The sequence below is a fragment of the Methylobacterium mesophilicum genome, assembly GCF_022179445.1.
In the GTDB taxonomy this organism is placed as follows: domain Bacteria; phylum Pseudomonadota; class Alphaproteobacteria; order Rhizobiales; family Beijerinckiaceae; genus Methylobacterium; species Methylobacterium mesophilicum.
Genome location: NZ_BPQU01000005.1, coordinates 55,802 through 111,988, shown reverse-complemented (window position 1 = coordinate 111,988; position 56,187 = coordinate 55,802). Strand labels below are relative to the sequence as shown.

Here is a 56,187-nt window from a genome sequence, read left to right as displayed (position 1 = left end):
CCTTCTGGCCGGCGAACATGACGTGCTCGTAGCCGGAGCCGCGCAGGGCTTTGAGCGGGAACGCGTCGTCCGGGCACTTGGTCTCCTGGAGGCAGAGCACGTCCGGCTTGTGCTCGGCCAGGAAGCGCAGGACCAGGTCGATGCGCAGCCGCACCGAGTTGATGTTCCAGGTGGTGACGGACAGGCGCACGGGCGGGGTCTCGGGTTGCGTCTCGGGCTTGGGGAGGTGAGATAAGCCGCCTTGTCGTTCCGGGGCGCCGGAGGCGAGCCCGGAATCCAGATCCTCTGACGGTGCGGGTGCTTGCGTCGTCGGCGGTCATGGATCCCGGGCTCCGCTGCGCGGCCCCGGGATGACGCGGTGGATGTTTCAGCGATCGGGCAAACCTCGATCCCTTGGCGAATGGGATCCTCGTGAAATGTTGCTCAGCGGAGCATGCCGCATCGCCCCGAAAATCAGTTGGGCTGCTGCGATTGCTGGATCTGCTGCTGCATCGCCTTATCCTCGGCGCGCCCGTAATTGATGAAGAACAGGCCGGCGTCGACGGTCTTGGGCCGCTGCAGGTTCGAGAGCTGCACCGTGGTGATGTAGCCCTGCGGGTCGGTGATCCGCCACTGCGACAGGGTCTTCATCTCGGCATCGAAGAACAGCTGGATCTTCGAGGTGCCGCCGAGCGTCGCCCGGTCCTCCAGGCTGATGCGCACGCCGCCCGGATCGTTGGCGACGTCGGTGACCGAGAGGTCGCGGGCGAGGTCGATTTTTTCACGCAGCAAAAACTTCAGCGGCGTCTGGGCGATGAAGTAGAGGTCCTGGGTGGCGAGCTTGCGGTCGCGCACCGCCACGGAGGTGCCGTCGGCCACCACCTCCAGCGGCGAGGGCTGGTCGTAGTCGAAGCGCAGGCGGCCGGGCTTGGCCAGCGTCAGCTTGCCGCCGATCCGGCGCCCGTCCGCGCCGATCTGCATGAAGCTGCCCGTCAGGGTGTTCATGGCGTTGAAGTAGGCGTTGGCCTGGGCCAGCACGGTGGCGGCGTCCGCCGGCTCGGACGGGGCGAGCGCCGTGGGCGCGCCCACGGCGGCGACCTTGGGCTCGGCGGCCCTGTGGTCCGCCTTGTCGGAATTCTTGGTGCCGGCCTTGGGGCTGCCGGCCTTCGGCGCCTCCTTGGCCGCGGACTCCTTGGCGGGCTTGGCCGCCGGCTTCCGGGGCGCGGGCGCCGGCGCCGCCGGGGCGGCCTCGGGGGCGGGGGCGGGCTCTTCCTTGCGGCCGAACAGGCTGTCGATGAACGCGCCGACCTGCGCCTGCGCCGGGGCGGCGGGGGCGAGCCACAGCCCGGCGGCGATCAGGGAGCCGGCTGTGCGGGTGCGGCGGCCGATCATCGGCAGAACCTCCTGGGCGCCCCAAGCGGGCGATCCGGCAGAAACGGGATTGGACGGGGCTTAGAGCCCCGCCCTGTGGCGAAGATGCGACGCGAAAGGGCCGCGACCGATCGGATCGCGGCCCTGCGGCGGCCTCACTCGTCGTCGTACATCCCGCTCGAGGCGTGGGGCGCCCCGGCGACCAGGATGTCGCGCTTGCCGGCGTGGTTGGCCGGGCCGACGATGCCCTCGATCTCCATCCGCTCCATGATCGAGGCGGCGCGGTTGTAGCCGATCTGCAGCCGGCGCTGGATGTAGCTGGTGGACGCCTTCTGGTCGCGCAGCACCACCTCGATCGCCTGCTTGTACAGGTCGTCCGACTCGCCGCCGGTCGCCGCCGCGAAGGCGCCGATGTCGAAGACCGGAGCCTCCTCGTCGGAATCCTCGGAGCGCTCGACCTTCTCGGCCTTGGCGCCGCGCCCGGACTTGCCCTCCTTGGCCGGCTCCTCCGGCGAGTCGTCGGTGGTGACGGCGTCGAGGTAGCTCGGGCGGCCCTGGCGCTTGAGGTGGGCGACCACGCTCTCGACCTCGCTGTCCGAGCAGAACGGCCCGTGGACACGGGTCGTGCGCCCGCCGCCGGCCATGAACAGCATGTCGCCCTGGCCGAGCAGCTGCTCGGCGCCCATCTCGCCGAGGATGGTCCGGCTGTCGATCTTGCTGGTGACCTGGAAGGAGATCCGGGTCGGGAAGTTCGCCTTGATCGTGCCGGTGATCACGTCCACCGACGGACGCTGCGTCGCCATGATCAGGTGAATGCCGGCCGCACGCGCCATCTGGGCGAGCCGCTGGATCGCCCCCTCGATGTCCTTGCCCGCCACCATCATCAGGTCGGCCATCTCGTCGACCACGATCACGATGTAGGGGAGCGCCGACAGGTCCATCGCCTCCTGCTCGAACACCGCCTCGCCGGTCTCGCGGTTGAACCCGGTCTGGACCGTGCGGGTGATGACCTCGCCGCGCTCGCGGGCCTCCTTCATCCGGGCGTTGTAGCCGTCGATGTTGCGGACCGCGATCTTGGACATCTTCTTGTAGCGCTCCTCCATCTCGCGCACGGCCCATTTGAGGGCGATCACCGCCTTCTTGGGGTCGGTCACGACCGGGGAGAGCAGGTGCGGGATGCCGTCGTAGACCGACAGCTCCAGCATCTTGGGATCGACCATGATCAGCCGGCACTCCTCCGGCTTCAGCCGGTAGAGCAGCGACAGGATCATGGTGTTGATCGCCACCGACTTGCCCGAGCCGGTGGTGCCGGCAACGAGCAGGTGCGGCATCCGGGCGAGGTCGGCGATGATCGGCTCGCCGCCGATGTTCTTGCCGAGGCAGAGGGCGAGCTTGTGCTTGCTCTCGTAGAAGTCCGGCACCGAGAGCAGCTCCCGGAGATAGACCGTCTCGCGGGTCTCGTTCGGCAGTTCGATGCCGATGACGTTGCGGCCGGGGACGACCGCCACGCGGGCCGAGACCGCCGACATCGAGCGGGCGATGTCGTCCGACAGGCCGATGACGCGGCTGGACTTGGTGCCCGGCGCCGGCTCGAGCTCGTAGAGCGTCACGACCGGGCCGGGGCGCACCGCCAGGATGTCGCCGCGCACGCCGAAATCCTGCACCGTCTGCTGGAGGTTGAGCGCGTTCTGCTCCAGCACGTCGGCGTCGACTTCCTCGGCGCCGCTCTCGTCCGGCAGGGCGAGCAGGCCGAGCGAGGGCAGTTCGTAATCGGCGTTCTCGACGCTGGCGATCTCCAGGTGACGGCCGGCCGGGATCAGGTGCGCCCGGGGCGCCACCAGCGGCAGGGCGGCGGCGGGCACCGCGGCCAGCTGGGCGGCGGGCGCCTCGACCGGCTCCGGGGCGGCTTCGGCGTGGACGGGCTCGTCCTGCGCCGGCTCGGCGTGAGCCGGCTCGGGCTCGGCGGCGGGCTCGGGCTGCGGCGCCATCTTGCCGCGCAGCAGAACGGTGCGCGGGGTCATCGGGATCACCACCCGGTCGGCGTCCGAGGGAACCCGGAGCGGATCGGCGGCCGCCGAGGCCATCGTGTCCTGGACCGGCCGGAACTCCGGCTGATGCTCGGGCGCGGCCACAGGGGCGGCCACAGGGGCGGCCATGACCGGCTGGCCGGCGGCGCGGATCGCCGCCCGGGCCGCCATGGCGCAGAGCGCGGGGGCGCGGCGGGGCGCCTCGGTGGCGGCGCTGCCGGGGCCGAAGACCAGCGCCAGGGCGGGCTTGGCCGGCAGGAATGCGTCCCGGATCGCCGCCGTCTCGGCATTCTGCAGGTCGGCCGGCTGGCCGTGATCCTGAGCGTTGTCCTGCCCGTTGTCCTGGCCGTCCGCCGGACGCGGGGGCTGGTCGAACCGCACGAGCCGGTCGAGAACGTAGACCGGGCGCGGCGGCTGCGCCTGCGCGGCCTCGTATAGCGGCTCGACCGCCGGCAGGTCGGCGACGGCCTGGGCCGCCGCGATCACCGGGACGGCCGCGACCGCGGTCTCGAAGCCGGCAGCCACGGGCTGGGTCGCCAGCGCGGCCCAGGCCTCCACGGACGACCCGTCGCCGGCATTCCAGTCGCTGCCGTCGAACCAGGGCTGGACCTCGGACCAGTCCGGCAGGTCGGACCAGTCGCGCGCGGGCGCCTCGGCGACGACCTCGGGCACGGCCGGCTCCGGGACAGGGGTCTGGACCGGCATTGGGCCCTGGACCGGGACCGGGGCGATCGCCGCCGTCGAAGCGGACAGCTCGACGCTTGGCCGAACCGGACGGCGGTCGGGGGTGCGGAAGTAGCGGACGCCCGGGGGCGCCACGAAGGGCTGGCGCCACAGCGGCACGACCCCGCCATCCTCGGCGAACTCGGTCGGGACGATCTCGGGCATCGCGGCCGGGGTCGCGAGCCGCGCCTGCTCGGCCAGGTCTCGCTCGGCCAGCTCCCGGGCCTCCTGCTCGCGGGCTTTGCGCTCGGTCTCGACGGCCTGCGCGGCCGCATGGGCCTCGGCGCGGGCACGCTCCAGGGCGACCCGCTCGGCCTCCAGGGCCCGCTGGCGACGCTCCTGCAGCACCGAATCGGGCGTCCGGGTCCAGCGCGCCGCCGGGGCGGCGGCGGCCTGGACCGGGGACGCGGGGAGCGAATCCTCGGGGGCGATCGAGGCGGGCCGGCGCGGCTGGCGCACCAGCACGCCCGGGGTCGAGGCGCTGCGGTCGATCCGGCTCTCGAAGCGCGGCTCGTCGAGCGCGTCGAGGCTCGCCCGGTCGTCGAAGACCTGGTCCGGCCAGACGTGCTCGGGGGGCGCCGAGGCGCCGGCGCGCGGGCCGCGCTCGAAGCCGTCCCGTCCGACCATGGCGGCCGGTGCGGTCAGCCAGCTCGGCTCCGCCCGGCGGCCGGGAATTCCGTAGGCCGGTCGGGCGGGCAGCCCGGCCGGAGAGCCGGACAGGCGGCGGGCGAGGCTCGCCCGCAAGGCCATCAGCCGGTGCGCCAGGGCGCCGAGCGACAGGCCCGAACGGTCGCCGCCGCGGACGGGGCGGGCTGGGTCACGGTGAGAGTACGGAGGCCGTCCCGATGCGCGCATGGGTTCTCGAACGATACTCGAAACAGGGATCCGCCAGTGGCCGGCGGGCTGCCCCGAGTTAGGCCAATTGTCGTTAACGGAGGCTTGTCGCGCCCCCGCGGGCCGGACACCACGATGGGATTTTCGGCCTGTTCCCGGGCTGCGTGGGGGCCATCCAACATCGTCATTGCGAGCAGCGCGAAGCAGTTTCCCGCGAGTGGCGGATCCCCGGGTTGTTTCGCGGCGCTCGCGATGACGGTGGAAGCGTATGCGTCGCCGGGGCGTGGCCGCGCACCATATGATACCGGCAGCCACCCCTCACCCGGACAGGCGCCCGTGACCCAGCCGACTTCCGCCTCCCCCGCCGACCTCCAGGCGCGCTTCCGGTCCCTGTACCGTCACGGCTTCGCCCGGGTGGCGGCCTGCACCGGGCGCAGCCATCCCGGGGATCCCGACCGCAACGCCGACACGGTGCTCGACCTCGCCCGGACCTGCCACGAATCGGGGGCGGCGCTCGCGGTCTTCACCGAGCTCGGGCTCTCGGCCTACGCGATCGAGGACCTGCTGCTGCAGCAGACCCTGCTCGACGCGGTCGAGGCCGCCACCGACCGGGTGGTCGCCGAATCGGCGGCCCTGCGGCCGCTGCTGCTGGTCGGCGCGCCCCTGCGCTGGCGCCACCGGATCTACAATTGCGCCCTGGCGATCCAGGGCGGCCGGCTCCTCGGCGTGATCCCGAAGACGTTCCTGCCGAACTACCGGGAGTTCTACGAGAAGCGCCACTTCGCCTCCGGGGCCGGGATCGCGGGCGAGACCATCCGGGTCGCGGTCCACGAGGCGCCGTTCGGCACGGACCTGCTGTTCCCGGCCGAGGACCTGCCCGGCCTCGTGGTCGGGGTCGAGATCTGCGAGGACCTGTGGGTGCCGGAATCCCCCGGCATGCGGGCCGCGCTCGCGGGCGCCACGGTGCTCGCCAACCTCTCGGGCAGCCCGATCACGGTGGGCCGGGCCGAGTCGCGGGCGCTGCTGTCCCGCGCGGCCTCGATGCGGGGCGCCTGCGCCTACGTGTACGCCGCCGCCGGCCAGGGGGAATCCACCACCGACCTGTCCTGGGACGGCCAGACCAGCGTGGACGAGCTGGGGGTGCGGCTGGCCGAGGGCCAGCGCTTCCCCACCGGCCCGGTGGCGACGCTCGCCGACATCGACCTCGACCTGATCGCGCAGGACCGTCTCCAGGCCGGCAGCTTCGACGACAACGTTCCGGGCAGCCCCCTCCCCTACCGGCGGATCGGTTTCCGGCTCGATCCGCCGGCCGACGATCTCGGCTTGATCCGGCGGATCGAGCGCTTCCCGTTCGTGCCCGCCGACCCGTCCCGGCTCGCCCAGGATTGCTACGAGGCCTACAACATCCAGGTGGCCGGGCTCGCCCAGCGGCTGGAGGCCACCGGCACCCGCAAGGCGGTGATCGGCGTCTCCGGCGGCCTCGATTCGACCCACGCGCTGATCGTGATCGCCAAGGCGTTCGACCGCCTGGGCTACCCGCGCTCGGACATCCTGGCCTACACGCTGCCGGGCTTCGCCACCTCGAACGCCACCAAGACCAACGCCCACGCGCTGATGAAGGCTTTGGGCTGCACCGCCGCCGAGATCGACATCCGCCCGGCGGCCCGGCAGATGCTGGCCGACATGGGCCACCCGTTCGCGCGGGGCGAGGCGGTCTACGACGTGACCTTCGAGAACGTGCAGGCGGGCCTGCGCACCGATTACCTGTTCCGCCTGGCCAACCAGGCGGGCGGACTGGTGATCGGCACCGGCGACCTCTCGGAACTGGCGCTCGGATGGTGCACCTACGGGGTCGGCGACCAGATGAGCCACTACGCGGTCAACACCGGCGTGCCCAAGACCTTGATCCAGCACCTGATCCGCTGGGTGATCAGCCAGCGCGAGGTCGGCGCGGACGCCAACCACATCCTCCAGGCGATCCTCGACACCGAGATCTCCCCCGAGCTGGTGCCGGTGGACCAGGACGACAGCCCGCAGAGCACCGAGGCCACGATCGGCCCCTACGCGCTCCAGGACTTCAACCTGTTCTACACGCTGCGCTACGGGCTCCGGCCCTCGAAGATCGCCTTCCTGGCGCTGCACGCCTGGGGTGATATCGCGCGCGGCCACTGGGCGCCGGACTTCCCCGAAACCAAGCGGGTCGCCTACGACCTGCCCGAGATCCGGCGCTGGCTCGGGGTGTTCCTGAAACGGTTCTTCGGCTTCAGCCAGTTCAAGCGCTCGGCCCTGCCCAACGGCCCGAAGGTGTCGGCGGGGGGCTCGCTGTCGCCCCGGGGCGACTGGCGCGCGCCGTCCGACGGCTCGGCGCGGATCTGGATCGCGGAGCTCGACCGAAACGTCCCTGAAACGTGACCGTCACAAACTCGGCCGATTGTGCCATTATGGCTACGGTCAAGCCGATTCTTCGCATCGCGATGAGCCGGCAGACGGGGCGGCCAAGCGGAGGGACTCCGATGCGAAGCTACAACCTGTTCCAGCTCAAGGCGGTCGAGGGCCTGTGCTGCGCGGTGCCGGAGGCCAGCACCGTGCCGCCGTTCATCGGCGCCGGCCGCTGGACCTTCGGAGGCAAGCTCGACGGCGCCAGCCGGCAGCCCCTGGATTTCGACGACCGGGCCGCCGACACCGCCGTGCGCTTCAACGGCTTCTACCTGTTCCAGACGGTGGACCGGCGCTTTATCAGCTGAATAGGCCCGAGTACGGTATCTCGGCCAGGAATCCTTAAGAGCTGGCCGGCACACTGATCCGCATGACGGAGCTTCGCAAAGAGACGCGCCAGAGGGTCTTCCTCAAGGGGCGCATCGTCTTCAACAACGGCTCGTCGAGCTTCGACTGCCTGGTGCGCGACCTCTCGGCCTCGGGCGCCCGGCTGGTCCTGAGCGACGCCACGACCCTGCCGCAGGCGTTCGACCTCTACATCCCGCAGCGGGACCGGACCTACCGGGCCAGCCTGTGCTGGCGCCGGGAGGACGGGATCGGCGTGGTGTTCGAGGAGCCGGCCCGGGTGGCCCCGTCCGCCATCGATACCGAGGCCGCCCTGCGGCAGCGGATCAGCGAACTCGAAGCCGAGAACGCCGCCCTGCGCCGGCTCATCGCCAGCGCGGCCTGAACCGGGATCTCAAAGGGCACGCCCTTTGGCGGGGTTCAAGGCAAGACTCTGGATCTGGCCCTTGAGGCATCCGGCGCGGTCTGCACGGTCCTTTTCCCGGGCGCATGCAGCGCCAGCGGAATGCGACCCGGGACCCAGCACACGACGGCGCGAAGCGTCCGTCCGATCGACCTGTGCCGCTGGCGCGGCGCTTCGTGTGCTGGGTCCCGGATCAGGTTCCGCTTCGCTTCACCTGTCTGGGAAAGGGGCGCGCGTGGCCAAACACCTTGAAAGCGCTGCGTCAACGGCCTTGTGAAATCGGGACTTTCAGCGCCCGGCTTCCAAAGCCGCCCGGATCCGGGCCGCGTGCTCGGCCAGCACCGCGTTGTCGGCCATCCCGCCCTCGTGGCGCTTCAGCGGCACGCCCTCGAACCGGGGGATGACGTGGATGTGCAGGTGGAACACGGTCTGCCCGCCCGCCGGCTCGTTGAACTGGAACACGGTCAGGCCGTCCGCCTCGAACGCCGCCTTCACGGCCCGGGCCACCGTCTGGACGCTCGCCATCAGGGAAGCCAGGGCGGCCGGGTCGGCGTCGAGCAACCCGCGGGACGGCGCCTTGGGGATCACCAGGGTGTGGCCCTCGCCCTGGGGCATCACGTCCATGAAGGCCAGGGTGTCCGCATCCTCGTAGGCGCGGTGGCACGGGATCTCGCCCCGCAGGATCTTGGCGAAGATGTTGTCGGGGTCGTACTGCGCGTCGGCCATGCGTCCTCCAAGGCGTCCTGATCGATCTCAGCTTGCACGGGGCACCCCCACGCGTCCACACGGGAACCGCTGCCGCACGGCAACGCTTGGGTGGCGAGGTTTGGCGGCGGACACGGAGGCCGGGATGGCGCACGAGAGCACGGGAGCGATCTACGCGGCGGCGGGAGCGAACCTCGCCATCGCGGCGGCGAAGTTCGTCGGCGGCGCGCTCACCGGCTCGACCGCGATGCTCGCCGAGGGCGTGCACTCGGTGGTCGACACGGCCAACCAAGTGCTGCTGCTGGTCGGCATGAAGCGGGCCAAGAAGCCGGCCGATGCCCGCCATCCGTTCGGCTACGGGCGCGAGATCTACTTCTACGCCTTCGTGGTCGCGCTGATGATCTTTTTGGGCGGCGGCATCTTCGCCATCTACGAGGGCGTCGAGCGGGTCCGCCACCCCTCGCCGGACGCGGACGCCCATGTCTTCGGCTACACGCTTCCGGGCATCTGGGTGAACGTCGCGATCCTGGGCTTCGCCATCGTGGCCGAAGGCTTCTCCTGGTTCGTGGCGGTGCGCCAGTTCTGGGCCGAGAAGGGCCAGAACTCGGCGATGCGGGCGATCCGGCGCAGCAAGGATCCGACCCTGTTCACGATCCTGGCCGAGGACACCGCCGCGCTGATTGGCCTGCTGATCGCGTTGGTGGGCGTCGTCCTGGCCTATTGGCTCGACAAGCCGAGCCTCGACGGCTGGGCCTCGGTGGGGATCGGGTTCGTGCTGGTCGGCATGGCGGTGTTCCTGATGATCGAGACCCACGGCCTGCTGATCGGCGAGGCGGCCGACCCCGCCGTGGTGGCGGCGATCGCGGACCTCGTGCGCGCCGAGCCCGGCGTGCTCCACCTCAACGAGGTGCTGACCCAGCATCTCGGGCCGACCGACATCCTGGTGAACGTCAGCATCGACATGGCCGACGACCTCAGCGCCGGGGAGGTCGAGGGCCTCGTCACCCGCCTCGACAAGGCGCTGAAGCAGCGCAACCCGGACGTGACGCGGGTGTTCATCGAGATCCAGCACCAGGCCGACCACGCGGTGCGGGCGGCGGCGTGACGGGGACCTGACCGCCCGGCCGACCCGCCGCGTCGTCGGGACCCAACCGGTAGGTCGGCGCGTCCGCTCACGCCGTCCCGGCATCGCCTTCTGTGGCGGGGACTCTCATCTGCGTTGTGGCCGATGAAATCTGGCGACGGCAAAATCTATGCATGCCGCGCTACTATTTCGACATCTATGACGGCGGCGTCGCCCGCGATGACGAAGGCACCACGCTCGATGACCTTCCGGCCGTCCGCCAGCATGTCTTGCGCCTGCTCCCGGACATCGCGCGCGACGAGGTGCCGGACGACGGCGACCGCCGCACGTTCTCGGTGGTCGTCACGGACGAGGACGGCAAGCCGATCTACACCGCCACCTTGAGTTACACCGGCCCGTGGCTGCTGCGCTCAAGCGGGCCCCGATTCGGAGCGCTCGCCGACCCCGAACCGGTATCCGCTTCGGCGGCGGGCACGCCAAGCCCGTGCGCAGGATCGGTTTCACGGGGTTGAGTTGATCTATGTGAATTTCTCACGCGAGGCTTCCGCTCAAGCTCAGGCCTCGGTGACTGGGAGAGGCGTGCGCTTCCGTCGAGCAGACGAGACGGAGCGAGATGCAGCTGACGACGACCCATCCGCTAGCGATGCTCGTGGCGCGGTTGTCCCGGAACATGCCGATCTGCGATGCGGCACAGCGCGCCATCATGGCGCTGCCGGTCACCGTGCAGGCCCTGGAGCCGAACACCGACTTGATCCATCCCGGCGATCGCTCGGAGAGCTGCTGCTTCGTCCTGAGCGGCTGGATGGGGCGCTTCAAGCTGATGCAGAAAGGGGAGCGTCAGTTCCTGGCGTTCCACATCGCGGGCGACATCCCCGACCTGCAGAGCCTGCACCTGCCCACCGCCGACCTGGGCATCGGCGCCTTCACACAGGTGACCGTCGCCCTGATCCCGCACGGCGCCCTCCACGACCTGATGGTGCACCACCACGATGTGATGGCGGCGCTCTGGCGCGAGGTGCTGGTGACCGCCTCGATCACCAACGAGTGGATGATCGGGCTCGGCCGCCGGTCCGGTCCCAGGCGCCTGGCGCACCTGTTCTGTGAACTCTACGTCCGGCAGAAGGCGGCGGGCCTGGTCAAGGAGGACGGACGCTGCGCCCTCCCGATCACCCAGTCGGTCATGGCCGACGCGTTGGGCCTGACCCCCGTGCACGTCAACCGCATCCTGAGGGACCTGCGTGCCGAGAAGATGATCCAACATCGACAGCGCACGCTGACGATCCTGGACTGGGCGCGCCTGAAGGTCTTCGCGGAATTCGATCCGCGCTACCTGCACATGGAGCCGCAGCTGGTGTGAGGGACGCCCGAACGAACCGCGCGCCCCGACGATGCGGCGTCGGGCCGTGCGCGGCACCGACCGAGGCGGCAGGCCTGACTGGGCCAGGCGGGGCACGACGCCCTGCAGGCGTCGCGAAGACCGATCAGCCGCCGAGCCCGACCTGCGCGAGGCTCAGCGCCCAGACGCGCTCCTGAACGGATTCGTCCCGGCTCTCGGCCGACGAGGTCTTTGGCCGGGACCGTGAAAAGTAGCGGCCGGTGACGCCGTCGAGTTCGGGGGCGGTCGCCACGTGGAGCGAGGTCTCGGCGCCCTTGTCGGGCCTGCTCAGGAACGGGCGCATCAGCGACCAGGCGGTGCCGAACAGGCCGCCGGTGTTCTTGGCGAAGCCGGTGTTGATCACCCCGGGATGCAGGGCGTTGACCGTGATGCCGTCGGCCCGCACCCGCCGGGCCAGCGCGTAGGTGAACAGCACGTTGCCGAGCTTGGCCTGGGCATAGGCCCGCATCGCGCCGTAGCGCCGGGCGCCCTCGATGTCGGCGAAGTCGATGTGCCCGCGTTCATGGGCCGCCGAGGCGACGTTGACGATGCGCGGCTTAGCCCCGGCAGCCGCCGCGGCCTTCAGGGTGTCGAGGAGTTCGAGCGTCAGCAGTACGTAGCCGAGATGATCGAGCGCCCAGGTGCGCTCGATGCCGTCGACCGTAAGCGCGCGCCGGTCGAAGATCGCGCCGGCGTTGTTCACCAGCACGTCGAGGCGGGGATACGTCTCGCGCAGCGACCCGGCGAGCCGCCGGATCTCCCCCTGGCCGGACAGGTCCGCGACGTGCGGATCCACGACCGCCCCAGGGACCGCCGAACGGATCCGCTCCGCACACGCCCGCGTCTTGCCGGCATCCCGGCCGACGATGGCGACCCGCGCGCCGTCGCGCGCGAGCCCCAGGGCCGTCTCGTAGCCGATGCCGTTGGTCGCCCCGGTGACGAGGCAGACCGTGTCCCGCATCGCGTCCGCCACGCGGCTCAGAACACCGCCTGGCCGACCGCGAAGGCGATGACCACGATCACGATGGCGACCAGCAGGAACAGGCCGAACAGGATGCGCGCCAGCGAGCCCGCGCCCGAGGCGATGCCGGTAAAGCCGAGCCCGCCCGCGATCAGCGAGATCACGAAGCAGATGAGGGCCCATTTCAGCAAGGTCATCGCGTCACTCCGGATGCGCCCGAGGCACGGGCGAACTACAATCGATCCCTCAACCGGCCGCAAGCGAGACCGTTCCGCGCGCGCACGGCTCCGACAGCCTTTTATTCTTAGCGGCGGGGCCGGGTCGAGCCGTCGGCCGGCCTCGGCGGGGAAGAACGGCATCGGCCCCGCCAACGAAATTCTCGCTTAAAAGGCGAGATACACGGTCCGCGAACCGGCAAGGCCCGACGGGGACGTGGCACCGCAACTACAGACGAAGGTCATTGTTCCTGGCCAGAAGGGTTCGACGATAGCGAATTAACCGTTCGGAATATGTTTCGGACACACCGTCGCGGCGATTAGGCAGGGACAATAATTGTGCGCGCGCTTTCGATCCGAACTGTAGTCATTACCCTCGTGGCGATGCTGGGTTTTCTCGCCATATTCCTCGCTGGAATACAAATACTCAGAAGCAAATCGCGAATGGATATAGCAGATCAGGTGACGACCTTCATGGTCATCGATCGCAACTTGTTCGCGAGCCTCACGCAGGTTCGGATCGAGCGCGGCTACGGCCTCACCGCCCTGGTCAAGGAGCCCGAGGCCAACCGGAAGCACCGGCAACTCGCGCTCGATGCCCGCGCCCCGTTCAATGCGGCGGCCGACATCGCACTCGGACAACTCGGCGGCGTGGCGAATCCGGCGCTGCAGGCGAAGCGCACCGAACTGGAGGCCCTGGTGGGCGCGTGGCGGCAGCTGCGCCAGGCCCTGGACGCGGCCTTCGACCAGCCGGTGACGGCCCGCGACCCGGCCCTGCGCACGCGCATGGACGAACTCGGCAACCGCCTGCTCGCCGCGCTCGATGCCGCCTCCGACGCGACCGAGAGCGCGATCCAAGACCTCGACCCGGCCTATGGCAGCCTCATCGATGCCCGGGCGACGACGTGGCTGGCCCGCACCACCGACGGCCGCGCGGCGCTGGTCGTGAGCCAGATCCTGGCCGCCGACCGCGCCGCCACCCCTGATGACTGGGCGCAGCTGAACAGCGCCGACGCCCAGAACCGGACGGCCTGGCAGCTCGTCGGGCGCATGATCCGGGTCAACGGCTTCGACGGTTCGGTGAAGGAGGCCTACGACCGGGCGGATCGGCTCTACTATGCCGGGCCGGTGGGCGCGATGCGCAAGGCCGCCCTGACAGCGGTCTCCGAGGGGCGGACGCTGCCGTTCCCCGTCGCCGACTGGGATGCCGGCGTGGTCGCGGGCCAGAGGGCGATCGTCGACGTCGCGCTGACGGTGATCGAGTCTGCCGTGGCCAAGGCCAGCGCCGCCTCCGCCGCGGCGAACCGGGATTTTCTCTCGGCCCTCGCGGTCATCGTGTTCGCGGCCGGCCTGGCGGCGGCCGGGATCCTGATCATGCAGGTGCGCGTGGTGCGCGGCCTGCTGGGGCTGGCCGGATCGATGCGCCGCCTTGCCGAGGGCGACCTCGCCGTGGCGGTCCCGGGCACCGGGCGCCGGGACGAGCTCGGCGCCATGGCCGGCGCCGTGCAGGTGTTCAAGGACAGCCTGATCCGCACGAAGGCCCTGGAGGAGGAGACGGCCCTGGCGCGCGCCTCGGCCGAGGAGCAGCGGCGCACCGCCATGCGCCAGATGGCCGACGCCTTCGAGCAGGCGGTCGGCGGGATCGTCGGCATGGTCTCGTCCTCGGCGACCGAATTGCAGGCCACCGCCCAGACGATGACCGCCACCGCGACCCAGACGGCGAGCCAGTCCACCACGGTGGCGGCCGCCGCCGAAGAGGCCGCCAGCAACGTCAACACGGTCGCGGCCGCCGCCGAGGAACTCGGCTCGTCGGTCCAGGAGATCGGCCGGCAGGTCGACGGCTCGTCGCAGCTCGCCCGCACCGCCGTGACCGAGGCGGACCAGACCGCCGCGATGGTGCAGGAGCTGAGCGGCACGGTCGCCCGGATCGGCGACGTGGTGGCGATGATCCAGGGCATCGCGGCGCAGACGAACCTGCTGGCCCTCAACGCCACGATCGAGGCGGCCCGGGCCGGAGAGGCCGGCCGGGGCTTCGCCGTTGTGGCGAGCGAGGTGAAGGCGCTCGCCGACCAGACCGCCAAGGCGACGGAGGAGATCGGCCGGCAGATCGGGCAGGTCCAGGCCGCGACCGGCCACGCGGTGTCGGCGATCGGCGGCATCGGCGGCCGGATCCGCGAGATCAGCACCGTGGCGGCCTCGATCGCCGCGTCCGTCGAGGAGCAGGGGGCGGCGACTCAGGAGATCGTGCGCAACGTCGGGCAGGCCGCGATGGGCACCGGCGAGGTGACCAGCAACATCGCGGGCGTCGCCGGTGCCGCCGAGGAGACCGGCGCGGCCGCCGCTCAGGTGCTGGCCTCGGCCTCCGAGCTGTCGCGGCAGTCCGAGCACCTCACGGCCGAGGTCCGGCGCTTCCTGGCGACCGTCCGGGCGGCCTAGGCCCGGGCTTTCCGGCGGGCTCCGCCCGTCGGCGCGGCTTGGGGACGAAGCCCCCCGAGCCGCGCCGCTCAGGCGGTCTTGGCCACCGGCTGGGCCGGCACGTCGGCGCGCTCCAGCATCATCTCGGCCAGCGTGTGATAGAGCCCGCCCCGGCAGATCGCCTTCGAGGCGGCGTCGGCGATGATGGCCGCGATCATCAGCGGGATCATCATCGTATGGTTCTGGGTCATCTCCGTGACGATGACGAAGCTGGTGATCGGCGCCTGCAGCACGCCGGTCAGGTAGGCGACCATCCCGATCAGCACGAGGGCGCCCACCGGCATGTCCGGCAGGAGGCCGTGCACCGTGCCGCCGATCCCGGCTCCGACCGCCAGCGAGGGGGCGAACAGGCCGCCCGGGATGCCGCTGATCGAGCTGAGCACCGTGGCGGCGAATTTCAGCGGCGCGTAGGTCCAGCCGGCGGTCGTGTCGCCGTGCAGGATCGCCCGGGCCTCCTCGTAGCCGGTACCGTACGCGGTGCCGTTCGAGGCCAGGCCGCACAGGGCGACGCACAGGCCGCAGAGTGCCGCGAAGACCACCGGACGCGCCCCGATCAGGCGCCCGGCCGCCCCCGGCAGGCCGCGGGCGAACAGGATGATCAGCCGGCTGAACACCCCGCCCGCGAAGCCGCCCAAGGCGGCCAGCAGCGGCACGATCCAGCTGGCCGCCAGCGGCAGCTCCGCCTGGCTGGTGCCGAAATACGTGTAGTTGCCGAGCAGCCAGAGGGAGGTGAGGCCCGCGGCCACGATCCCGGCGACGATCAGGCCGGACGAGCGCGCCTCGTAGGCCCGGCCCAGCTCCTCGATGCCGAACACGATGCCGGCGAGCGGCGTGTTGAACGCCGCCGCGACCCCGGCCGCGCCGCCCGCGAGCAACAGCCCCGGCAGGCGGTCCGGCGTCAGGCGGCCGAAGGCGGCCATGATCGCGGCGCCGACCTGCACGGTCGGCCCCTCGCGGCCGGCCGAGGCGCCGCAGAGCAGGCCGAGGAACAGGACCAGCACCTTTCCGCACGCCACCCGCGGCGAGATCAGCGAGAACCGGAAGCGCGCATCCCGGGCGTGCCGGGCGGCGATCACCTGCGGGATGCCGGACCCTTGCGAGTTCGGGAACACCGTCCGGGCGAGCAAGGCCGCGAGCGCGAAGCCCGCGGGCGTGAGCACCAGCGCGATCAGCGGCGAGGGCGCGGTGAGCCGCCGGAACCCGTCCTGCGCGAGGTCGGCGCCCTTGGCCATCAGCACCGCGGCCAGGCCGACGCAGATGCCGCCCGCGAGGAACAGCAGCCGCCCCCGCCAAAGCGGATAGGCCTCCCGCGAGGCCGAGCGCAGGCGCGTGATCGAACGGCGGTAGCGGGAGCGTTTCGGGCCCGACGCGGCGGGCTCTGTCGTCGTCGGCGCGTCCCGCATCTCGGTCATGAAAAGGCACTTCGTCCGCACAGCCGGAACCTGCGGTATAGCGTGGCTTGCGGGGAATGGGGCGCCCCCTCCCCCGCGCCGTTACGCCGGCACGGCGCCGACCGTCAGCCGATGCCCGAACACGTCCGCGGCGGCGGCCAGCCGGTCGAGGCCGGTCGGGTGATCGGGATCGAGGACGCGCCGGGCCTCCCGCTCATCGACATCGAGCAACTTCGCCAGGGCGACCTTGGACAGGCCCGAGTCGCGCCACAGGACATAGATCGTCGCCTTGGCGGCGAGCGCCGGAGCGAGGGCGATCCGGTGCAACCCCTCGGCCGCGGCGACGGCCGCCGGGGGCGGCTCCAGGTCCATGCCGAAATGGATGCGCCCCCGCACCGCCGCGTTCAGGGCCTGCGCCATCTCGGCAAGCGCCTCGGCCTCGTCGCCGCCGAACGCGACGGCGTCGGGCATCGCCGCCGCATAGGCCCCGACGGAGCCGTCCTCCTCACGCCGGAGCGCGACCGCGTAAGTCCAGTGAAAATCCATGGTCGGACCTTTGTCCGTGCAAGAGGCCGAAACGAGACGGGGCGACACCTTCGCCTAGAAGGCATCGAGGTCGATCTCCAGTTGCTTCAGGATCCGCTTGACCCAGAGGGGCTTGAGTTCGCCGCTCTGGACGGTGGTGGTCCTGTCGCCGACCTTGACCGTGTAGTGCAATCCCTTGCCCCTATCCTTCAGCAGAGCGAAGGCGAGACCGTTCTTCCTGGCGAAGCGCCGCAGATCCCGGATGAGATCCTCCCGCTTCATGTCCCGGACTCCGTTTCAATGGGGGCAGCATCGGACGTCTCTGTCCGAACATCAAGTCGGAGCGGACATGCATGTCCGGTTTTCACGACCTCGTTCGCTGGCCGACCCTCAAGCGGCGTTGCGCGAGCACGCCCCTCAGCCCTCCGCCGCGCACAACCGCTCCACCGCCTTCACATAGGCCTTCGCGTCGAACTTCTTCAGCGAGTTCTCGCTCTGGTAGCGGACCGTGCCGAAGATCGGGCGGCGCTGCCAGGGGCGGTCGTGGAGGCCGTACACCCAGGCGACGTTGGTGAAGGAGTTCGCGTCGCGCCCGTCCAGGAAGTAGCGGTTGTTGAGCCGGAGCGTCCGGCCAAAACCCTCCTTCGCCGAGGGCGACCATTCCAGGATCTTCTTGCCCCAGTACATGCGCAGCTGGTTGTGCATGTAGCCGGTCTCGCGCATCTCGCGCATCGCGGCGTTCCAGTAGAGGTCGTGGGTCTCGCCGGCCGCGAGCTGATCCTCCGAATAGAGGTTCGGTCGCTCGTCCTCGGCTTGCTCGGAGAGCGTCTTGCGCGCCCAGTCCGGAACCGCCTTGTCGTAGTCGTCGTAGCCCTCCGTGTAGAACACGTGGTTCATGGCGAGTTCGCGCCGCACGATCAGCTCCTCCAGGTAGGCGCCGCGGTCGTCGTCGTCGCCAGCCTTGGCCTCCCGCACCGCCAGGGCGATCTCCACCGGCGAGATCTGGCCGAAATGCAGGAACGGGCTCATGTGCGAGGCGGCCGCCGCCTCCGGCCTGTTGCGGCCGTTGCCGTAGCCCTCGAACCCTTCCTTGAGGAACGCCTTGAGCCGCTTGCGCGCCTCGGTCTCGCCGCCGACGAAGCGCTTCACCGGGCCGACCTCCCGGTCGAGGCTCATGCCGGCCAGCACCGCCTCCGGATCGGACACGTCGATCTCGCCGTCGGGCGTGACGCCCTTCGCCGCGTGCTTGGGCTTGCGCGGCTTCAGGTCGGCGATGAACGGGTCCCAGAGCCGGTTCAGCTTCGGCCGGAGCGTGCGGGCGGCGAATTCGTGCTTGTTCGACGCCGTCTCGACGGGGACGACCACGTCGCCCTCGACCTGGACGATGCGGGTCTTCACCGCCTTCGCGATCTCCCGGTACCAGCCCTTCTGGATCGCGAGGTAGCCCCGGTCCAGGACCAGCAGCGCCGCCTCCTTTGCGAGGTCGATCGCGATCTTGGCGGGCGCGCACTTGCGCATCACGAACCCGACGCCGCGCTTCTCCAGCCCCGCCTTCGCATCCGCGAGACCCTGGAGCAGGAAGGCGTAGTGCCGGGCGTTGGCCTCCGGGAAACCGCTCTTGCCGTCGAGCAGGCCGAAGCAGGCGACCACCGGCAGGCCGAGGCGGTTCGCCTCCTCGATGGCGAATTCCAGGGCCGGATTGAACTGGGCGCGGTTGGCCTGCTGGAGGAGGTACAGGACGTAGCGCCCGTCCGCCCGCGGCTCGACGTCGTTGAGAACCCGGATCCGCTCGCCCTGGATCGCCATACCCGCACGCTGTCCTTCTTTGTCCGTCCCGACGGAGACTTGGCCGGACAGCTAGCGCGGGTAACGAATTCGTCCCTTCACGCGGCCGTCATGAATTGCCGCAGTGGAACGGCATCGCAGGGCCGCGGTTCCGCACGGCGAAATCCGTGTTTCTCAACGGTTTGCCGTCGGATTTGCCGCCCGGTATCGCCTGAAGTCTGTCCTCTTGGGCTGCGATGCAGATGCGACATTTTCGACACAGCGGGGGTGCGATGCGTGTGCGGCCGCACGAAAGGACAGCCTTTCTGTCCGAACGGCCTTGTAATTTTCGGCCATGCGCGCAGATTGTGCAGCGCGGGATGGCGATGGCGTCGCGATCCCGCTGCCCTTCTTGGGCGTTTCCTCCCTAGACTTCGGGCCGCTCCTTCGGGAGTGGCCTTTTTTCTGTTCGGTCCCCCGTGTCACCGAACCGGGGCGGGAGCGCTGGCCCCAGGCCGCGCGGGACGCCATGCTGCCCGCGAGCGCCGGGACAGGCGCCGGAGGACACGCCATGAGGATGCTTTCCACCGCGCTGCCGGCTTTGGCCTGCCTGCTCGCCCTCGCGGGGCCCGCCGGGGCCGCGCCCGCGGAGGCGCCGCATTTCCAGGTCGACCCGTCCTGGCCGAAGCCCCTGCCGAACGACTGGATCCTCGGCCAGGCCGCGGGCGTCGCGGTCGACGCGCAGGACCATGTCTGGGTGGTCCAGCGGCCCCGCACGCTGACCGACGACGAGAAGGCCGCGAGCCTCGATCCGCCGCGCAGCAAGTGCTGCAAGCCCGCGCCGCCGGTGCTGGAATTCGCCCAGGACGGCACCCTCCTGCGCAGCTGGGGCGGCCCCGGCGAGGGCTACGACTGGCCAACCAACGAGCACGGCATCCAGATCGACGGCCAGGGCTTCGTCTGGATCGCCGGCAACGGCGACCAGGACGGCCAGCTCCTCAAGTTCACGGCCGACGGCAAGTTCGTCCTGCAGATCGGCAAGTCCGGCCCCCAGACCGACAGCCGGGACACCAGCCGCCTGGGCAAGCCCGCCAACGTCGACTTCGACATGGCGGCCAACGAGGTCTACGTGGCGGACGGCTACTACAACCACCGCATCATCGTGTTCGACCGGGAGACCGGGGCGTTCAAGCGGATGTGGGGCGCCTACGGCAAGCCGCCCACAGACGACAAGCTCGGCCCCTACGACCCGGCCGCCGCCCCGCGCCAGCAATTCGCCAACCCGGTCCATTGCGTGCGCATCGCCCGGGACGGGCTGGTCTATGTCTGCGACCGCACCAACAACCGGATCCAGGTGTTCCAGAAGGACGGCAGCTTCGTGAAGGAGTTCGTCGTGGAGAAGAACACCCGGGCCAACGGCTCGGTCTGGGAGCTGGCCCTGTGGCCGGACGCCGACGAGACCTTTTTGCTCAACGCCGACGGCGCCAACAACGAGGTCCGCACCCTCGACCGCGCCACCGGCGCGACGGTGGGCGCCTTCGGCCGGAACGGCCGCATGGCGGGCCAGTTCCACTGGGTCCACAACCTCGCGGTCGATTCCAAGGGCAACGTGTTCACCACCGAGGTCGACACCGGCAAGCGGGCGCAGAAATTCCTGGCGGTGGGGAATTTCGTGCTGCGCAAGCGGGTGCCGTGACGGCGGGGGCGACCCAGGTTTTATGGCATTGACGTTGTTGCGAACCATGAAGCGCCCCCTCTTCCGCACGGGCTACCGGATTCACGCATCGGTGTCGGCAGCACGGGCGCAGTATGGAGCGCGGGTCCCCTCTCCCGTGTGGGAGAGGTCTGCTCTCGCAGAGAGCCGGGTGAGGGATCAGGTCTTTCCGGAGAGGTCGCATCCCTCACCCCAACCCTCTCCCGCACGGGAGAGGGGGTTCGTCGCGCCCTATAAGAGCCGATGCGTGAACGTCGTAGCCCGCAAGGGAAAGGGGACCCAAGCCTACCGCGGTCGCAGCATGACGGCGACTAAGGTCTCAACCTGCGTAGCCTGTCCGGTTCGGGAGAGAGCGTCCGATGGCGGCGCCCGCTCACAGCGGATTGAAGCGGCCGTGCGGACGAAAGCCGTCATGATCGGCGGTCCGAGCCCTTGGACGACGCGATCGTGACCTGGGATCGATCGAACGCTCCACCGTCGCGGCGCGTCCTCGTCCTCGGCGGCACCGGCACGATCGGCCGCGCGACGGTGCGGGCGCTGGTGTCGCGCGGGCACGCGGTCGTCTGCCTGGTCAGGCGGCCCGCCCCGTTGCCAGCGGGCGCCACCGCCCGGGTCGCGGACGTGACCGACCCGGCCGCGCTCGCCCGCGACGGCATCCGGGGCGAGACGTTCGACGTCCTCGTCTCGTGCCTCGCCTCGCGCACCGGGTTGCCCGACGATGCCTGGGCGATCGACTATCAGGCGCAGCTGAACGCGCTGGAGGCCGCACAGGCGGCCGGCGTCACGCAGGTCGTCCTGCTCTCGGCGATCTGCGTCCAGAAGCCGGTCCTCGCGTTCCAGCATGCCAAGCTGGCGTTCGAGCAGGCGCTGATCGGGTCGGGCCTCGCCTACACGATCGTGCGGCCGACCGCCTTCTTCAAATCGCTCTCGGGGCAGATCGATCGCGTGAGGCGCGGCAAGCCGTTCCTGGTCTTCGGCGACGGCCTGCTGACCGCCTGCAAGCCGATCAGCGACGACGATCTCGGCCAGTACCTCGCCGACTGCATCGACGACGACGCCCGGCGCAACCGCGTGCTCCCGATCGGGGGGCCGGGCGCGGCGATCACCCCCAGGGCGCAGGGCGAGCACCTGTTCGCGCTGCTCGGGCGCGAGCCGCGCTTCCGGCACGTGCCGGTGGCGCTGCTGGACGCGATCATCGCCGTCCTGGCCGCGCTCGGGCGCTGGGTCCCGGCGCTCGCCGCCAAGGCCGAGCTCGCCCGCATCGGGCGCTACTACGCCACGGAGTCGATGCTCGTCCTGGATCCGGCCACGGGCCGCTACGATGCGCACGCCACGCCGTCGACGGGGTCGGAAACCCTGTTCGCCTACTATGGGCGCCTGGTCCGGGGCGAGGCCGTGGCCGAGCGCGGCGACCACGCCGTGTTCTGACGCCCCGCAATCGCGCCCCGTCAGCGCGTCGCGCTCGCCCCCGCCCGGCTCGCCGCCAGCGCCGCCGCCTTGCCGGAAGCCGCGTAGAGATTGATCCGGGCATAGACCCCGAACTCCGAGCCGTCGTCGAGGAAGCCGCCGCCGGGGCCCTGCGTCTCGGTCAGGATGGCGTTCGCCTCGGCAAGGGTGAGCGCCGGGAAGGCCGCGGTCAGCAGGTGGCCGGCCTCCGGGGCGATCGTGCCGACATCCTCCCGGGCGTTGGCGGTTGCGTCGTGCACGACCGGCAACCCGTAGGTCTGCGTCGCCTCGTAGAAGGCCGCGTTGGCGGCGGGGTCCTTGAACCGGCCGGTATCCTGCGCCGCGCAGGCCGCCACCGTGCCGCCGCAGCCGGCCGCGAGGGCTTCGGCCATCGCCGCGCGCGCCTCAGTCAGGAGCGCCCGGTAATCGGTGACGCCGACGTGCTTGTCCGCGTCCGTCGCCTTCGTGTCGATCACGGCGGGGTTCTTCCGGATCTGGCCGACATAGGCCGGATCGTTGGCGAGCAGATGCGCCACCGCGTGCAGCGAGGTCGCGCGCCCGCCGATCACGTCCATGGCGTAATGCGCCCCGACGATGATCCGATCGTTGCCGTATTCGGCGGCCCGCGCGATCATCTGCTGGTAGCGCTCCGGCACCAGCAGGGCGAGGATCAGCGACTCGGTGTAGCCGTAGGTCGTGTGCCCGCTGGGATAGGACGGGCTGTCGACGAGATCCTGCTTGGGACCGCGCAGCCAGTCGAACGAATGCGACGCCGCGCCGAAATAATCCGCGCCGCGATAGGCCTGGAGATGCGGCAGGGTCTGGAACGGGCGGGAATTGCCGAACCGGTCGGCCCCGGGGCTGCCCGCCGGCCGGCCGTAGGCCTTGCCGAACACGTCGGTGACGGTGCCGTCCGTGAGCAGCGCGGCGGCCTCGGCCGAGACCGGGTGCGTGCCGTGGATCGTACCGTTGGCGAAGAAGTACTTGCCGGAATTCGAATCCGACTTGGTGACGTTGTTGGTGTAGCCGATCAGGTCGGCCACCGGCTGCGCGACGCTGGTGAAGGTCTTGGCGTCGCTGTAGCGCGCCCGGGCCTGATAGGCGGTGGCGAGCGCCGTGCCGAGGCCGTCGGCGAGGCCCGAGGCGTTGCCGTCGGTGATGAAGCAGTCCCGCAGCGCCAGCTGCTGCTGCTCGGGGAAGGGCAGCAGCGTCGGCTGCTTGAGGGCGGCGGTCTGGATGTCCCCGGTCACCCGCAGGTTGGCGTCGAGCGCCGCCGTGCCGGCCGGGCTCCCCTGCAGCCGGGCCACAGGGGCCAGGCCGCGCAGGGCGGTGAGGTTGGCGGGCGATTGCGCCAGCACCGGGAGCGGCAGCGCCGCCCCGAGCAGCGCCAGGCCGAGTCTCAAGGTCCCCATCATGCCGTCTCCTCCCCTAGTCGGCGCGCCCGGATGGCAACGGCGAAGGCCGGGTTTCCAAAGGGCTCAGCCCTTTGGCAGGGTTTGGGGCCGAGCCCCAGAGAAGAAAGGGCTCCGCCCTTCACCCGCAAAAGGTCGAAGACCTTTTGAAACCGAGATTTCGCTATCCCCGGGCCCGGGCCCGAATCATGAAGTTATCGTAGGTGTATTCGGCGACCTGGAACCAGAGATATTCCTCGTTCCGGAAGGTCCGCATCGCCTCGTACACCCGGCGGAAATCGGCGTTCTTGGCGGCGATCTCGGCATAGACGTCGTTGGCGTTCTTGAGCGCGCCCTCCATCACGTCCTGCGGGAACGGCCGCAGCTGCGCGCCGCCGGCGACCAGCCGGCGCAGGGCCTGCGGGTTGCGCGCATCGTACTTGGCCTGGACCTCGGCCCCGACCTCGGCGGCGGCGGAGCGCAGGATCGCCTGATAGGCTTTCGGCAAGGCCTTCCACTTCTCGGCGTTGAACCAGAAGTGCAGCATCGCGCCGCCCTCCCAGAAGCCGGGATAATGGTAGACCGGGGCGACCTTCTGCAGTCCGAGCCGCTCGTCGTCGTAGGGGCCGATCCACTCGGCGGCGTCGAGCTTCTTGGTCTCGAGGGCCTGGTAGATCTCGGGGCCGGGGATGGCCTGCGGCTGGACGCCGAACTTCGTCAGCACCTGCCCGCCCATGCCGCCGATGCGGAACTTGAGGCCCTGGAGGTCGGCCACGCTCTTGATCTCGCGCCGGAACCAGCCGCCCATCTGCGCGCCGGTATTGCCGCCGGGCAGGCAGACCAGGCCGGATTTCGCGAAGACCTCGGCGAACAGCTCGGCGGCGCCCCCCGCCTGCCACCAGGCGGCGGCGCCCCGGGCGTTGAGGCCGAACGGGATCGCGGTGGCGAGCGCGAAGGTCGGATCCTTGGCCTGGCCGAGGGTCGCAGGGCCGTGGCCCATCTCGACCGTGCCGGCCGACACGGCGTCGAGCAGGGTCTCGGCCGGGACCGGCTCGCCGGGGCCGAGCACCTGGATCTGGAACCGCCCGTCGGTGGCCTCGGCGACGATCCGGCTGAGCGCCTCGGGGGCGCCGAACAGGATGTCGAGGCTCTTGGCGTAAGCCGAGGACAGGCGCCAGCGCAGCTCGGGTGCGCCCTGGGCCAGGGCCGGCGCGGCCAGCGGTGCGGTGATCGCCGCGCCGAGGCCGGCGGTTAGGACCGCGCGGCGGGTTCCGGCGGCACGGGAAGGCGCGTCATGGGGCTCGTCCAACGGCATCTCGTCTCAGCGTGTCCAATCCGGCCGGCGGAAGGTCGGCGCGCAGGTAGCACGTCCGCGGGTGTTCTCGAAAGCGCCCGCGGAACGGGGGCCGCCGCCGTGGCGCCATGGCGCCTCGAAACCGCACCGCCCCCGTGATAGGCGCCCGACCATGCGAGCCGATTCCGATATGCCCCTCCCCGATATGCCCCTCTCCGACCTGCCCCTGCCCGACGTCACCCTGCACACCGTGTGCGGCCTGGAGGAGCTGGCCGGGCACGGCGCGAGCGGGGTCAGCCACGTCCTGTCGCTGCTCGATCCCGGCACGCCCGAGCCGGAGGCGTTCGCCGCCTACGGCACCCATGCCCGCACGACCCTGCACTTCCACGATTGCCTCGGCCCGGGCGACGGCCTCGTGCCGCCCGAGCCCGAGCATGTCGCGGCGATCCTCGGCTTCGGGCGCGACCTCGACGGCGCGGGCCACCTCCTGGTCCATTGCCATTACGGCCTGTCGCGCTCCACGGCGGCGCTGCTGATGCTGTTCGCCCAGGCCGAACCCGACGTTTCCGCCGAGGCCCTGGTGGCCCGCCTCCACGCCCTGCGCGAGCCGGCCTGGCCCAACGCCCGGATGATCGGTTTCGCGGATGGGATGCTCGGCCGCGCAGGCCGGCTCAGCGAGGCGGTCCGCCAGCTCCATACGCTGCAGCTGCGGGTGCGGCCGCACCTGGCCGAGCTGCTGCGCGGGCTGGGCCGGGGGGCCGAGGTCGATGCCGCCGAACGGGGGTAGGAGATTGTTCGGATCAGGCGCTCCGACGAGATGCAGCGAAGCCTCATTCTCGCATCGCGTACGGACGGGTATTGCGCAAACATACACACGGATTGTTGCTCTGGGCTGCGACTTGTGTAATCCTACGCAGGAGGAAACACTCAAGGATCAGGCTGTCGTATCGAATCTTCGCGTGGATCCCTGACCCAGGAAGCGCGGAGCGGCAGGCGGGCCGAAAGTGTTCCCGGGATGTCGAGACCGGCGCGCGAGCGCAAAACCCGTGCGGTGATGACGGTACTTCAGAAGGACGGATGGTTCGTTGTCCGAAAGGGCCCTGGAGACCACATCCAGTTCAAGCATGCGAGCAAACCCGGACGGGTCACGATCGACGCAGGCGAGTCGGAGATCCCGACCGGAACCCTGCGCAGCATCTATCGGCAAGCCGGATGGGTTTGGTGAGAGGGCAGGCAGCAAACCTATCTGGGCAAGAAGCCTCCCCGGAGTATCGATGAGAACCGAGATGGCGGATATGGCTCACGTCGTCATGCTGGTGCACCAGGAGGACGGCCGGTTCGGCGCCTCCTTCCCGGATTTCCCGGGGGCGACCACGGTCGCGGGCGATCTCGACACGCTTTATCGCAAGGCCGCCGAGATGCTGGCCTTCCACGTCGCCGGGATGGCGGAGGATGGCGAGGAAGCCCCGCGCCTACGCGGGCTGGATGAGTTGCGCGGCGATCCCGGTTTTCAAGAGGACAGCGGCGACGCGATGATTGCGCTCGTGCAGGTCGAGCTTCCTGGCAGGGCCGTACGCGTCAACATCTCGATGGAGGAAGGCCTCCTCCGGCGGATCGACCGGGCCGCCGAGGCGACCGGCGAGAGCCGATCCGCCTTCCTGGCCCAGGCCGCCAAGGCGCGGCTTTCGGCCGGAGCCTGAGACCCGGTCCTCACTTCCCGGCGGGCGTAAAGCTCCCGTCCTTCCAAACATACAGAACATAGCCCTGGGCGGTGACGTCGCCCTTGGAATCGAACCCGACCGTGCCGAGCACGACGTCGAACCGCTCCGTATGGAGCGCCTGGGCGATCGGCTTCGGCTCGACCGAGTGGGCGAAGTTGCCGGCCGCGACCAGCGCCTGGAGGGCCGCGTAGCCGTAGACGGTCGAGCCGGTGGGATCGACGCCCTCGGCCTTGAACGCCTTCACGACGGCGGCGGCGGCGGGCTGGCGGCTCGGATCGAGGTAGAAGGTCATCAGCACGCCGTTGCTGGCCGAGCCCGCGACCTTGGCGAAGTCCGGCGTCGCGATCGCCGAGGTGCCGAACCATTGCGGACGGTAGCCGCGATCGGCGGCGACCTTCACGAGGCGGCCCATCTCGGCGGCGTCGCCGCCGTAATACACCACCTCGATCCCCGCGCCCTTGAGCCGGTCCACCAGGGCGGCGTCGTCGGCGTCGCTCGGCGCGAACGACAGGGACAGGGCCTCGTTGATGCCGATCCGGTTGAGGTTGTCCTTGGTGGCGGCCGCCAGCGTCCGGGAGGCCGGGGTCTGGTCCTGGATCAGCGCGATCTTGCGGTCGCGGAAGCGCTCGGCGAGCACCGCGGCGGAGAGCCGGGCCTGGTCGTCGTCGCGCCCGCAGACCCGGAAGACGTTCGGCAGCCCCCGGTCCGTGAGCCGGGCCGACACCGAGGCCGCGCTGATCATCACGATGCCGTTCTGGGCGTAGATGTCGGAGGCCGCGATCGAGGCGTTCGAGCAGACATGGCCGACGACGAGGCGCACGTTGGAGCGCACGAAGTGGTTGGCGACCGCGGTGGCGGTGTTCGAGTCGCAGGCATCGTCCTGCACGTCGAGGGTGACGGGCTGCCCGTCGATCCCGCCCATGGCGTTGGCGTCCCGGGCCGCGGCCTCGACGCCGCGCAGCACCTGCTCGCCCACCGCCACGTAGGGGCCCGAGCGCGGGACCGCGACGCCGACCACGACATCGGCCGCCGCCGGCCCGGCCGACAGGAGCGCGAGACACAGGCTCAAGGGGAACAGCGTGGGCCGGAACAGCCCGCGGGCGGAGACGACGCGTCCGATCTTCATCGGGCTCTTCTAGGCATCCTTGCGCGAGTCAGCCACCGGCGCGGGCGGGTCGCGGCTCCGTCCGGGCGCTCCCGCGCCGCACCAAACCGCACGCAAAGCCCATACGCGAGGACGCGGCGGAACGCGATTGTTTTCCGCCGACGCGCGAAAGTCGTCCCGTGCTTACTTCGCGTAATAGTAGGCGGTCGCCACCGAGGAGACCGGGCCGGTGACGGAGGTGAAGACGGACAGCACCTTCGAGACCTCGGTGAACGGGGCGTTCGAGACGTAGATCAGGTCGCGGTTGCGCATGCGGAACGCCTGGGTGGTGAACAGGCTGTTGGGGTCGCGCATGTTGATCCGGTACACCACCGGCACCAGCGGCGTGCCGGTGAGCTTGGTGGCCGGGTTGAGCCGGCGCACCACGCTGGCGGGCTCGAACCGGAAGATGAAGGTGCCGGCCGGGTCGGCGGCGAAGTCCGACAGGCCGCGCGCCTTGGCGAGCGCCTGAGCGAGCGTGATGCCGTCGGCCTGGAACGGCAGTTCCGTGGCCTGGCCGAGCGCGCCCACCGCCAGGAAGGTCTGCGGGTCGCGCACCAGGGTGAGCACGTCGTTGGGCCGCAGGTAGATGTTTTCCTTGGGGTTCGATACCACGGTGGTCAGCGGCACCGTGGCGGTGACCGGCCCGCGCGACAGGCGCACGAAGGTCTCCGAGACCGGCGAGCGGTTGCCGCCGGCCGACGCGATGACGTCGAGGATGCGGTCGCCGTGGCCCGAGAGCGGCAGGCGCGCGCCGGCGGCGCCCTCGCCGGTGACGGTGACCGCCTGGCTGATCGGCCGGGTGACCGAGACCAGCACCTGCGGCTGGATCGCCTTGCCGGCGAGTTCGTTCTCGATCAGGCCCTGGACGTCCTGGGGCCGGCGGCCGGCGACCTTGATGCGCCCGGCATAGGGCACCGAGATCGCGCCGTCGCGGCCGACCGGCTGCTCGGGGATGAGGGCGGACTTGGAGCCGGCGGAGAAGCGGTCGGCGACCAGGGGTCCGGAGAACAGGCCGCCGGAGCCGGCCTCCCAGACCGAGACCGAGACCATGTCGCCGATGCCGATCACCGGCTCGGTGGAGGGGCGGTGGTCGCCGAAGGAGGCGAGCAGGCTGTCGAGGGGGCGGCCGCGCAGAGCCTCGATCACGGATGGGGTGACGTCGATGATCTCGTAGCGGGCGAGCGTGCCGCCGTCGGCGGTGGCGACTTCCGCGCCGGCCTGGATCGCGCTCGCCGTCGGACCCGCCGCGGGCAGGTACGAGCAGCCCGACATCGCCGTCGCGGCGAGCAGAGCGAGGGAAAGTTTGCGCATCCAGATGTTGCCCATCGGTTTTGCCGAGCCCGTGCCTAGCCCATAGCGGCCGGGGTGTCCGTAGCGGGTGGGCCACACTGCGCCCGCGACGGCCGAGCGAGCGGTTTCATCCTCACTAAGCACAGCTTTTTCGGGGCACGCCGACGAAAACTTTACGGCCGGAGCCGGAACGGCGCCCCTCAATTGGCTTGGCTCACCGTCGTGCTGATGCGCTCGTAGATCGGGGTCATCCGGGAGCCGTAATACCGGATGCTGCCGGCCGCGACGATGAAGATCAGCGCGCCGATCAGGGCGTATTCCATCGCGGTGGAACCGCGGGCGTCCGCGGCGAAGCGCGACGGCGCCCGCCGGGCGAGGTCGCGCCCACGGCTGCGGGATCGTCCGGAAGCCGCCTTCGATCCCTCGCAGCTCGGCTCCGCCATCCGTGACTCCGACTTCCCCTGCGCCCGGATCCGCACCCGATCGTATCGCGATCGGGCTCGTCTCCCGGCCCCTGGTTCAACACGCTCGCGCACGCATAAACCGGTATCCACGCCGACGATGAGCGCTCTCGCCGCCCGGCGCGATGGAAACGTCTAACCGGGTTCCCATTGCCGCCGGCTTAATAGTGTCTTCGAAACATCGCCTTCGCGACGTGGATCCGAACGACGAAAGGCCGGCACCCGTGAAGGCGCCGACCTTTCGACATGTCCGATGACGCGGCCCGGACCCGTCCAGGGCGCGTCGGGCCGGGGTCGCTCAGGCGTGGCCGGCCTTGTGGCGCAGGTCGTCGATCCGCTTGGACGCCTCGGCCTTGTCGATGTCCGAGTCGAAGGCCTCCGGCTCCTTGGCCTCTTCCGACAAGGTCTTGAGGTACGAAGCCTGCGCCCCGGTCATCGGCTCACCGCCGGTGGTCCACTGATCCGGATCCTTGATCTGGTTCGAGACGTCCTTCGGATCGGTCTTCGGGTTGTCCTGGGTCGCGTCGTGCTTGTCGGCTGCCTTGGCCATGGGACCCTCGTTCCTGAAATGTTCTGTCGTCGCCGGGGGGAACGTGCCGCCCCAGCGGGGGTTCCACGGGTTGTCGGCGCATCGCCTGCTGTTCCCCAGGAACCTTTCCTTCCCGGCCGCCGAGCCTATTGATGAACCCCATGGCGCAGCGTGGCGCCCCGGAGCGGCGTGGTCCGGATGAGCGCGGGTGGGCGGATGCAGAACGAAGCCGGAGCGGCCGCGCGGGCGGCGCAGGTCCTCGTGGTCATGGGCGTCTCGGGCTCGGGCAAGAGCACCGTCGGCGCGCTGATCGCCGAGCGGCTCGGCTGGATCTTCGTGGACGGCGACAGCTTCCACACCCCCGAGCACGTGGCCAAGATGCATGCGGGCCACGCGCTGGACGACGAGGACCGCGCGCCCTGGCTCGCCCGGATCGCGGTCTGGATCCAGCATCGGCTGGAAGCCGGCGAATCCGGCGTGGTGGTCTGCTCGGCCCTGCGCCGGACGTACCGGGACGTGCTCACCCGCGGGAGCCGGCGCGTCCGCATCGTCTACCTGGACGGCGACAGGGCCCTGGTGTCCCGGCGCCTCGCCGAGCGCCACGGCCACTTCATGTCGCCCCGGCTGCTGGACAGCCAGTTCGCCACCCTGGAGATCCCCGGCCCCGACGAGCACCCGGTCATCGTGGGGATCGACGCGCCGCCGGAGGCCGTCGCCGGCCGCGTCGTGGCGCAGCTCGCCGCGGAATCCCCCCTCCCCGCCGGAAGGACCTGAGCGATGGCGACGAAGGCGACCGGCATCGCCCTGGTGATCTCCGATGTCGACGGCACGCTGGTGACCGACGACAAGCAGCTCGCCGCCTCGACGGTCGCGGCGGTGAAGCGCCTGCGCGCGGCCGGGATCGGGTTCAGCATCGCGTCGGCCCGGCCGCCGCTGGGCCTTCGCGGCCTCGTCGACGCCCTCGGCCTCGACCTGCCGATGGGGGCGTTCAACGGCGCCAGCGTGGTCCGGCCCGATCTCTCGATCATCGAGGAGCGGCTGATCCCGGAAGCGGCCGCGCGGGCGGCGCTGGAGCGCCTTCAGGCCGAGGATCTCGACGTCTGGGTCTTCGCCGCGGGGGCCTGGTGCCTGCGCGACCCGGAGGGCCCCTACGCGGATCTCGAACGCCGGACGATCGACGCCGAGCCGCGCGTGGTGGCCGATCTCGGCAGCCTGATGGGGGCGGCCTCGAAGATCGTCGGGGTCAGCCGGGACCACGCGCACCTGGCCGATTGCGAGGCCCGGATCGGGACCGCGCTGGCCGGCCGCGCCACCGTGCACCGCTCGCAGGCCTATTATCTCGACGTGACGCCGCCCGGGCTCGACAAGGGGCAGTTCGTGGCCTGGATGAGCGCGCATCTGCGCATCCCGCCCGAGCGGATCGCGACCTTCGGGGATGCCGGGAACGACCGGCCGATGTTCGCCCGCAGCGGATTCTCGGTGGCGATGGGCAATGCCGAGCCGGGCGTGAAGGCGGCCGCCAGCGCCGTGACGGACGGCAACGGCGCGGACGGCTTCGCCCACGGGGTCGCGCGCTTCATCCTGCCCTGAGCGTCCAGGCCCACACGCTGTGGATAACCGGAATGGTTAACCGACGGCGCCGCCCTGTGGCGGACAAGGCACAGGGGCGCCCGACACCCCGCTCGCCCACAGGCTGCCGGATCCGGGCCCCTTTCCGGCCTCATTTCCCCGCGACCTAGCTTGACCACAGTAGAAGCAGGACCGGGTCTCGGAATGCATCGCCTCTTCCTGGCTGCCGCTCTCGCGGTCGTGCCCGTCGCCGCCTTCGGGCAGGGCGCGCGCGACAACATCGATGCGCTGATCGAGCAGCAGGCCAAGGCAAACGGCGTCCCGGCGAGCTTCGTCCACGCGGTGGTCAAGCGCGAGAGCAACTACAACCCGAAGGCCAAGGGCGGCAGCGCCCTCGGGCTGATGCAGATCAAGCACGCGACGGCGCGCAGCCTCGGATACACCGGCGACGCGGCCGGCCTGTACGATCCGGCGACCAACCTGCGCTACGGCGTCGCCTACCTGGCGGGCGCCTACCGCACCGCCCAGGGCAACGTCAGCCAAGCCTACCAGTACTACAACCGCGGCTATTACTACGCGGCCAAGCGCCAGGGCATCTCCAGCGAGGTCGCCTCGGTGGTGGCCCCCGTGGCGGCCTCGGCCAGCGCGTTGGCGAGCCTGTTCGGCGGCGGCGTCACGGATTCCGGCGCCGCCTCCGGGGCCCTGGCCTACGCACCCACCGCCGCCACGGTGGCGGCGGTGCCGAGCGAGACGGTCGAGGTCCCGCTCCCGCCCCGGCGTCCGGACGCCCTCAGCGGCGCCGTCGCGTATGCGAGCCTGTCCGTCGAGCCCGCCGCCGCGGGTGCCGCGCCGGGCGCCGCCGTTCAGATGGCCGCGGTCGAGACCGTTGAGGTCCCGCTGCCGCCGCGCCGTCCGGCCGGCCTCGGCAGCGCGGCTTCGGAGGCCGCGCCGGCCCAGCTCGCCGAGTTGCGCCTGTCCCCGCAGGCCGAGCCGGCCGCGGCGTTCCAGGGCGCCGCGATGACGCCAGCGGCGGCGGCCGCCGGGGTGACTGAGACCGTGGACGTGCCGCTGCCGCCGCGCCGCCCGTCGATCCAGCTGCTGGCCGCCGCCACGCCGCGCCGCGCGGCGCCCGCCGTCGCCCCCGTCCGCGAGGCCACGGCCATCCCGGTCGAGTGAGTCGGACTCGGTCGGATCGGGGCAAAACAACCCCAGCTTGTCTAGAATCTGCCCACACGAGGATCCTGCTCAAGGCTTGACCATCGGGCCGATCCGCAACACATAGGCGCCACGCCAGCAACAGGGTTGGGCCGGTGCGGCCATGGCCCGTCGACCGGTCGACGCGGCCGGATACAGGCGGCGCAATACAGACTTCAGGGTAGGGTACGCCAGGCTTCGCACGAACGGTCGAGCAAGCACCCGCTCGATCCTAGGTTGCGAATCAGAATTCATCTTGAAGTGGCAGACATGCAGGGCAAGCACTCTGCTTTCGGGCTGGCAGGAAAGCGGACGACGCCATGAGCGGCGTGTTGGAACAGGAATCGCTCTTTCTCACGGATCTCGGGCGCCGCGTCAGGCACGCGCGCACCGTGCGCGGCTTGTCGCGCAAGGTGCTGTCCCAGACTTCGGGCCTCTCCGAGCGCTACATCGCGCAACTCGAGGGCGGGCAGGGCAACGTGTCGATCATCCTGCTGCGGCGGGTGGCCAACGCCATGGGCGTGCGGCTCGACGACCTGATCACCGGCAACGACGGCCTGCCCGACTGGCCCGTGGTGCGCGACCTGCTCGCCCAGGCGAATCCGGCCCAGATCGCCGCCGCCAAGGAGGCGCTCTCGGGCGGCAGCCGGTCTGAATCGAGCGGCCGCTTGCGCGTCGCGCTGATCGGACTGCGCGGCGCCGGCAAGTCGACGCTCGGCAAGCTCGCCGCCGAGCGCCTGGGCTGGACCTTCGTGGAATTGAACGCCGAGATCGAGCGCGAGAACGCGCTCTCGGTGCAGGAGATCTTCGCGATCTACGGCCAGGAGGGCTACCGCCGCCTGGAGCAGGCGGCCCTGCGCCGCCTCACCGAGCATCCCGGCCCGCTGATCCTGGCGACGAGCGGCGGCATCGTGGCCGAGCCGCTGACCTACGACCTGCTGCTCCAGGCGTTCTACACCGTCTGGCTGCGCGCCCGGCCGGAGGAGCACATGAGCCGCGTGCGCGAGCAGGGCCACCTCGCCACCACCGGCGACCATGCCTCGGCGATGCAGGAATTGCGGGCGGTGCTGGCGAGCCGGGAGCCGCTCTACGCCCGGGCCTCGGCCACGGTCGACACCTCCGACATCCCGCTCCAGACCATGGTCGACCGGCTCGTTTCGACGATCGAGGCGCGGTTCGGCGAAGGGGCCGTCGCCGGCTGAACCGAGCCCCGTCGCGCAAGGGAACGGCTGACAGCGACAAAGGCGCGGCCTCCCTCGCAGCCCCGCCACCCTTGATCGCTGCGCTGCGGCGCACCACGCTATGGCGGAGCCGCCGTCACGGGCGGCCGGGTTGCCGGAACGCACGATGCCCCAGACCAAGCGCCCCGCGCATGGCTTCCCCTGTAGGACGATGTGCTAGGATGACCCGCAACGGCGGGGGCGTTCGCCTCGCCGGCCGCCGTGCCGGAGCTTCGCTGCAGCGCCCGGCCGCACCAGGCCATGAAGCCGGATCCGCAGCAGCGAAGCGCGCACCAGACACCTCGATCGCGAGCCACCGTTCATGAGTGCCAGTCCAGCCCTCAGCCCAGCCTTCAGCCGCGACGCGGGGGACCTCGCGGTCTGCGATCCGGTCTGGTCGCGGCTGCGCGCGGAGGCCGAGGACGTCCTGCGCACCGAGCCGCAACTCGCCTCGTTCATCGTCGCGACCGTCCTGAACCACGCCACGCTGGAGGGCGCGGTCGCCCACCGGGTCGCGGCCCGGCTGGGGCACCCGTCACTGCCCGCCGAACTGGTCGCGCACGCGTTCCACGAGGCGATCGCGGCCGATCCGACCATCGGGGACGCGTTCCGCGCCGACATCGGCGCCGTGATCGACCGGGATCCCGCGACCCTGCGGGCCCTGGAACCGGTGCTGTACTTCAAGGGCTTCCACGCGCTCCAGGCCTACCGCCTCGCCCACCACGTCTGGACCCGGGGGCGGCGCGACCTCGCGCTCTACCTGCAGAGCCGGGTCTCCGAGGTGTTCCAGTGCGACATCCACCCGGCCGCCCGCATCGGCCGGGGCGTGTTCCTCGACCATGCCACCGGCCTCGTGGTCGGCTCGACCGCGGTGATCGAGGACGACGTCTCGATCCTCCACGGGGTGACGCTGGGCGGCACCGGCAAGCAGCGCGGCGACCGCCACCCCAAGATCCGCCGCGGCGTGATGATCGGCGCCGGCGCCAAGATCCTGGGCAACATCGAGGTCGGCGCCTGCGCCCGGGTCGCGGCCGGCTCCGTGGTCCTGCGCCCGGTCCCGGCCAACACCACGGTGGTGGGTGTGCCCGCCCGCGTCGTCGGCACCGCCGGCTGCGACGATCCGGCCCGGGCCATGGACCAGCTGGTCGCCCTCGATCAGTTCATCCACGTGGGCGACGGGATCTGACCCGCCGCCACCGCGCTTGGCCGTGGCGCTTGCCGCTCCGTCGCTTGCGTGGCAAGCCCTGCGCCGATCCGGGGCGCCAACGCCGACAGGGGAGGCAAGACAGCGTGACCAAAGCCGAGACCGCGAAGCTGCAGGACTACCTGCGCCGCAAGTTCGCCAACAACAACATCCGCCTGACCGCGATGAAGACCGGCGATACCGCCGAGGTGTTCATCGGCGAGGAGTCGATCGGTGTGATCGCCGACGACAAGGAGGACGGCGACGATTCCTTCGTCTTCCGCATGGCGATCCTCGACATCGACCTCGAGGAGGAGGCCTGAGGCAGGGCGCGCGGGCCGGGTTCCACCGGCCCGCTCCTGTGTACAGGTTAACGCTAACCCGGGTGATTGCTTAACATCCGGTAAATCGTGTGACTAAACTCCGCGCAGCCTGTTTAGGAGCGCGAATAATGGTCCTCACGCCCGCCGCCCTGGAGTCGATCCGGACGTTGTGCATCGGCCTGGCGCTGTCCGGGCTGATCGCCAGCGCCTTTGAGCTGTTCGCGGCGCGGCGGGCGAGCTTCAGCCTGCTGGAGCGGGGCGGCCTGCCCGCGGTGGCGGCCCTGCCGATGCTGGCCTTCTCGGCCCCTTTCATCATCCTGCGCAACACCGTGCGCGGCCGGAAGATCGAGGGCCGCCCGATGCCGTTCGTGATGCTGGCGACCGTGATCGCCTGCGGCTGGGGCCTGCTGTCGGGCCGGGTCGCCCTCGATCTGGCGGCGATGCTGGTCGGGGCGTGAGCGGCGCTAGGGCTCCGCGGTCGCTACCTGGGCGGCGCCCTCCTTGCCCTCCAGCGAGACCCAGGCCTGGCCGTCCTGGCCCGCGCGCTTGATGAAGCTGTAGCCGGTGCGCCGCCAGGGGCGGATCGCGTCGGTCTTGTTGTCGAGGATGAAGTCGCCGTGGTCGGTGCGCACCGTCAGCACCGCGTGTCCGGCATTGGTCTCGTCGATCACGACGGTCATCAATAGGGCCCGCCGCGAGAGGCCGCGCTCGGCCAGCATCCGGCGCTTCAACAGCTGGTAATCCTCGCAGTCGCCGAAGCCGTCATCCGGGAAGTCCCAGCGATCGACCACGCCCCAATGGGCCTGATCGGTGATCGGCCGGATGCGCGCGTTGACCCGGCGGTTGACGCTCCGCAGGGTCCGCCACACCGCCACGGTGAGCGGGATCGCGGCGGGCTGCGCGACGTCGAGGGTGCATTCCTCCGGCATGCGCCGGCAGAACTCCGTCCAGCCCGCGATCGCGCCGACCGGGCCGCTGGCTTCGGGAGCGGGCGCGCCATCGGGGAGGGTCAGGCGGGCATGGGCGCGGATGTTGGCGCCCCCGAGCATCAGGATCGTGCCCACCAGGGCGAGGCTCGCGGCCTGCCGGGCTCGGCGCAGCGGGGCGGACCATCCGCGCCAGTGCGGCGCGAGGAACGCGAGAGCCGGAATCCCACCATCCGCGTGCCGCATGGATCACGCCCCATCGACCGATGATGACGGGAGGGTGACACGCGGGCGTGCAACGCACAATAGTCAAAACCGAGACTATAAACGCGCGAGCCACCGGATTGGTTCCCGACCGAGGCGGTGTTGCATCCGCGTTGCTGCGGCCCGCTGCATGCGCTGGCGGAATGGCCGCCCTGCTCCCCTCTGGAAAGCCTTGATTCGACCGAGCTTTGCCGGCTTGAGACAGGGGTGCCCCGCGGCGAGATTCGCGGGCGGATCGATCGCTTCGCAAGAACCCAGCCATCCCCCGCGGGATCGCCCCATGCCAGAGAAGGATTTCACGATGCAGCCCGCCATCCAGCAGGTGATCAGAGCGCTCGCCGAGGATGGTCGCGCCGGTGCCATCGGCATCGCCGAGCATGCCGTGGAAGCCTATCTGGCCGGCTCGCCCACCGAGGGCGACCGCGCCCTGTCGCGCGACATCCTGGTCCGCGACCTCGCCAGCCTCCGGGGCGTCGCCCCGCACCTGGCAGGCTTCATCGGCCGGGTCGAGACCTTCGTGGCCACCCTGGCGCAGCCGTCGCTGAGCCGCGCCGCCTGAACGGGTTCTCTCGAATCTGGGTTTCGAGGTCCGGGGCCCGGATTTTCCAGGTCTTCGTCCGGAGGGCCGGCAGCGCACTGTCCCGTACGCCTTACGGAGCGTGGCCTGCGGCTTGGGGTCCTGAATACGACCCCGTCATCCCGGGGCCGCGAAGCGGAGCCCGGGATCCCGAACCACCGTAACATCGGGGCCTTGCGCCGTCGGCGGCTCCGGATCCCAGGCTCGCCTCCGACGCCCCGGGATGACGGGGTGGATGCTGCTTCGGCATTGGACATCCGGCATCCGTGGCGGGACGGTCGCTTCGCCACGCGCTTCCCGCTTCCGCGTCCCTGAACCTCGCCAAACGGCCGAGCCTGCCGGACAATTGCGACCGGTTGGCCTTCGAAATCCGGGTCAGCGGTTGGCGGTGGTGACCGGCGAGGTGACGCCGCCGAGCGAGACCCACGCGGTGGCGTCCTGGCTCTCGCGCTTGATGAACACGTAGCCGGTCTTGTGCCAGGCCTCGATCACGCTGGTCTTGTTGTCGAGGATCAGGTCGCCGCGGTCGGTGATCAGGGTCAGCACGGCGTGGCCCTCGCCTTTCTCGTCGATCACCACGGTCATGCGCATCGCCCGGCGGGGCAGCCCGGCCTCCGCCAGCAGGTGGCGCTTCAGCAGCTGGAAGTCCTCGCAGTCGCCGATGCCGTCCTCGGCCAGGTCCCAGCGGTCGGCGACGTGGAGATGATCCATGTCGGTCATCGGCTCGACCGACTTGTTCACCCGGCGGTTGATCGAGACGATGGTGGCCCAGACCGCCGGTGTCAGGGTGATGCGCGCCGGCTCGCTGCGATCCACGGCGCATTCCGCCGCGTAGGACTGGCAGAACGTCACCCAGGCCGCGATCGGCCGCGCGTCGCTGAGCACCTTCGCGCCGGTCTCCACCGGGAGGCTCGCCAGGGTCTGGGCCCCTGCGGTGGCCGCGAGCCCGAGCAGCACCAGCGCGCCGGCGAGCGTCACCCGAACCGTCTTGAGAAGCCCCGCGCCCATCGAACCCGTCCTCGTTGTTGAGGACAGGATTGCGCCGCAGAGCCTCCGCGGCGCTGAAGCGGATCCGCGCAATTTTATCGATTCGGCCGCCGCGGCGGGCTCTAGCGGGACAACGTCGACGGGGGACTTGGGAAGCGCCGCGAATGCGCGTCATCGGATTGCGAAAGCGGAAACCTTGACCGTTCCGTCAGGGGCCGATCAGCTTCACGAAGGCAGCACCCGCCCCGAAGAAGGCAGCACCGGCTGCCATTCCAGCGAGTGCGATCTGCCACGGGGCGAGAGCGCGGTCGCGCTCGAGCTTGGCCGCTTCGGCCATCAGCTTCTTCTGCACGGCCACGAATGTTTGCGACTCTTCGATCGCGCGCAGCACCCGCGTGACCTGCTCGGCAAGATCCAGCGAGCCGGGAGCGGACGTATCAGCCATCGACCCCGATTCCCCAGCGTTCCGGTTCCGATAATCTGAGGGCACCGCAGCACGGCGGCAAGGCGCGCGCGCGCCCCAGGGGCGGTCGCCGATCCGACAAGAGGCGCCCTGGATCGGCGATCGCCATCACCCCGCCGTCTGGTCGAGCTTGCGTTCCGTCTCGCCCTTCAGCTCGGGAAAATCCGCCTGCGTGTAGGCCCGGCCCCGGTGCGGATCCTCGGTGACGCCGTCATGCTCCAGGCGGCGCAGCTGGACCCGGCGGATCTTGCCCGAGATGGTCTTGGGCAGCTCGGTGACGAACTCGAGACCGCGCAGGCGCTTGAACGTCGCCAGCCGGGCATTGGTGAAGCGGAAGATGTCGAGCGCCGTCTCGGGGCCGGCCGAGGCGCCGGCCACCAGCGAGACGTAGGCCTTCGGGATGGTGTGGCGCATCGGATCGGGGATCGGCACCACCGCGGCCTCGGCCACCGCCGGATGCTCGATCAGCACGCTCTCCAGCTCGAACGGGCTGATGCGGTAACCCGACGACTTGAACACGTCGTCGGCGCGGCCCACGAACGTGTAGCAGCCCTGGTCGTCCACAAAGGCGACGTCGCCGGTGCGGTAGAGCGCGCCTTCGGCCCCCGATAGATGGCCGGCGCCGTCGTCGTAGCCCTGCATCAGGCCGGCGGGGCGGTGGGCGCCGAGTTCGAGGCAGACCTCGCCCTCGCTGGCCGGCGCGCCGTCGGCGTCGAGCACGCGCACGCGATAGCCGGGCAGCGGCCGGCCGAGGGCCCCCGGCACCACCGGCTGGCCGGGGGTGTTGGCCATCAGGGCCGTGGTCTCGGTCTGGCCGTAGCCGTCGCGGATCGTGACGCCCCAGGCGTCCTTCACCCGCTCGATCACCTCGGGGTTCAGCGGCTCGCCGGCGGCGCAGACCTCGCGCAAAGCCAGCGTCCGGCCGGTCAGGTCCTCCTGGATGATCATCCGCCAGACGGTGGGCGGCGCGCAGAGCGTGGTGGCGCCGGTGCGCTCGAGCTGCGCGAGCAGGGCGGAGGCGTTGAACGGGGCCTGGTTGATCACCAGGATGGTCGCGCCGGCATTCCAGGGTGCGAAGAACGACGACCAGGCGTGCTTGGCCCAGCCGGGCGAGGACACGTTGCAATGCACGTCCCCGGGCTGCAGCCCGAGCCAATACATCGTCGAGAGCGCCCCGACCGGATAGGAGCGGTGGCTGTGGCGGACCAGCTTCGGCTTCGCGGTGGTGCCGGAGGTGAAGTAGAGCAGCAGCGGGTCGTCGGCCGCGGTCGGCCCGTCGGGCGTGAAGGTCTCGGGCGCGCCGGACGCGTCGTCGAAGGCGCTCCAGCCCGCCGTGGCCGCGCCGGTGACGATGCGGATCGCCTCGCCGGTCTCCAGCCCGGCGAAGCGCCCGAGCTGCTCCGGCCCGGCCACGATCGCCCGGGGCCGGCCGCGGGCCAGGCGGTCGGCGAGCTCGTCCGCCGTGAGCAGGGTGGTGGCCGGGATGACTACGGCCCCGAGCTTCATCGCGGCCAGCATAGTCTCCCACAGGGCCGGGACGTTGCCGAGCAGCAGGAGCAGGTGGTCGCCGCGCTTCAGCCCGAGCCCGCGCAGGTGGTTGGCGACCTGGTTGGACCGGCGCGCCATCTGCCCGAAGGTCAGGCTCTGCTCGGCGCCGCCGGCGGCCTCGACGATCTGGAGCGCGGTGCGGTCGCGGCTCTCGGGGGCTGCGAGCTCGGCGTCGAACCAGTCGAGCGCCCAGTTGAACGGCACCGGGTCCGGCCAGGCGAAGGCCGAAACCGCCGCCGCGTAGTCGGTGCGATGGGCCAGCAGCAGATCGCGGGCCTCCCGGAAGCTGGGCATGGTCGTTCCCCCCGTCGTTCTTGTTCGGCCGGCAGATCCGGCCGCATCCCGCCCTCAGGCGGGAATCAGGTCCACGCCGGCCTGGCCGCGCGCGAGGCGCTGCACCATGCCGGCGTGGAAATGGCGGATCTCCTCGGCGATCGCCTCCACCGCGCGGCCGTTGCGGGGAAAGTCGTCGGCGTTGAGCCCGATCAGGCCGGCCGTGTAGCCGGTCTCGTTGTTCTCGAACGGGTCGGCATAGAGCCAGGTCCACCAGTCCCGCGCCGGGACGAGGCTCGCGCCGGGCTTGACCCGCAGCGCCGCCAGGAACCGGAAGTGCCGGACCAGCTCCTTGCGCCAGACCGCCCGGGTCTCCGGAGCCACGTCGAAGGCCAACAGCTTCACGAGATGCTCGTTGATGGTCTCCTCGCGCCCGCGCGCCTTCTGGGCGACGATCGCGCGTGGGAACGCCATCTCGAAGCGCGCTTCGCTATCGCGGTCCAGGACGTCCATCGCCCATCCTCGCTCAGGTGTTCTCGAACCGGGCCGGCCGCTTCTCCACGAAGGCGGCCATGCCCTCCTTCTGGTCCTGGGTGGCGAACATCGCGTGGAAGACCCGGCGCTCGAAGCGCACGCCCTCGGTCAGCGTGGTCTCGTACGAGCGGTTGACCGCCTCCTTGGTCATCATCGCGATCGGCAGCGACATGGACGCGATGGTCTCGGCCGCCTTCAGCGCCTCGTCGAGCAGCTGGTCCGCCGGGACCACCCGCGAGACCAGGCCGGCGCGCTCGGCCTCGACGGCATCCATCATCCGGCCGGTCAGGCACATCTCCATGGCCTTCGACTTGCCGACGAACCGCGTGAGCCGCTGGCTGCCGCCGATCCCCGGCATGACGCCGAGCTTGATCTCGGGCTGGCCGAACTGCGCCGTGTCGGCGGCCAGGATGAAGTCGCACATCATGGCGAGTTCGCAGCCGCCGCCGAGCGCGTAGCCCGCCACCGCGGCGACGATCGGCGTGCGCACGGACGTGAACCGCTCCCAGTCGGCGAAGCGGTCCTGCGCATACATCTCGGCGTAGGTCGCGTGCTGCATCTCCTTGATGTCGGCGCCCGCCGCGAAGGCCTTGGCCGATCCGGTGATGACGATGCAGCCGACGCCCGGATCGGCATCCGCCTCGGTCGCGGCCCGGATCACCTCACGGGTGAGCTGCGCGTTGATGGCGTTGAGCGCCTTCGGGCGGTTGAGGGTGATGAGCAGGACCCGCCCGCGCGTCTCCGTCAGGATCGTCTCGTACGCGTCCATCACGACTCACTCCCCGATCCGCGAAGCATACGGATGATCGCGGAAAAGTCCTCTCCCCCGTGGCCCAGGCCCTCGAACAGCCCGTAGATCTGTGCGGCCTCGGCCCCCAGCGGGGTCGCGGCCCCCGACGCGAGGGCGGCGGCCTGCGCCAGCCGGAGATCCTTGAGCATCAGCGCGGCGGCGAAGCCCGGCTTGTAGCCGGCATTGGCCGGCGAGGTCGGCACCGGGCCCGGGACCGGGCAATAGGTGGTCAGCGACCAGCACTGGCCGGAGGAGACCGAGGCGACGTCGTAGAGCGCCTGATGCGACAGCCCGAGCTTCTCGCCCAGCGCGAAGGCCTCGCTGACGCCGATCATCGAGATCCCGAGGATCATGTTGTTGCAGATCTTGGCCGCCTGCCCGGCGCCGGGCGCGCCGCAATGGAACACGTTCTTGCCCATGGCCTTCAGCAGGGGCTCAGCCTTCGCGAAGGCCGCCTCGGCGCCCCCGGCCATGAAGGTCAGCGTCCCGGCCTTGGCGCCCCCGGTGCCGCCGGAGACCGGCGCATCCACGGACAGGCAGCCGCGCGCCTCGGCGAGGCCGTGGGCCTTGCGCGAACTCTCGACGTCCACGGTCGAGGAATCGATCAGCAGGGTGCCGGCCGGCAGGGCGTCGGCGAGCTGGGTCCAGACCTCGACCACGTGACGCCCGGCGGGCAGCATGGTGACCACCACCTCGGCGCCCTCGGCCGCCTCCAGGGCCGAGCCCGCCACCGCGATCCCCGCGGCCCGAGCCGCCTCCAGGGAGGCCGGCGCGAGGTCGAACCCGCGCACCGTGTGCCCCGCCTTCACGAGGTTGGCCGCCATGGGGCCGCCCATGTTGCCGAGACCGATGAACCCGATGGTCTGTGCCATCATACCCCTCCCTGCTTCGTCCAATGCTCCATTCACCCCGCCGGCATGCCGTATCGGTCCATGACGGGCACAACGTGCCCCCCTCTCCCGTGCGGGAGAGGGTTGGGGTGAGGGACACGCCCTCTCCGGAAAAACCTGGTCCCTCACCCTATCCCTCTCCCGCACGGGAGAGGGGACCTGCGCTCCTAAGAAGATCCGGTGTCGCCGATTCCCTGCGGGGCTGGGAGAGGCGGCCTCACATCACACCGGCCCCGTGCGCGAGTCCGGAAAAACCGGGTCCGCCCGCGTCTCCAGCCAGCGGGCGATCCGGGCCGGGTCGACCGCGTCGAGGCGCGGCGGGTTCCAGCGCGGAGACTTGTCCTTGTCGATCACCGCGGCGCGGATGCCCTCGCGGAAATCGCCCTCCTCCAGCAGCGCCAGCGAGGCGTGGAACTCGCGCTCCAGGCAGGCTTCGAGGTTGGGCGAGCGCCGGCCGAGGCGCAGCAGGCACAGTGTCAGGACCAGGCTCGACGGGGACTTGGTCAGCAGGGTCTTGCGGGTCGCCGCCGCGAAATCGGAGCCGTCCGCCTCGAGGGCCGACAGGATCTCGTCGACCATGTCGAAGGCGAAGCACCGGTCGATGAGCGCGCGATGCTGCGCCAGGGGCGGCTCGCCGGGGTCGCGCGCCAGCCGGCCGAGCACGTCGCGCACGCCCGCGTCGCCGGCATCGGGCTGCAGCGCCGACAGCGCGTCGATCAGGTCGGGCAGCGCCTGCACGGGCACCAGCAGGTCGGCGAGCCCGCAAAACATCGCGTCGGCGGCGCCGACCGGCTCGCCGGTCAGGCCGAGATAGGTGCCGACCTGTCCGGGCGCCCGCGGCAGCAGCCAGGTGCCGCCGACATCCGGCAGGTAGCCGATGCCGGTCTCCGGCATGGCCACGCGCGAGCGCTCGGTGACGACCCGGTGCGCGGCATGCCCCGCGAGCCCGACGCCGCCGCCCATGGTGATGCCGTCCATCACCGCCACGAACGGCTTTTCGTAAGCCGCGATGCGGGAATCCAGCCGGTACTCGTCCCGCCAGAAGGCTTCGGCGAAGGCGGTGCCGGCGTTGTCGTAGAGGCCGCGCAGGTCGCCGCCCGCGCACAGGCCGCGCTCGCCCTCGCCGGTGAGCAGCACTGCGGCGATGCCGGGATCGGCGGAGAACTGGTTCAGGGCGGCGTCGATCGCCAGGACCATGCCGTGGGTCAGGGCGTTCAGGGCCTTCGGCCGGTCGAGGCGCAGGCGCCCCAGCGCGCCGACGCGCTCGACGATCACATCGCTCATCAGCGTCCCCCGGTCAGCGCGCGGGCGATGATCACCCGCATGATCTCGTTGGTGCCTTCGAGGATCTGGTGCACCCGCAGGTCGCGGACGATTTTTTCCACCCCATACTCGGCCAGATAGCCGTAGCCGCCATGGAGCTGCAGGGCCTGGTTGGCGACCTCGAAGGCGGCATCGGTCACGTGGCGCTTGGCCATGGCGCAGAGCTGCGTGGCGGCCGGATCCTTGGCGTCGAGCGCCGCGGCGGCGTGGCGCAGGAAGGTGCGCGACACCTCCAGCGACGTGGCCATGTCGGCCAGCCGGAACTGGAGCGCCTGGAAGTCCGTGAGCTTCGCCCCGAAGGCGCGCCGGTCGGCCATGTAGGCCAGGCTCTTGTCGAGGGCCGACTGGGCGCCGCCCAGCGCGCAAGCCGCGATGTTGAGCCGGCCGCCGTCGAGGCCGCTCATGGCGATGCGGAAGCCCTGGCCCTCCGCGCCCAGGCGGTTGGCCACCGGGACCCGGCAGCCGTCGAACCGCACGGCCCGGGTCGGCTGGGCGTTCCAGCCCATCTTGCGCTCTTCCGCGCCGAAGGAGAGACCGGGTGTCCCCTTCTCGACCACGATCGCCGAGATGCCCTTCGGCCCCGCCTCGCCGGTGCGGACCATGCAGACGTAGAGGTCGCTGACGCCGGCGCCCGAGATGAACTGCTTCTCGCCGGTCAGCACGTACTCGTCGCCGTCCCGCTCGGCACGGGTGCGCAGCGCCGCCGCGTCCGAGCCCGAGCCCGGCTCGGTCAGGCAGTAGCTGGCGATCGTCTCCATGCCCATCAGGCCCGGGATCCAGCGCTGGCGCTGGTCCGCGTCGCCGTAGGCGTCGATCATCCAGGCGCACATGTTGTGGATCGACAGGAACGCCGCCACGGTCGGGCAGCCGGTGCTCAGCGCCTCGAAGATCAGGGCGGCGTCGAGCCGCGACAGGCCGGAGCCGCCGACATCCTCGCGGACATAGATGCCGGCCATGCCGAGCGCCGCGGCGGCCCTCAGGGTCTCGACCGGAAACGTCTTGTCCCGGTCCCAGTCGAGGGCGTGCGGCGCGATATGCTCGGCCGCGAAGCCGAGCGCCATGTCGCGGATCGCGGTCCGGTCCTCATCGAGCCCGAAACTCATGGGCACTTCCTCCAAGTTCATCGCCGAGCCAGCGCAGATTCCTCATCCGCGCGGGCCACGATGGTCGCACACCGGCTGCCGTCAGGCGCAACGTGCCCCCTCTCCCGTTCGGGAGAGGGTTGGGGTGAGGGATCAGGTCTTTCCGGACAGGGCGCATCCCTCACCCTGTCCCTCTCCCGCTCGGGAGAGGGGACCCGCGCTAGCCATAGAGCCGCGCGGCTCCTTCTTCCGCCAGGACGCTCGGCCCTACCGCATCGTCGGGATGGAGAACTCCGCCCCGCTCTTGATGCCGCTCGGCCAGCGCTGCGTGACGGTCTTGGTCTTGGTGTAGAACCGGATCGCGTCCGGCCCGTGCTGGTTCAGGTCGCCGAAGCCCGAGCGCTTCCAGCCGCCGAAGGTGTGGTAGGCGATCGGGACCGGGATCGGCACGTTGACGCCGACCATGCCGACGTTCACCCGGGCGGTGAAGTCGCGCGCCGCGTCGCCGTCCTGGGTGAAGATCGCGACGCCGTTGCCGTACTGGTGCGTCGAGGGCAGCGCCAGCGCCTCCTCGTAGTTCTGTGCCCGCACAACCGAGAGGACGGGACCGAAGATCTCTTCCTTGTAGATGGTCATGTCGGGGGTCACGCGGTCGAAAAGCGAGCCGCCCATGTAGAAGCCGTTCTCGTAGCCCTGGAGCTTGAAGCCGCGGCCGTCGACGGCCAGGTGCGCGCCCTCGGCGACGCCCTGGTCGATGTAGCCCGCGACCTTCCGGACCGCCTCGGCGGTGACCATCGGCCCGTAATCGGCGGAGCCGTCATGCGACGGGCCGATCTTGAGCGACTCGACCCGCGGGATCAGCTTTTCCATCAGGCGGTCGGCGGTGGCCTCGCCCACCGGCACCGCCACCGAGATCGCCATGCAGCGCTCGCCGGCCGAGCCGTAGCCGGCGCCGATCAGCGCATCGACCACCTGGCCCATGTCGGCGTCCGGCATGATGATCATGTGGTTCTTGGCGCCGCCGAAGCACTGGGCGCGCTTCCCCGTCTGGGCGGAGCGCACGTAGATGTACTCGGCGATCTGTGAGGAGCCGACGAAGCCCACCGCCTTGATGTCCTCGTCGTCGAGGATCGCGTCGACCGCTTCCTTGTCGCCGTTGACGACGTTGAGGATCCCGGGCGGCAGGCCGGCCTCCAGGAAGATCTCGGCGATGCGCAGCGGCACGCTCGGGTCGCGCTCGGACGGCTTCAGGATGAAGGCGTTGCCGCACGCGATGGCGGGGGCGCATTTCCACAGCGGGATCATCGCCGGGAAGTTGAACGGCGTGATGCCGGCGACGACGCCGAGCGGCTGGCGCAGGGAGTAGACGTCGATGCCGGGGCCGGCGCCCTCGGTGTACTCGCCCTTGAGCAGGTGCGGGATGCCGCAGGCGAACTCGACCACCTCGACGCCGCGCTGGATGTCGCCCTTGGCGTCCGGCACGGTCTTGCCGTGCTCGGAGGCCAGCAGCTCGGCCAGGCTGTCCATCTCGCCGCGGATCAGTTCGAGGAAGCGCATCATCACCCGGGCGCGCTTCTGCGGGTTGGTGGCCGCCCAGGCCGGCTGAGCCGCCGCGGCGTTCTCCACCGCGGCCCGCATCTCGGCCTTGCTGGCCAGCGCGACCTGGGCCTGGACCTCCCCGGTCGAGGGGTGGAACACGTCGGCGAAGCGCCCGCTCTCGCCGCCCACGGTACGGCCGCCGATGAAGTGCCCGATCTTGCGCATGCGCGCCTCCCTGATGTCGTGTTGGGTTTGGTTTTGGCGCAGCCTAACAGGATCGCTTGAACGATAAAGCCGGATGCGCTTACATCCGTTGTGCATCGATGCACAGCGGGTTTGCGACCATGAGCCGGGCCGGACGCAACTGGGACGACCTGCGCTTCTTCCTGGCGGTGGCGCGCACCGGCACCCTGAGCGCCGCCGCGACGCGGACCGGCACCGAGCACACCACCGTGGGGCGCCGCATCCGCGCCCTGGAGGAAGGGCTGGGCGCGCGCCTGTTCCACCGCAGCAACGTCGGCTACGCGCTCACCGAGGACGGCGCCAACCTGATGACCGTGGCCGAGGCCATGGAGAGCGCCTTCCTGTCCGCCAGCGCCGCCACGGAGGCGGGCGCGCAATCCGTCTCCGGCACCGTACGGATCGGAGCCCCGGACGGGTTCGGCAGCGTGTTCCTGGCCTCGCGGATGCACCGGCTGACCGAGCGCCATCCGGGGCTGGAGGTCGAGATCATGGCGACCGCGCGGATCTTCAGCCTGTCGAAGCGCGAGGCCGACATCGTCATCGGGCTGTCCACCCCGCAGCAGGCCCGGGTGGTGGCGCGCCGGCTCACCGATTACCGGCTGTTCGTCTACGGATCCGAGGCCTACCTCGCTGCGGCGCCCGCGATCGCCGGCGTCCCGGACCTCACGGCGCATCCGTTCGTCGGCTATATCGAGGACATGCTGTTCGCGCGCGAGCTGAACTATCTCGGCGCGCTCGAACCGGCCGTCTCGGCGCGGCTGCGCTCGACCAACCTGCTCGCCCAGGTCCACGCGACGCTGAACGGCGCCGGGCTGTGCATCCTGCCGGCCTTCATCGCGGCGGCCCATCCCGGGCTGGCGCCGGTCCTGCCCGGGGCGGTGTCGCTGACGCGCTCGTTCCACATGCACATCCACGAGGACCACCGGAAGGCGGCCCATATCCGGGCGGTGGCGGGCTTCATCGCCGGCGAGGTCGAGGCGGCGGGCGCGCTGTTCGCCGGGCCGTCCGTGTAAGCGCCGGCGGTTTCGCGGCGGCGGCCCAAGTCCTAAGATCGACAGTTCCTGAAGGCCCGAACCGGCTCTGAGCGAAGGATCAAAAAATGGTTGCCTCGATCGCCCTGCCGCGGCTGATGCGCATCGGCGCCGGCGCCTCGCGGCTGCTGCCGGAGATCCTGGGCCAGCTCGGCCTGTCGCGCCCCTTCGTGGTCACCGACCCCTACCTGGTCAGCAGCGGCCGTACCGACACGCTGCTCGAACGGCTCGCCAGCGCGGGGGCCCGCGGAACGATCTTCTCCGAGACCGTGCCGGACCCGACCGTGGCCTCCGTGGAGGCGGCGCTCGCGGCGCTCCAGGCCGGCGACTTCGACTGCGTGGTCGGCTTCGGCGGCGGCAGCCCGATGGACACCGCCAAGGCGGTGGCGGTGCTCGCCCACCACGGCGGCCACATGCGCGACTACAAGGCGCCCCGCCTGCAGGACGAGCCCGGCCTGCCGATCGTGGCGATCCCCACCACGGCCGGCACCGGCTCGGAAGCCACCCGCTTCACCATCGTCACCGACGAGACCTCGGACGAGAAGATGCTCTGCATCGGGCTGGCCTACCTGCCGGTGGCCGCGCTGGTCGACTACGAACTGACCCTGACCAAGCCCAAGCGCCTCTCCGCCGACACCGGCATCGATGCGCTGACCCACGCCATCGAGGCCTACGTCTCGCGCAAGTCCAATCTGTTCTCGGACGGGCTCGCGCTTCAGGCGATGCGCCTGATCGCCCCGAACCTGCGCCGGGTCTGGACCGATCCCAGCGACCGGGCGGCCCGGGAGGCGATGATGCTCGGCGCGACCCAGGCCGGCATCGCCTTCTCGAACGCGTCGGTGGCGCTGGTCCACGGCATGAGCCGGCCGATCGGCGCGCATTTCCACGTGGCCCACGGGCTCTCGAACGCGATGCTGCTGCCGGTGGTGACCGCCTTCTCGGCCCCCGCCGCGGTGGCGCGCTACGCCGCCTGCGCCCGGGCCATGGGGATCCCCGGCCTCGACGGCGACGACCGGGCCGCCGTCAACGCCCTGGTGGCGGAACTCGAAGCCCTCAACGACGACCTCGACGTGCCCGGCCCCCGGGAATACGGGATCGACCCGGCCCGCTGGGAGGCCCTGATCCCGACCATGGCCGTGCAGGCGCTCGCCTCCGGCTCCCCCGCCAACAACCCGCTCGAGCCGAGCGCGGAGGAGATCCAGGCGCTGTACCGGCGGGTCTGGGCGGCCTAATCGTCGCTGGTGAAAAGCGCTGGTCTCCTCTCCCGTACGAGCGTGCGGATTCACACATCGGGTCGGCAGAACACACGGGAGACACCGCGGCTCTCCCTCCCCCCCTTTGCGGGGGAGGGAGACGCGTCTGGGGTTAGCCTTGGCCCAAATCCGGCAGCGATGTGAGAATATCGTAGCCCGTGCGGGGAAGGGAGCGCGTCGCGTTCTGCGAGAGCAAGGGCCTTCAAATCCTTGACGGCCCTCGCCTCACGATAAGAGCGCCTATTACTTCGCCGCCGCCGTCAGCGGGCAGCCGCTCTCGGCCGGGCTCGCGTAGGCTTCCTTGCCCGGGATGGTCGCGAGTTGCTTGTAGAGGTCCCACGGGCCCTTCGACTCGGCCGGCTTCTTGACCTCGAACAGGTACATGTCGTGCACCATGCGGCCGTTCGGCTGCACCGTGCCGCCGTGGGCGAACACGTCGTCCACCGGGAGCGCCTTGAGCTTGGCGTTGACCGCCTCGGTCTCGTCGGTGCCGGCGGCCTTGACGGCCTTCAGGTAGGACAGCACCGCCGAGTAGGTGCCGGCCTGGATCATGTTGGGCATCCGGCCGGTGCGCTTCATGTAGCGCTGGCCGAAGGCGCGGGTCTCGTCGTTGGCGTCCCAGTACCAGCCCTCGGTCAGGGTCAGGCCCTGCGCGACCTTGAGGCCGAGCCCCTCCACCTCCGAGAGGGTGAACAGCAGGGCCGCGAGCTTCTGGCCGCCCTCGACGATGCCGTACTCGGCCGCCTGCTTGATCGCGTTGGAGGTGTCCAGCCCAGCATTGGCGAGCCCGATCACCTTGGCCTTCGAGCCCTGCGCCTGGAGCAGGAACGAGGAGAAGTCCTGGTTCGAGAGCGGGTGGCGGACGCTGCCCAGCACCTTGCCGTTGTTGGCCAGCACCACGCGGCTGGTATCGGCCTCCAGCGCCGAGCCGAAGGCGTAGTCGGCGGTGAGGAAGAACCAGGTGTCGCCGCCGGCCCGGGTCAGCGCGCCGCCGGTGCCGACCGCCAGCGCCCGGGTGTCGTAGGCCCAGTGGTAGCCGTAGGGCGTGCACGCCTTGCCGGTGAGGTCGCTGGAGGCCGCCCCGGTGGTGATCGTGATCTTCTTCTTCTCGCGGGACAGGCCCTGGACCGCCAGCGCCACCGACGAGGTGGTCAATTCCATGATCGCGTCGACGCCGTCGCGGTCGTACCATTGCCGGGCGATGCCCGAGGCGATGTCCGGCTTGTTCTGGTGGTCGGCCGCGAGGATCTCGATCGGCACGCCGTCGACCTTGCCGCCGAAATCCTCCACCGCCATCCGGGCGGCTTCCACCGAGCCCTGGCCGCCGAACTGGGCATAGAGGCCGGACTGGTCGTTGAGCACGCCGATGCGCAGCGCGTTGCCCGAGAAGGCGCCGGCCGCGGCACCCTGTGCGGCCGCCGGGCCCGAGCCCAGAGCCAGGGCGGTGGCCAGCACCGCACCGCCAAATGTCCTGATCATGTCACTCCCCGGCATGTTTTGCCCGGATGATCCGAGCACCCGATTCTGACGCGGGTTCGGGCGCAGACTATTGCAGCCGCGGATGCTGCGCCACGGCCAGGATTGAGCCGCGCGTGAGAGATCGCGCCGGTTGTGACCGACCCGGCAACCGCCCCGTTTCCGGACCGTATCCGACCGGGGCAGTTATAATACCTTAACCATAAGTACACGAATGGCCCCGCAGGGTCCGGGGATGGACGGCAATTCGGCCGTCTCCGGCGCGTGGCGATGCGATGAATCCAGCCCGTCTCGCCGTCCTCGGCATCGCCCTCGCAGCGGGCAGCGGGGCGGCCTTCCTGATGAGCGGCGGCGACCCGCCTCCGCCGCCGCCGGCCCCGAAGGCCGAGCTGCCGCCGCCTCCGGTGACCGAGGTGCTGGTGGCCGCCGCCGACATGCCCATGGGCCAGGTGCTGCGGGCCGCGGACCTGCGCTGGCAGCCCTGGCCGGACGCCGCGATGACGGCGGGCTACATCAGCCGCAAGGACAACGCGAAGGCGCTGGACGAGACGGTCGGCGCATCCGTGCGTTCGGGCTTCCTCGCCGGCGAGCCGATCCGGGCGCAGAAGCTGGTCCGGCCCGACAGCGGGTTCATGGCCGCGATCCTGCCCTCCGGGATGCGCGCGGTCGCCATCGTCACCGACAGCCGCGGCACCAACTCCGCCGGCGGCTTCATCCTGCCCAACGACCGCGTCGACGTGATCCGCACCTTTCGCGACGACGCGAACTCCCGCGCCAACAACAGCGAGGTGCAGCTCTCCCAGACCATCCTGACCGATATCCGCGTCCTGGCGATCGGTCAGCTGATCCAGGAGAAGAACGGCACCAACGTCGTCACCGGCGAGACCGCCACGCTCGCCGTCACCCCCGCCCAGGCGGAGACGCTGACACTCGCCCAGAAGGTCGGCTCGCTGTCGCTGTCGCTGCGCAGCCTCGCGGATGCGGGACGCCCCCCCGAGGCCCAGCCGGTCGAAGCCCATCCAGGCGAGGCCGCGATGGCGCAGACGCCCGAACCCGGATTGACCGTCGTGCGCTTCGGCGTCGCGCGGCAGCAGACGCCGTGATCCCCATGACCGACCTGCCGACCCTCCTCCGTCCGGCGCGCGTCCTCGCGCTGCTCGCCCTGGTGGCCGGGGGCCCCGCCCTCGGGCAGGAACGGCCGACGCTCGGGCCCGCCCCGGTGCTCACCGTCGGCTCGGCGGAGGCCGCCTCGTCCCGCCGGGTCGAGCTGACCGCGGGCCGCTCGGTGATCGTCGACCTGCCGCGGGACGCCAAGGAGGTGTTCGTCGCCAACCCGGCGGTGGCCAACGCGGTGGTCCGCTCGACCCGGAAGGTGTTCGTGATCGGCATGGCCGACGGCGCGACCTCGATCTTCATCCTCGACGCCGAGGGCCGCCAGATCGCCGCCCTCGACGTGACCGTGGCCCGGGACCTGAACCTCGGGACTTTGCGCGAACTGCTCGGCCAGAGCATCCCGGGCGGTCGCTTCGACGTGCGCTCTTCGGGCGCCTCGGTCCTGCTGTCGGGCTCGGTCAACTCCTCCTCGGACGCCCAGCAGGCGATCGACATCGCCAACGCCTTCGTCGGCCTGGGCGGGGCCGCGGCCGCCACCGGTGCGCCGAGCGGCGGCGTCTCGGCCGGGGCGCGGGGCGCGGTGATCAACAACCTGACGATCCGCAACAAGGACCAGGTGATGCTCCGCGTCACCGTGGTCGAGGTGTCCCGCACCGTGCTTAAGCAGTTCGGGATCAACATGACCGGCAATTGGTCGGCGCTGAATCCGGTCGGCACCCTTGGTCAACAACTCATCGGCGCCGGAACCGCCTCGGCGACACAGGTGCCCGCCATGGTGCCGAACGTACTGAGCAACGCCCTGCCCTTCCCGATCAACGGCAACATAGCCGGAAGCAATCAGATCGCGGCATCCGTCCAGGGGGCCGGCTTCTCTCTGCAGGCGACACTGAAAGCGTTCGAACAGGCGGGCGTGTCGCGCATCCTAGCCGAGCCTACGCTGACCGCGATCTCCGGCGAGGCGGCGAAATTCCTGGCCGGCGGCGAATTCCCGGTACCGTCCTCGGCCTCTTGCCCGGTCAGCGGCTTGTGCACACCCAGCATCACCTTCAAGCCCTACGGTGTCTCACTGTCGTTCACGCCTGTCGTGCTGGCGGACAACCGAATCTCGATCCGCGTGGCCACGGACGTGACCGAGATCGACCCGCAGACGGGGGTCAACTACACGCTCAACAATTCGACGATCGCCGTTCCGGGCACCCGGGTCCGCAAGTCAGAAACTACGGTCGAGCTGCCCTCGGGCGGCGTGATGATGACCGCCGGCCTGATCCAGCAGGTCAACAAGCAGGCGATCACCGGCCTGCCCGGCCTGGTCAACCTGCCGATCCTCGGCGCGCTGTTCCGGTCCCGGGACTACCAGCGCATGGAGACCGAGCTGATGATCATGTGCACCCCCTACATCGCCCGGGCGATGGAGCCCAAGCAGGTGACCCGGCCCGACGACAACTTCGTCGACGCCACCGACGGGCAGGCGGTGCTGCTCGGGCAGGTCAACCGCCTCTACGGCAAGGTCGGCGCCGCCCCGCTCGGGCGCACCTATCGTGGCCGCGTCGGCTTCATCGTCGAGTAGCGCCCCGCTTCCAGGACCGGATCCATGACCGTGCGTCCCTCGCCCCGCCGCGCTGCCCCAATCTTGCGGAGCCTTGCGATGTCCATAGGCCGACCCGTGTGCGACGCGCCGCCTCGCCTCTGCCGAGCGGGTGGCGATGTTGACACTTCGCTGCCGGACGAGGGCACCGGCCGGGGACACGCGCATCTCCCTCCCCCCTCTGCGGGGGAGGGTGGCCCCCGAAGGGGGTCGGGAGAGGGGCAGCGCGACGCTGGAGGATGTGGCGCGCGACGCGACCTCTCCGGAAACGGCGCTCCCCTCTTGCGGGACTTCGTCCCGGCCCGACCCCTGCTGACGCAGGGCCTACCCTCCCCCGCAGAGGGGGGAGGGAGGGCGCTCGTCATTTTCGGCGTGAACCTTCTGACCGAACGCGAGCAGCCCGTCACCCAGCGCGTGAATCCTTCGGCCATTCAGAAGCGGGCACCGGTGCCGCGGACGTCGCGGTGCGGATCCGGTCGGCTGGGCCGCTCGTCCAGCCTCCTGGCCGCCTGCGCGCTCGGCCTGCTGGCCGCCGCCTGCAAGGGCGAGCCGGCCACCACCGGGGGGATCGACCTGTCGGATTACCGGGCGCGCCATCCGATCGTCCTGGCCGACGGCACCCGCAGCCTCGACGTGTTCGCCACCGGGCCCGGCCATCTCGACCCGCGCCAGGCCGGCGACATCGACGCGTTCATGCTGGAATACCGCCGCTACGGCCGTGGCGGGATCCTGATGGAGGTGCCCCAGGGCCTGCCGCCGGCCCAGGCCGATTCCGTCGCGCGCACGGCCTCGACCCTGCTCCGGCGCGGCACCGAGGACGGCGTCGGCGCGCGCGAGATCTTCCAGTCGCCCTATCCGGTCGCGGCGCCGGGCCTGGCCGCCCCGATCCGGCTGAGCTTCCAGCGCATGCAGGCCAAGGTCGCCGACCAGTGCGGATTGTGGCCCCAGGATCTCGGCACCTCGAACTTCGCGTCCGATTACGGCAACCGCCCGAGCTGGAACCTCGGCTGCGCCACCCAGGCCACCCTCGCCGCCCAGGTGGCCGATCCCGTCGACCTGGTGCGCGGCCGGCCGGAGGGCCGGATCGACACGGTCAAGCGCGTCCGGGACATCGGCCAGTTGCGGGAAGGCAAGGATCCGTCAACCACATGGCGGCAAGATGGGACGAACGCCGTCAAGTCCCAAGTCACCAACTAGGACGCACGGTGCGCGCCCCCTGGTCCCCGACGCCGCGACTCGACCACGAACCCGAAAGTGCCGTCATGGCGGACCCGTCCGAGACATCCGAGCGTACGATCGCCCCGGTGCCCCGGATCACGATCCAGGCCTTCTGCGAGACCGGCGAGACCGCCGCGATGATCGAGGGCGCGGCCCTCGACCGGCGCATGCAGAAGGCCCAGGTCAAGGTCCGGATGGGCGGCGGTGCCGCCGCGATCGAGGCCTACCGGCACGCGCCGACCCCCAACGTCGTCGTCATCGAGACGCAGGGCGTGCGCTCGAAGCCGGTCGAGTGCCTGGATGCCCTGGCCGAGGTCTGCGACGAGGGCACCCGCGTCCTGGTGATCGGCCACGTCAACGACGTGACCCTGTACCGGCAACTGATCCAGCGCGGCGTCTCCGACTACCTGATGGCGCCGGTGGACCCGCTGACCCTGATCGCGGCGATCTCCGACCTGTTCACGGCGCCGGGCGTCAAGCCGGTGGGCCGCACGGTGGCGGTCTACGGCGTCAAGGGCGGCATCGGCGCCTCCACGGTGGCGCACAACTTCGCCTGGTCGGTGGCCCGCAACCAGGGCGTCCAGACGGTGATCGCCGACCTCGACATCGCCTTCGGCACCGCCTCGCTCAACTTCAACCAGGACCCGCCGCAGGGCATCGCCGAGGCGGTGTTCGCCCCCGAGCGCCTGGATTCGGCCCTGGTCGAGCGGCTGCTGTCGAAGTGCAGCGACAACCTGAGCCTGCTCTCGGCGCCGGCGAGCCTCGACCGGACCATCGACCTGTCCGAGCCGGCCTTCGATTCCCTGATCGAGTACCTGCGCGCCAGCGTGCCCTGCGTGGTCCTCGACATCCCGCACCAGTGGAACGCGTGGTCGAAGCGCGTGCTCACCGCGGCCGACGAGATCCTGATCGTCGCCGGGCCCGACCTCGCCTGCCTGCGCAACGCCAAGAACCTGCTCGGGGCGCTCAAGCACGGCCGCCCGAACGACCAGCCGCCCCGGATCCTGCTCAACGGCGTCGGCATGGCCAAGCGGCCGGAGATCGGCGCGGCCGAGTTCGCCAAGGCCCTGGACGCGCCGATCGCGGCCACGATCCCGTTCGAGCCGACCCTGTTCGGCACCGCCGCCAACAACGGCCAGATGATCGCCGAGATCCAGGCCGGCTCGAAGGTGGCGGAGCTGTTCAACGACCTGGCGGCGGTCACCCTCGGGCGACCCGAGACCCGGCGCAGCAAGACGAGCCTGCTGGAGCCGCTGCTGGCCAAGCTCGCCGGCCGCAAGGCCTCGTGATGGGCGCGCCCGTCGCCGGGACGATGCCACACGCGGGCGCCTTGGATCTGACCCATGTTCGGTAGGCGACAAACCGGGGCCGCCCCGACGGCACCCGCACCGGTCCCGCAGGCGCGGGCCGCCGTTCCGACGGCGCCGGTGCTGCGCGATTCCGCCCCGGCGCCCAAGCCGCCGCCCAAGCCCGCCGCCCCCGTGGTGGTCGAGAACCCGCGCTCCGAGGACTATTACCGGACCAAGAGCCTGATCTTCGGCGCCCTGATCGAGGCGATCGACCTCACGCAGCTCTCCCGCCTCGACGCCGAGACCGCCCGGGAGGAGATCCGCGACATCGTCACGGAGATCATCGGGCTCAAGAACATCGTCCTGTCGATCGCCGAGCAGGAAGAACTGCTCGACGACATCTGCAACGACGTGCTCGGCTACGGTCCGCTGGAGCCACTGCTCGCCCGCGACGACATCGCCGACATCATGGTCAACGGCGCCAACCGGACCTTCATCGAGGTCGACGGCAAGATCCAGCTGACCAATGTCCGCTTCCGCGACAACCAGCAGCTGATGAACATCTGCCAGCGGATCGTCAGCCAGGTCGGCCGCCGGGTCGACGACGCCTCGCCGATCTGCGACGCGCGCCTGCCGGACGGCTCCCGCGTCAACGTCATCGCACCGCCGCTGTCCATCGACGGACCGG

53 protein-coding genes and 1 pseudogene (2 of these 54 only partly in view) are annotated in these 56,187 nt (G+C 70.7%); 27 read left to right on the top strand and 27 right to left on the bottom strand.

Features of this window, described 5'->3' with window-relative positions:
• The 3 genes from xth to MFF40_RS07865 form a co-directional block, all read right to left on the bottom strand.
• Positions 1-190, bottom strand: partial view of an exodeoxyribonuclease III gene (xth, locus tag MFF40_RS07875; RefSeq protein WP_147899343.1) — the 5' end (the start) only. The gene continues 620 nt to the left of window position 1, outside the view; only the first 190 of its 810 coding nucleotides appear in the window; its start codon is at positions 188-190; its stop codon lies off the left edge, out of view.
• A 263-nt stretch (positions 191-453) separates the two neighbouring features.
• Positions 454-1,371 carry an outer-membrane lipoprotein carrier protein LolA gene (locus MFF40_RS07870; RefSeq protein ID WP_238260102.1) on the bottom strand — a complete coding sequence of 306 codons (918 nt, stop codon included), beginning with the start codon at positions 1,369-1,371 and terminating at the stop codon, positions 454-456.
• A 134-nt stretch (positions 1,372-1,505) separates the two neighbouring features.
• On the bottom strand, positions 1,506-4,955 hold the full coding sequence (locus tag MFF40_RS07865; protein ID WP_438804098.1) for a DNA translocase FtsK: 3,450 nt from the start codon (positions 4,953-4,955) through the stop codon (positions 1,506-1,508).
• A 315-nt stretch (positions 4,956-5,270) separates the two neighbouring features.
• Here MFF40_RS07865 and MFF40_RS07860 point away from each other — a divergent pair, with 315 nt between their 5' ends.
• The 3 genes from MFF40_RS07860 to MFF40_RS07850 all read left to right on the top strand — a co-directional run bounded on the left by MFF40_RS07860 (position 5,271) and on the right by MFF40_RS07850 (position 8,100).
• Positions 5,271-7,346, top strand: coding sequence for an NAD(+) synthase (locus tag MFF40_RS07860; protein ID WP_238260101.1), 2,076 nt, complete (start codon positions 5,271-5,273; stop codon positions 7,344-7,346).
• A gap of 101 nt (positions 7,347-7,447) precedes the next feature.
• Entirely contained in the window at positions 7,448-7,678 is a 231-nt protein-coding gene (locus MFF40_RS07855; protein WP_147855033.1) for a hypothetical protein, read from the top strand.
• Between the two features lie 62 nt (positions 7,679-7,740).
• Entirely contained in the window at positions 7,741-8,100 is a 360-nt protein-coding gene (locus MFF40_RS07850) for a PilZ domain-containing protein (protein WP_147855032.1), read from the top strand.
• A gap of 306 nt (positions 8,101-8,406) precedes the next feature.
• Here the strand turns inward: MFF40_RS07850 and MFF40_RS07845 are convergent, their stop codons facing one another.
• Positions 8,407-8,844 (bottom strand): HIT family protein, encoded by a 438-nt coding sequence (locus MFF40_RS07845; RefSeq protein WP_147855031.1) that lies wholly within the window; start codon positions 8,842-8,844, stop codon positions 8,407-8,409.
• A gap of 124 nt (positions 8,845-8,968) precedes the next feature.
• Here MFF40_RS07845 and MFF40_RS07840 point away from each other — a divergent pair, with 124 nt between their 5' ends.
• The 3 genes from MFF40_RS07840 (at position 8,969) to MFF40_RS07830 (ending at position 11,264) form a co-directional block, all read left to right on the top strand.
• A complete protein-coding gene (locus MFF40_RS07840) occupies positions 8,969-9,928 on the top strand; it encodes a cation diffusion facilitator family transporter (protein ID WP_147855030.1) in 960 nt (319 codons plus the stop codon).
• A gap of 152 nt (positions 9,929-10,080) precedes the next feature.
• Entirely contained in the window at positions 10,081-10,419 is a 339-nt protein-coding gene (locus MFF40_RS07835) for a DUF6894 family protein (protein ID WP_308447701.1), read from the top strand.
• A 101-nt stretch (positions 10,420-10,520) separates the two neighbouring features.
• Complete coding sequence (locus MFF40_RS07830) at positions 10,521-11,264, top strand: Crp/Fnr family transcriptional regulator (protein ID WP_147855029.1); 744 nt, start codon at positions 10,521-10,523, stop codon at positions 11,262-11,264.
• Positions 11,265-11,388: 124 nt separating this feature from the next.
• Here MFF40_RS07830 and MFF40_RS07825 read toward each other — a convergent pair whose 3' ends face one another.
• The gene (locus MFF40_RS07825) at positions 11,389-12,243 is read right to left on the bottom strand and encodes an SDR family oxidoreductase (RefSeq protein WP_147855035.1); all 855 of its coding nucleotides are present in this window, start codon (positions 12,241-12,243) and stop codon (positions 11,389-11,391) included.
• Positions 12,244-12,260: 17 nt separating this feature from the next.
• Complete coding sequence (locus MFF40_RS07820) at positions 12,261-12,440, bottom strand: DUF1328 domain-containing protein (protein WP_007566531.1); 180 nt, start codon at positions 12,438-12,440, stop codon at positions 12,261-12,263.
• 402 nt (positions 12,441-12,842) lie between these two features.
• Here MFF40_RS07820 and MFF40_RS07815 point away from each other — a divergent pair, with 402 nt between their 5' ends.
• Positions 12,843-14,894, top strand: coding sequence for a methyl-accepting chemotaxis protein (locus MFF40_RS07815; protein WP_187277729.1), 2,052 nt, complete (start codon positions 12,843-12,845; stop codon positions 14,892-14,894).
• Positions 14,895-14,962: 68 nt separating this feature from the next.
• Here MFF40_RS07815 and MFF40_RS07810 read toward each other — a convergent pair whose 3' ends face one another.
• From MFF40_RS07810 to MFF40_RS07795, 4 genes are all read right to left on the bottom strand, one after another.
• Positions 14,963-16,336: a chloride channel protein gene (locus MFF40_RS07810; protein WP_147898408.1), complete on the bottom strand. Its 1,374-nt coding sequence runs from the start codon at positions 16,334-16,336 to the stop codon at positions 14,963-14,965.
• 90 nt (positions 16,337-16,426) lie between these two features.
• Entirely contained in the window at positions 16,427-16,870 is a 444-nt protein-coding gene (locus tag MFF40_RS07805; RefSeq protein WP_147856858.1) for a type II toxin-antitoxin system HicB family antitoxin, read from the bottom strand.
• A gap of 54 nt (positions 16,871-16,924) precedes the next feature.
• Positions 16,925-17,131, bottom strand: a complete 207-nt coding sequence (locus MFF40_RS07800; protein WP_147856857.1) for a hypothetical protein — start codon at positions 17,129-17,131, stop codon at positions 16,925-16,927.
• A gap of 135 nt (positions 17,132-17,266) precedes the next feature.
• The gene (locus MFF40_RS07795; protein ID WP_147856856.1) at positions 17,267-18,655 is read right to left on the bottom strand and encodes a deoxyribodipyrimidine photo-lyase; all 1,389 of its coding nucleotides are present in this window, start codon (positions 18,653-18,655) and stop codon (positions 17,267-17,269) included.
• Between the two features lie 529 nt (positions 18,656-19,184).
• On the opposite strand from MFF40_RS07795, the gene MFF40_RS07790 reads away from it, so the two are divergent.
• Positions 19,185-20,309 (top strand): NHL repeat-containing protein, encoded by a 1,125-nt coding sequence (locus MFF40_RS07790; RefSeq protein WP_238260099.1) that lies wholly within the window; start codon positions 19,185-19,187, stop codon positions 20,307-20,309.
• A gap of 465 nt (positions 20,310-20,774) precedes the next feature.
• Positions 20,775-21,755, top strand: coding sequence for an NAD(P)H-binding protein (locus MFF40_RS07785; RefSeq protein WP_283206095.1), 981 nt, complete (start codon positions 20,775-20,777; stop codon positions 21,753-21,755).
• Positions 21,756-21,775: 20 nt separating this feature from the next.
• Here the strand turns inward: MFF40_RS07785 and MFF40_RS07780 are convergent, their stop codons facing one another.
• On the bottom strand, positions 21,776-23,188 hold the full coding sequence (locus MFF40_RS07780) for a phosphatase PAP2 family protein (protein WP_238260096.1): 1,413 nt from the start codon (positions 23,186-23,188) through the stop codon (positions 21,776-21,778).
• Positions 23,189-23,348: 160 nt separating this feature from the next.
• The gene (locus MFF40_RS07775) at positions 23,349-24,473 is read right to left on the bottom strand and encodes a TRAP transporter substrate-binding protein (protein WP_378996580.1); all 1,125 of its coding nucleotides are present in this window, start codon (positions 24,471-24,473) and stop codon (positions 23,349-23,351) included.
• A 175-nt stretch (positions 24,474-24,648) separates the two neighbouring features.
• On the opposite strand from MFF40_RS07775, the gene MFF40_RS07770 reads away from it, so the two are divergent.
• The 3 genes from MFF40_RS07770 (at position 24,649) to MFF40_RS07760 (ending at position 26,158) form a co-directional block, all read left to right on the top strand.
• A complete protein-coding gene (locus tag MFF40_RS07770) occupies positions 24,649-25,245 on the top strand; it encodes a tyrosine phosphatase family protein (RefSeq protein WP_238260094.1) in 597 nt (198 codons plus the stop codon).
• Between the two features lie 228 nt (positions 25,246-25,473).
• Positions 25,474-25,683: a type II toxin-antitoxin system HicA family toxin gene (locus tag MFF40_RS07765; protein WP_238260093.1), complete on the top strand. Its 210-nt coding sequence runs from the start codon at positions 25,474-25,476 to the stop codon at positions 25,681-25,683.
• Between the two features lie 70 nt (positions 25,684-25,753).
• A complete protein-coding gene (locus tag MFF40_RS07760; protein ID WP_147856892.1) occupies positions 25,754-26,158 on the top strand; it encodes a type II toxin-antitoxin system HicB family antitoxin in 405 nt (134 codons plus the stop codon).
• Positions 26,159-26,168: 10 nt separating this feature from the next.
• On the opposite strand, the gene MFF40_RS07755 is transcribed toward MFF40_RS07760, so the two are convergent.
• From MFF40_RS07755 to MFF40_RS07740, 4 genes are all read right to left on the bottom strand, one after another.
• Positions 26,169-27,305 carry a branched-chain amino acid ABC transporter substrate-binding protein gene (locus tag MFF40_RS07755; protein ID WP_238260092.1) on the bottom strand — a complete coding sequence of 379 codons (1,137 nt, stop codon included), beginning with the start codon at positions 27,303-27,305 and terminating at the stop codon, positions 26,169-26,171.
• 162 nt (positions 27,306-27,467) lie between these two features.
• Positions 27,468-28,637: a polysaccharide biosynthesis/export family protein gene (locus MFF40_RS07750; protein WP_238260091.1), complete on the bottom strand. Its 1,170-nt coding sequence runs from the start codon at positions 28,635-28,637 to the stop codon at positions 27,468-27,470.
• A gap of 179 nt (positions 28,638-28,816) precedes the next feature.
• Complete coding sequence (locus tag MFF40_RS07745; RefSeq protein WP_238260090.1) at positions 28,817-29,059, bottom strand: Flp family type IVb pilin; 243 nt, start codon at positions 29,057-29,059, stop codon at positions 28,817-28,819.
• Positions 29,060-29,375: 316 nt separating this feature from the next.
• On the bottom strand, positions 29,376-29,627 hold the full coding sequence (locus MFF40_RS07740; RefSeq protein WP_147856752.1) for a DUF3072 domain-containing protein: 252 nt from the start codon (positions 29,625-29,627) through the stop codon (positions 29,376-29,378).
• A gap of 195 nt (positions 29,628-29,822) precedes the next feature.
• Between MFF40_RS07740 and MFF40_RS07735 the strand changes: the two genes are divergently transcribed.
• From MFF40_RS07735 to MFF40_RS07705, 7 genes and pseudogenes are all read left to right on the top strand, one after another.
• Entirely contained in the window at positions 29,823-30,380 is a 558-nt protein-coding gene (locus tag MFF40_RS07735) for a gluconokinase (RefSeq protein WP_238260089.1), read from the top strand.
• A gap of 3 nt (positions 30,381-30,383) precedes the next feature.
• The gene (locus MFF40_RS07730; protein ID WP_238260087.1) at positions 30,384-31,196 is read left to right on the top strand and encodes a Cof-type HAD-IIB family hydrolase; all 813 of its coding nucleotides are present in this window, start codon (positions 30,384-30,386) and stop codon (positions 31,194-31,196) included.
• A gap of 183 nt (positions 31,197-31,379) precedes the next feature.
• Entirely contained in the window at positions 31,380-32,351 is a 972-nt protein-coding gene (locus tag MFF40_RS07725; RefSeq protein ID WP_238260086.1) for a lytic transglycosylase domain-containing protein, read from the top strand.
• Positions 32,352-32,674: 323 nt separating this feature from the next.
• Positions 32,675-33,571, top strand: a pseudogene (locus MFF40_RS07720) (helix-turn-helix transcriptional regulator); the annotation flags it as partial.
• A gap of 340 nt (positions 33,572-33,911) precedes the next feature.
• Entirely contained in the window at positions 33,912-34,775 is an 864-nt protein-coding gene (cysE, locus tag MFF40_RS07715; protein ID WP_147855635.1) for a serine O-acetyltransferase, read from the top strand.
• A gap of 104 nt (positions 34,776-34,879) precedes the next feature.
• Positions 34,880-35,095: a DUF3126 family protein gene (locus tag MFF40_RS07710; protein WP_147855634.1), complete on the top strand. Its 216-nt coding sequence runs from the start codon at positions 34,880-34,882 to the stop codon at positions 35,093-35,095.
• A 128-nt stretch (positions 35,096-35,223) separates the two neighbouring features.
• On the top strand, positions 35,224-35,553 hold the full coding sequence (locus tag MFF40_RS07705) for a DUF6949 family protein (protein ID WP_147855633.1): 330 nt from the start codon (positions 35,224-35,226) through the stop codon (positions 35,551-35,553).
• 6 nt (positions 35,554-35,559) lie between these two features.
• Here MFF40_RS07705 and MFF40_RS07700 read toward each other — a convergent pair whose 3' ends face one another.
• On the bottom strand, positions 35,560-36,267 hold the full coding sequence (locus tag MFF40_RS07700) for a transglutaminase-like cysteine peptidase (protein ID WP_238260084.1): 708 nt from the start codon (positions 36,265-36,267) through the stop codon (positions 35,560-35,562).
• Between the two features lie 298 nt (positions 36,268-36,565).
• On the opposite strand from MFF40_RS07700, the gene MFF40_RS07695 reads away from it, so the two are divergent.
• Entirely contained in the window at positions 36,566-36,844 is a 279-nt protein-coding gene (locus tag MFF40_RS07695) for a hypothetical protein (protein ID WP_238260083.1), read from the top strand.
• 393 nt (positions 36,845-37,237) lie between these two features.
• Here the strand turns inward: MFF40_RS07695 and MFF40_RS07690 are convergent, their stop codons facing one another.
• From MFF40_RS07690 to MFF40_RS07650, 9 genes are all read right to left on the bottom strand, one after another.
• On the bottom strand, positions 37,238-37,870 hold the full coding sequence (locus MFF40_RS07690) for a transglutaminase-like cysteine peptidase (protein WP_147855631.1): 633 nt from the start codon (positions 37,868-37,870) through the stop codon (positions 37,238-37,240).
• 187 nt (positions 37,871-38,057) lie between these two features.
• Positions 38,058-38,294, bottom strand: a complete 237-nt coding sequence (locus MFF40_RS07685; protein WP_238260082.1) for a hypothetical protein — start codon at positions 38,292-38,294, stop codon at positions 38,058-38,060.
• Between the two features lie 126 nt (positions 38,295-38,420).
• Positions 38,421-40,154: an AMP-binding protein gene (locus MFF40_RS07680; RefSeq protein ID WP_147898976.1), complete on the bottom strand. Its 1,734-nt coding sequence runs from the start codon at positions 40,152-40,154 to the stop codon at positions 38,421-38,423.
• Between the two features lie 54 nt (positions 40,155-40,208).
• Positions 40,209-40,646 carry a hypothetical protein gene (locus MFF40_RS07675; protein WP_147856900.1) on the bottom strand — a complete coding sequence of 146 codons (438 nt, stop codon included), beginning with the start codon at positions 40,644-40,646 and terminating at the stop codon, positions 40,209-40,211.
• A 13-nt stretch (positions 40,647-40,659) separates the two neighbouring features.
• A complete protein-coding gene (locus MFF40_RS07670; protein ID WP_147898975.1) occupies positions 40,660-41,436 on the bottom strand; it encodes an enoyl-CoA hydratase in 777 nt (258 codons plus the stop codon).
• The gene (gene mmsB, locus MFF40_RS07665; RefSeq protein WP_147898974.1) at positions 41,436-42,329 is read right to left on the bottom strand and encodes a 3-hydroxyisobutyrate dehydrogenase; all 894 of its coding nucleotides are present in this window, start codon (positions 42,327-42,329) and stop codon (positions 41,436-41,438) included. Before mmsB ends, MFF40_RS07670 begins: the two co-directional genes overlap by 1 nt.
• Positions 42,330-42,569: 240 nt before the next feature.
• Positions 42,570-43,631, bottom strand: a complete 1,062-nt coding sequence (locus MFF40_RS07660; RefSeq protein WP_147898973.1) for an enoyl-CoA hydratase/isomerase family protein — start codon at positions 43,629-43,631, stop codon at positions 42,570-42,572.
• Positions 43,631-44,773 carry an isobutyryl-CoA dehydrogenase gene (locus tag MFF40_RS07655; RefSeq protein WP_147855395.1) on the bottom strand — a complete coding sequence of 381 codons (1,143 nt, stop codon included), beginning with the start codon at positions 44,771-44,773 and terminating at the stop codon, positions 43,631-43,633. The genes MFF40_RS07660 and MFF40_RS07655 overlap by 1 nt, the downstream gene beginning before the upstream one ends.
• Before the next feature lie 246 nt (positions 44,774-45,019).
• Entirely contained in the window at positions 45,020-46,516 is a 1,497-nt protein-coding gene (locus MFF40_RS07650) for a CoA-acylating methylmalonate-semialdehyde dehydrogenase (RefSeq protein ID WP_238260081.1), read from the bottom strand.
• Positions 46,517-46,635: 119 nt separating this feature from the next.
• On the opposite strand from MFF40_RS07650, the gene MFF40_RS07645 reads away from it, so the two are divergent.
• Positions 46,636-47,547: a LysR family transcriptional regulator gene (locus MFF40_RS07645; protein WP_238260080.1), complete on the top strand. Its 912-nt coding sequence runs from the start codon at positions 46,636-46,638 to the stop codon at positions 47,545-47,547.
• Between the two features lie 86 nt (positions 47,548-47,633).
• Entirely contained in the window at positions 47,634-48,797 is a 1,164-nt protein-coding gene (locus MFF40_RS07640) for an iron-containing alcohol dehydrogenase (protein ID WP_238260079.1), read from the top strand.
• A 264-nt stretch (positions 48,798-49,061) separates the two neighbouring features.
• Here MFF40_RS07640 and MFF40_RS07635 read toward each other — a convergent pair whose 3' ends face one another.
• Positions 49,062-50,273 carry an ABC transporter substrate-binding protein gene (locus MFF40_RS07635; protein ID WP_378996911.1) on the bottom strand — a complete coding sequence of 404 codons (1,212 nt, stop codon included), beginning with the start codon at positions 50,271-50,273 and terminating at the stop codon, positions 49,062-49,064.
• 296 nt (positions 50,274-50,569) lie between these two features.
• Between MFF40_RS07635 and cpaB the strand changes: the two genes are divergently transcribed.
• The 5 genes from cpaB to MFF40_RS07610 all read left to right on the top strand — a co-directional run.
• Entirely contained in the window at positions 50,570-51,397 is an 828-nt protein-coding gene (gene cpaB, locus MFF40_RS07630) for a Flp pilus assembly protein CpaB (RefSeq protein ID WP_238260077.1), read from the top strand.
• 5 nt (positions 51,398-51,402) lie between these two features.
• Positions 51,403-52,974 (top strand): type II and III secretion system protein family protein, encoded by a 1,572-nt coding sequence (locus MFF40_RS07625; protein WP_238260076.1) that lies wholly within the window; start codon positions 51,403-51,405, stop codon positions 52,972-52,974.
• Positions 52,975-53,439: 465 nt separating this feature from the next.
• Positions 53,440-54,189: a CpaD family pilus assembly protein gene (locus tag MFF40_RS07620; RefSeq protein WP_283206094.1), complete on the top strand. Its 750-nt coding sequence runs from the start codon at positions 53,440-53,442 to the stop codon at positions 54,187-54,189.
• A gap of 65 nt (positions 54,190-54,254) precedes the next feature.
• Entirely contained in the window at positions 54,255-55,499 is a 1,245-nt protein-coding gene (locus tag MFF40_RS07615; RefSeq protein WP_147857403.1) for a CpaE/TadZ family protein, read from the top strand.
• A 54-nt stretch (positions 55,500-55,553) separates the two neighbouring features.
• Positions 55,554-56,187: the beginning of a TadA family conjugal transfer-associated ATPase gene (locus tag MFF40_RS07610; protein WP_147899036.1), read on the top strand. Its footprint extends 812 nt past the window's final position; only the first 634 of its 1,446 coding nucleotides appear in the window; the start codon lies at positions 55,554-55,556; its stop codon lies off the right edge, out of view.

Coding starts and splice junctions, on each gene's coding strand:
- MFF40_RS07830 (WP_147855029.1), top strand. CDS start 10,521: ATGCAGCTGACGACGACCCATCCGCTAGCGATGCTCGTGGCGCGGTTG.
- MFF40_RS07690 (WP_147855631.1), bottom strand. CDS start 37,870: ATGGGCGCGGGGCTTCTCAAGACGGTTCGGGTGACGCTCGCCGGCGCG.
- MFF40_RS07730 (WP_238260087.1), top strand. CDS start 30,384: ATGGCGACGAAGGCGACCGGCATCGCCCTGGTGATCTCCGATGTCGAC.
- MFF40_RS07740 (WP_147856752.1), bottom strand. CDS start 29,627: ATGGCCAAGGCAGCCGACAAGCACGACGCGACCCAGGACAACCCGAAG.
- MFF40_RS07695 (WP_238260083.1), top strand. CDS start 36,566: ATGCCAGAGAAGGATTTCACGATGCAGCCCGCCATCCAGCAGGTGATC.
- MFF40_RS07670 (WP_147898975.1), bottom strand. CDS start 41,436: ATGGACGCGTACGAGACGATCCTGACGGAGACGCGCGGGCGGGTCCTG.
- MFF40_RS07745 (WP_238260090.1), bottom strand. CDS start 29,059: ATGGCGGAGCCGAGCTGCGAGGGATCGAAGGCGGCTTCCGGACGATCC.
- MFF40_RS07625 (WP_238260076.1), top strand. CDS start 51,403: ATGACCGACCTGCCGACCCTCCTCCGTCCGGCGCGCGTCCTCGCGCTG.
- MFF40_RS07700 (WP_238260084.1), bottom strand. CDS start 36,267: ATGCGGCACGCGGATGGTGGGATTCCGGCTCTCGCGTTCCTCGCGCCG.
- MFF40_RS07780 (WP_238260096.1), bottom strand. CDS start 23,188: ATGATGGGGACCTTGAGACTCGGCCTGGCGCTGCTCGGGGCGGCGCTG.
- MFF40_RS07855 (WP_147855033.1), top strand. CDS start 7,448: ATGCGAAGCTACAACCTGTTCCAGCTCAAGGCGGTCGAGGGCCTGTGC.
- MFF40_RS07795 (WP_147856856.1), bottom strand. CDS start 18,655: ATGGCGATCCAGGGCGAGCGGATCCGGGTTCTCAACGACGTCGAGCCG.
- MFF40_RS07815 (WP_187277729.1), top strand. CDS start 12,843: ATGCTGGGTTTTCTCGCCATATTCCTCGCTGGAATACAAATACTCAGA.
- MFF40_RS07680 (WP_147898976.1), bottom strand. CDS start 40,154: ATGCCCAGCTTCCGGGAGGCCCGCGATCTGCTGCTGGCCCATCGCACC.
- MFF40_RS07820 (WP_007566531.1), bottom strand. CDS start 12,440: ATGACCTTGCTGAAATGGGCCCTCATCTGCTTCGTGATCTCGCTGATC.
- mmsB (WP_147898974.1), bottom strand. CDS start 42,329: ATGGCACAGACCATCGGGTTCATCGGTCTCGGCAACATGGGCGGCCCC.
- MFF40_RS07760 (WP_147856892.1), top strand. CDS start 25,754: ATGGCTCACGTCGTCATGCTGGTGCACCAGGAGGACGGCCGGTTCGGC.
- MFF40_RS07685 (WP_238260082.1), bottom strand. CDS start 38,294: ATGGCTGATACGTCCGCTCCCGGCTCGCTGGATCTTGCCGAGCAGGTC.
- MFF40_RS07615 (WP_147857403.1), top strand. CDS start 54,255: ATGGCGGACCCGTCCGAGACATCCGAGCGTACGATCGCCCCGGTGCCC.
- MFF40_RS07705 (WP_147855633.1), top strand. CDS start 35,224: ATGGTCCTCACGCCCGCCGCCCTGGAGTCGATCCGGACGTTGTGCATC.
- MFF40_RS07850 (WP_147855032.1), top strand. CDS start 7,741: ATGACGGAGCTTCGCAAAGAGACGCGCCAGAGGGTCTTCCTCAAGGGG.
- MFF40_RS07755 (WP_238260092.1), bottom strand. CDS start 27,305: ATGAAGATCGGACGCGTCGTCTCCGCCCGCGGGCTGTTCCGGCCCACG.
- MFF40_RS07800 (WP_147856857.1), bottom strand. CDS start 17,131: ATGAAGCGGGAGGATCTCATCCGGGATCTGCGGCGCTTCGCCAGGAAG.
- MFF40_RS07865 (WP_438804098.1), bottom strand. CDS start 4,955: ATGCGCGCATCGGGACGGCCTCCGTACTCTCACCGTGACCCAGCCCGC.
- MFF40_RS07650 (WP_238260081.1), bottom strand. CDS start 46,516: ATGCGCAAGATCGGGCACTTCATCGGCGGCCGTACCGTGGGCGGCGAG.
- MFF40_RS07790 (WP_238260099.1), top strand. CDS start 19,185: ATGAGGATGCTTTCCACCGCGCTGCCGGCTTTGGCCTGCCTGCTCGCC.
- MFF40_RS07655 (WP_147855395.1), bottom strand. CDS start 44,773: ATGAGTTTCGGGCTCGATGAGGACCGGACCGCGATCCGCGACATGGCG.
- cpaB (WP_238260077.1), top strand. CDS start 50,570: ATGAATCCAGCCCGTCTCGCCGTCCTCGGCATCGCCCTCGCAGCGGGC.
- MFF40_RS07675 (WP_147856900.1), bottom strand. CDS start 40,646: ATGGACGTCCTGGACCGCGATAGCGAAGCGCGCTTCGAGATGGCGTTC.
- MFF40_RS07770 (WP_238260094.1), top strand. CDS start 24,649: ATGCCCCTCCCCGATATGCCCCTCTCCGACCTGCCCCTGCCCGACGTC.
- MFF40_RS07725 (WP_238260086.1), top strand. CDS start 31,380: ATGCATCGCCTCTTCCTGGCTGCCGCTCTCGCGGTCGTGCCCGTCGCC.
- MFF40_RS07765 (WP_238260093.1), top strand. CDS start 25,474: ATGTCGAGACCGGCGCGCGAGCGCAAAACCCGTGCGGTGATGACGGTA.
- MFF40_RS07835 (WP_308447701.1), top strand. CDS start 10,081: ATGCCGCGCTACTATTTCGACATCTATGACGGCGGCGTCGCCCGCGAT.
- MFF40_RS07735 (WP_238260089.1), top strand. CDS start 29,823: ATGCAGAACGAAGCCGGAGCGGCCGCGCGGGCGGCGCAGGTCCTCGTG.
- MFF40_RS07840 (WP_147855030.1), top strand. CDS start 8,969: ATGGCGCACGAGAGCACGGGAGCGATCTACGCGGCGGCGGGAGCGAAC.
- MFF40_RS07870 (WP_238260102.1), bottom strand. CDS start 1,371: ATGATCGGCCGCCGCACCCGCACAGCCGGCTCCCTGATCGCCGCCGGG.
- MFF40_RS07645 (WP_238260080.1), top strand. CDS start 46,636: ATGAGCCGGGCCGGACGCAACTGGGACGACCTGCGCTTCTTCCTGGCG.
- MFF40_RS07825 (WP_147855035.1), bottom strand. CDS start 12,243: ATGCGGGACACGGTCTGCCTCGTCACCGGGGCGACCAACGGCATCGGC.
- cysE (WP_147855635.1), top strand. CDS start 33,912: ATGAGTGCCAGTCCAGCCCTCAGCCCAGCCTTCAGCCGCGACGCGGGG.
- MFF40_RS07640 (WP_238260079.1), top strand. CDS start 47,634: ATGGTTGCCTCGATCGCCCTGCCGCGGCTGATGCGCATCGGCGCCGGC.
- MFF40_RS07845 (WP_147855031.1), bottom strand. CDS start 8,844: ATGGCCGACGCGCAGTACGACCCCGACAACATCTTCGCCAAGATCCTG.
- MFF40_RS07750 (WP_238260091.1), bottom strand. CDS start 28,637: ATGCGCAAACTTTCCCTCGCTCTGCTCGCCGCGACGGCGATGTCGGGC.
- MFF40_RS07660 (WP_147898973.1), bottom strand. CDS start 43,631: ATGAGCGATGTGATCGTCGAGCGCGTCGGCGCGCTGGGGCGCCTGCGC.
- MFF40_RS07810 (WP_147898408.1), bottom strand. CDS start 16,336: ATGCGGGACGCGCCGACGACGACAGAGCCCGCCGCGTCGGGCCCGAAA.
- MFF40_RS07805 (WP_147856858.1), bottom strand. CDS start 16,870: ATGGATTTTCACTGGACTTACGCGGTCGCGCTCCGGCGTGAGGAGGAC.